Here is a 57,671-nt window from a genome sequence, read left to right as displayed (position 1 = left end):
TGCATGCCGCTGGGTGACGAGCTCTGCATTGCGATCCAGCGCCAGAGAACGCCAATCATCAAAATTGGGCAAATGAACCATTTCTGCTTGAAAAACATTCGACAGATGGTGCAATTGTGATATTTCGAGGCCAATGATGGATTCCAGTCTTAGCTGTGCGACATCCATCTCGTCCTGGGCCTCGATCAGCTGCGCTTCTGCCAGTGCATGCCTGGATTGGGTTTCCAGTACATCGGTTGTCGTACCTTCACCTTTGAGCAGCATGTGTTCGTTGACACGTTTCAGTTCTGCGAGAGAATCGAGCTGCGCTTGCGCAAGTCGTACCTGGTGTTGCGCTAGTAATGCAGAGAAATATGCTTCAGAGAGCCTGATAACCAGTTCCTGACTTTGTCCGGTAAAGCGAGCGCGGCTGGTATTGGCCTGAGCTTTTCCCTGACGGTAGCTGGCGACGGCTTCCATGTTTAATATAGGCTGTCGTAACGATAATGCACTAACCTGACTGTGAAAATTCAGAGCAGATTGCGGTTGTCCAGTCAGCTGGCGTGTTCCCGTATTCTCGCTGTCTGTATGGGTTATCGATAAATTCGGCAGCAGACCAGCCCGGCCGATTTTTTCAGCCTGTTGTCCGGCTTCGTTTTCATAGACGGCTGCACGAAAAAGGGGGTCATTCTCCAGCGCCGCTTCATAGGCATCCAGCAGGCTCAGCGCCTGCACGGAACTGACCATGACGGAAAGTATAAAAAACGATGAGGCGATTTTGAAGTAAATGCGGATCGGGGTCATTTATTCTTCACTCATGGATGCATGGAGGCGATCAAGAATGGGCTTGAACAGATAATTCATCAAAGAACGCTCGCCTGTCTTTACAAAAATGTCCACCGGCATGCCTGCACGTACCTGGTGTTGTGTGAGCAGCTGCATACCCTCCTGCGTTACTTGAACTTTCAATTGATAATAGGGCTCGTCAGTGCGTTCATCGGTCAGCCTGTCTGCTGATACCTGCAGTACTTCGCCGGGAATATTGGGTGTTTTGTTTTGGTTGAAAGCTGAAAAAATCAGATCGACATGCAGCCCGGGATGTACCTTGTCGATCAGGTGAACAGGCACCCGGCCGGTTATCATGAGCGGATCGTCTCTTGGCACGATATCCATTAGACGAAATCCCGGTGAGATGACACCGCCCTCGGTGAATACATTTATGCCGACCACGGTTCCATCTACTGGCGCTTTGACCAGAACATTGGCCAGTTCAAACTCCTGTCCGATTAGCTGATTGCTGAGTGCATCCACTTCACGCTGTATATCAGCCAGTTGTTGACGTACTTCCTTTTGCTGTTCCTGAAAACGATGTATCCGGCGCTGCTTTAACTCGGCAATCTGACTTTGAATGCGTCCGATTTCACCGGTTTCTGCTGAAATTTCACCGTTTAGCTGAACATGAGTACGTTCCAGATCGAGTACCCGGTTACGCGGCACAAAACCGTCTTTGGCCAGTTCGCGCAGGCTGTCGAGTTGTTCTTTTAAAAAGACCAGCTGTTGTTTTTTGCTTGCAAGGGAAGACTGCAGACCCTGGAGTTGTATGGTCAGGCCCGCAATATTTTCGTCAAGTGCTGCGATTTCATGCTGCATGGCAAGCTGTCTGGATTTGAACAGCTGGTTCTGTGCCATCATGCTGTTTCTGACGCGCAGATTGTCCTGGGACTCCAGCAGGTCCGCCGGGTATTCAATGGTGTTTTTCTCATCGCGTTCGGCAATCAGGCGTGCTTCGACTACGCGTGCCGTGATCAGCTGGGCGCGTGTAATTTCCGCTTGTGCCTTGACTTGCACATCGTTCATGCGGACCAGAATCTGCCCGGCTTCGACATGGTCACCTTCCTTGACGAAGATCTGATCGATGATGCCGCCGGTGCGATGTTGTACAGCCTTGCGATTGGTGTCCACTGTTACCGTGCCACTCAATGGTACTCCTTTATCCAGCGGCGCAAAGAATGCCCACAGGACAAAACCGCCTACGCCGGCCAGTACAATCCACCAGCCGATCCGGGCATGAACGGTTTCATCAGTTTTGACCTGGTACGCCTGATTATCCGGCCCAATACCGGTATCAATGGCATTATTTTCTGTCTGCAGCTTCATATTTTTTCCTGTTGTATACACGTCATTGCTTCAATACCAATTCCTGCTGTTTGGGTTCAGTTGTTCTCATCCACGACGTTGACAGTTGTAACTGGTTTCTGCTGTATCTCTGAAGCCTGCGGTTGCTGTTTTTGTTGCGGTGGTGGTACCCCCTGTTGTTTCTGGTGTTGTTTTTTCAACTCCTCCAGCACAAGTTTGGTCGGTCCAAATAATTTCGCTGCACCCTCGTGCAAGAGCAGCAATTTGTCGGTAACACTAATGATACTGGTACGATGAGTGATCAGAACAATTGTTTTGCCACGCTTGCGTAAATCAATCAGCGCATTGAGTAACGCCTGCTCACCAACGTCATCAAGATTGGAATTAGGCTCGTCCAGTACAATCAGGGCCGGATCATCATACATGGCGCGCGCCAGACCCAGGCGCTGCTTCTGGCCGCCGGAGAGTCCCGCGCCACCGTCGCCGAGTTTGGTGTCATAGCCTTCCGGCATGTTCAGGATCATTTGATGAACACCAGCGCGCTGAGCAGCCATAATCACCTTGTCCGAGTCAACTTCGCTAAAGCGGGCGATATTTTCCGAGACAGTGCCGCTGAACAGCTCGATGTCCTGTGGAAGATAACCGATATTTGGTCCCAGTTCCTCTTTGTTCCACAGGTAGACATCGGCACCGTCCAAGCGTACTTTGCCGGCCGCTGCCGGCCATACACCGACTAGCAGCCGTGCGAGTGTGGATTTTCCAGAACCGCTGGGCCCGATAATTCCCAGAACTTCCCCAGCCGCTATAGACAGGCTCAGGTTTTTAATCACCGGCACGCGTGATCCCGGTGGCGCGGCTGTGACATTTTCTACAGTGATGGCGCCGGTGGGTTTGGGAAGCGACATGCCTTGTTCGCGGATAGGGTTGTGTTCCAGCAGTTTCGTCAAACGGTCGTAAGCGCTGCGTGTGCTGCCGAACTGTTTCCACACACTGATCAACAACTGGACCGGCGCGATCGCTCGACCCATTAATATCGACGCGGCAATCATCATGCCGGGTGAGATTTGATTTTCCAGTACAAGCAATGCGCCCAGTCCCAGCATCAGTGACTGCAGCGCTACGGTGGTTGACTTGGATATTGCAGTGACAACACCAGATTTTTCGCTGGCATCTGCCTGAAGATTAAGGAACCGGTTATGGAACTGATCCCAGCGTGACTGGAGATTGGGCAACATGCCCATGGCTTCGATGACTTCTGCGTTGCGCAGATTATTGGATGCCAGATTGGTTGATGCTACCGCCATGGTATTGGCTTCATCCAGCGGTTTCCGGGAGATTTTTTCATTTACATAAGCCAGTATGATCAATACTGTGGTTCCGCACAGCGCAAAAATACCCAGCCAGGGGTGAAACATGAAGATGACAAAAATGTATATCGGGAACCAGGGCGCGTCGAAAAATGCAAATAGAGCATTTCCGGTCATGAACTGACGGATACTCGTTAAATCTTTTAAAGCCTGTCCGGCATTGCCCCCTCCTTGTCTTAGGCTTTGTTCGAAAGCGGCCGTGTATACCCGTTTGTTTAATTTCATGTCAAGCTTGGCACCGACACGGATCAAGACGAAACTGCGAACGTACTCGAGCGCCCCCAAAAAAATATAGGCCCCGATTACGATTAAAGTCAGCATCAGTAATGTCATTTCATTGCGGCTGGTCAGTACGCTGTCGTAAAGCTGCAGCATATAAATCGCCGGCATGAGCATCAGGGCATTTATCACGGCGCTGAAGACGCCGATGGTATTAAAGGCCTTCTTGAAGCTGGCCAGAACTTCCATGATTTCATTCTGGGGAACTTTAATTATTGGTTTCATTCATTTACGATTATGTGTATTCAATACAAGCTGCATGTTGAATCAGCGTGTGACTGTTTATTTTGGAATCAGTTTTGTCTCGATGGCATATCTTCATCTGACAGAATAAACGGTCCGGGCTGGAATTGAAGATCCTGTTGTATCCTAATACTGTCAAACACCAGATTCCGATTCATGCGGTCCGCCATTGCCGGAGTCCAATGCCGGTATTGCGGCAGCCAGTTCAGTATGGATATGGTTAATTGAAACAGCCAGCGGGGTATTTTGATGAAACGGGGTTTAATAGCCAGTGCTGAAAAAATTCGCCTGATCATTTCCCGGTATGTCAATGTTTCACCACCAGTCAGATTATATGTACGATTTTTGATATTTAAAGTATTAAGTGCAAGTATACATGCTGTCGCTACATCTTTTGCATGAATAGGCTGCCTTTGGCCAATTGCAGCGCCTAATAGTGGAAAGAAGCGATAGCGAAGAATAAACCGTGCTATTACGGAAATATTTTTGTCGCTACCCATGCCGTATATCAACGTCGGTCGCAGAATAATCCATTCAATGTGTTGTTCATCGGCCCAGCGCCTGAGTGCCTGTTCGGCGTCGGCAAGCCGTTGCGCGATGGCATGTTCGTGTGCATCATTCGAATTTATTTTACTCAAGCGGCTCGTTGAGGAGAGTACCACAATTCTTTGTGCTCCTTGCGTGCGTAGCAATGAAAAATGTTCCGGTAATGTCCAGATCGGCGCAGCGCAGATCCACAAGGGCGGGCCTTTCTTGGATTGAGCGTGTTTTGCATTTGCAGTGTTCAATTGTTGCCAGTGTATTTGGCCTGTCGCGCGGTCAGGTGGTACCGGTTTGCGGGTAAAAGCGGTAATCCGCCATTGATCGCAGGCCAGTTGCTGCAGGATACATGTACCAACGAGGCTGGTGGCACCAAGTAGGCCGACATGCCTATGATCCATGTTTGGACCTAAAAAATTTTGCAGAATTGTAAATGGTATAGTACAGCACCGTCAACGAAAAACGCAGCCAGACGCCAGCGGCGACCAGGCCCATTAATATACCGGGATACTGCTGTCCAAAAAATTTTTTGTAAAAATAAACCATGCCTTTATGTTTGTGCCAGGCCACAAAAAAAGGTCGCGATTGACTGCATGTACCCTGATAGTGAACGATCTTTGCATCCGGAACAAACATGATTTTCCAGCCGCGCTGCCTGAATCGCATACACCAGTCCAGATCCTCGCAATGTAAAAAATATCGTTCGTCCCATTTGCCAACTGACTGAATGGCATGGCGCCGCACCAGCATCGCAGCGCCTGAGATGGCTTCCACTGCAACAGGGCCGTCAGGAAGCGGTTGCTTGTATAAGTGAAAATCGGGGAACAATCGGGGCCAGCGTGTGCTTAGATGATACAGGCCTGAGGCGCGTACAAAAGCACGCCATGGCGTGGGTATTTTACGACGTCCGCCGCCCTGTTCAGTGCCGTCCGGATTGACCAGATATCCACCGACCATGCCGGTTTCCGGGTCGGATTCGAGTACCCGCAGCATACGGATTAATGACCGTTGCTCAAGTTTGCAATCTGGATTCAGAAACAGAACATAGGGTTCATCAGATGCGTCCAGACCAATGTTGCAACCAGCGGAAAACCCCAGATTGGTATTGTTGCGTATTATATTGAGTCGAGGCTCATTCCGGAACCGGGTGACCAGAGTCGACAGGCTTGAATCGGTTGATGCGTTGTCAACGATAACAATCGAGTCGACTGCTTTGAGTATTGTCGCAATACATTCTGTCAGCAGCGTGCCTGCGTTATAGTTGACAATGACAACCGAGACCGGGAGTCTCCCTGAATTGTCAAGATTGGCTGGATTGGTATGCTGTGCTGTCACTTACAAAAATGATTATGCGCTGCGGCATTAAAAATAGTATGCTGAATTGACCATATCAGTATTCTTACGCATTCACCGCCTGATCGACAGCTTCTCCGGAAAGCTGGTGATCCGTTAGAATTTCGTTGAGCTGACGTTCAGCGACGGAAAAAGAGAAATGTTTTTCTATATTGGCTTTACCGGAATTGGATAGACTCGTCCACAGCTGTTCATCATCGTATGCCCGGATAATTTGTCTGGCAAATTCTTCAGGCTCGTCAGCGATCAGAATATCGTTGTCGTGCTCGAGTTTCATGCCTTCCGCGGCCACGCTTGTGGCAACAACCGGTACGCCGTAGGTCATACTGGTATTGATCTTGCCTTTAACGCCGGCGCCGTATCGAAGTGGTGCGATAGACAGCCGGACGAGATCAAAAACCGGTTTGATGTCGGGTACGAAGCCTTTTATTACGATATGAGAGGATGCGTAGGCTGCAATGTTACCGGGTAGATGGGAACCGACGATCAGCAGTCTGATGTCAGGTTTTAATGCATGAAGCACCGGAAAAACCTCGTTTATAAAAAACTCCATGGCATCTACGTTTGGCAGATGCTCGAAGCCACCGATAAACAGAATGTCTTTTCTTTCCTGATAACCGAAAGTTGTGTCCTGATTTTGATGAATATTCGATAACAGCGCTACCGGAACGTCAGGCGCAACCTGTTTGAACAATTCGATTTCCACCGGGCTGACGAGTAATGTCCTGTCCGCTTTGCGTGCCGTTGTCAGTTCCTGCTGCTTGCGCATTCTGGCCGTAGCCAGCAGCAGTTTGTCCTGATTGAGATCAGCTTGCCGCTGCTCGCGTAAAAAATGAAGATCGACAGTATCAAACAAAATCATCGCATTCATGCAGTATGTTCGAGCAGCGTCGATATGTTTTTCCGCGATATTGACACGGCTAAGTAAAACCACATCGTATAGGTGTCCATGTGATTTGAGGTGGTCGGATACAGATTCCAGGTAAGGCCGATAAAAGCACTCAACGCCGTTCATTTGCATTTGCCGTGTATAAACATCGTGATAAGTGAGTTCGTTTGCGGCAATAAAACTCACCTTGTATCCTAAATTCTGGAAAACCCCCAGCAGATTGAACATGCGTAATGAGCCGGAATCGTTATCAGGCTTGAGAACAAGTGCGTCGATAATGAGTACCCGCTTTTTAACGCTGCGCTCTTTTTCGAACTGTGGGCTGTCACCGTTCGAGCGGTGAAATTTGAGCGTATCCTTCCAGCGGTTAAAGAATTTTTTGTGATTGACTACCTGATATTGCTTGGTACCCTTTGAAACATCGGTGCCGGAAGAAACGCCTTCAAAATGAACGACCAGTGCGCCGGGCTGATAGTAGACTTTTTTTCCGGCTTTTCTGACGCGAAACGCAAGGTCGGTGTCCTCGTAGTAAGCGGGCGCATAATATTCGTCAAAAGGACCGAGGTCAATCAGGTCCTGTCGCCGTATCATCAGGCATGCCCCTGAGCAGTAGTCGACCGCTCTGCAATAGGAATATTCGGGTTTGTCGGGATTGTCGTAGCGTCCATAGTTCCAGGCGGATGCATCCTGCCAGACGACGCCGCCAGCTTCCTGTAGTCTGCCGTCAGGATAAATGAGCTTGGCGCCGACCAGTCCAGCGTCGGGAAAGCGTCTGAATGTATGTGTTAATGCATCCAGCCAGCCTTGCGTAACAATCGTGTCATTATTTAACAGCACGATATACCGGCCTTTTGCCGCTTGAACACCTATATTGCTTGAGCGAATGAAGCCTTTGTTGTCGGCATTGCGAATCACTGTAATTCCGGTGACATTGTCGAGCATCTGGGGCGTGTCGTCGCTGGAGGCGTCATCTACGACGATCACCTCATATAAATTGCTGCCGCTGTTTTCATGAATCGATTTGAGACAGGTGAACGTGTACAGGGACTTGTTGTAGACCGGAATAATAATGGATATCTCCGGGTCGGTACTTTCCTGAAAACAAAGGAGATGATGCTGGCATGCTACGGAATAACAAATTTCAGGTATGTGCTTTGTTGGCGACGGCGAAAACAGTTTTTTGGCTATACGCTTGAGCAGCGCCTTTAAACCTTGTGTTTTCAGAATACTGAGTGCGACCGGAAAATACTTGAGTAAATGTATCACTGAACGTTTCTATGGTTATGGGTTAAGACGTATAAAAACAGTTTGGCTGTCAGCGACTGCGGCCAGTCAGCGAATTATTATAATTGAAATACGCTGGATTATTATACATTTATACTGAGAAATAAATGATTTGTGGTTATTTTATCATGTCTTTTATGATGATAGATTATCAACGCACAAGGCCGTGACCGTAGTAAAAATCGTCCAGTACAATTGAACGCAGCAGATCGAGCTCAGATTCGGAAGGGTTCTCGATGAACTGTAAAAACAATGTTTCCGCCAGGTGCGATGGAACCACAAAATTGTTCACTAAATTATTCCGGATTTTGATCGATTGTTGAATAAACTCGAGTATGCCGCGCCGGATTTCGGCGCGCGTTGCCGCAGATTGCCGCTCTTCATCCGATAGCAGACGAAACTCGGGGACAATTTCACCGGTTTCGGATGTCCGGTAACGGACAACCTGTGCATCATCCGCACTGAAAATTTTTTCCAAAGTAAAACTTTTTCTGTAGAGGACCGGTTCGGTCGCACTTGGTCTGGTGAAATGATAATAATAACCCTGGGTGATGACCTGATGTGTCTTGGCAACTTTTTCGGCTGTGTCAAGTGTGATCAGGTAATAGCCGTGAACTTTTTGTTGTAACAGCCGGTTTAAGTATCCCTGAGTTGTTGCTGCATAACCAACGTCGACAATGGCGTTCGGATTGTCCGCATTCAGGCCCGTGTTCTGCAGATAGGCCAGTAGTGCAGGCCGTTCCTGCATGGCCTGCTCAAGGATACGTTTCTCGAGGGCCTGCAACAGCGGTTTCAGATGGTCGATGTTTCCATTTTCCACGAAAACCTTTTTTTTATGTGGCCATAGTTTGCGCTTTGCGAGTGTTTCGCATTCTTCATCTGACAGAACGATGCCGTACCGCTCAAAAATGAAATCCGGCATGGGATTGGGTGCATAGTCTGTGCAGGCGATTTTATAAATGTCCTCTAGGTTTGTAATCATCGGGACGGTGATGGTCCGGCGCGAGAGTACGAGATATTCTGATGGAACCGCATGCCTGTCATCGGATGTCCACAAATCATAAGCTATCTTGAGTATCTGGCCTTCACGTGCGACAAAATAAAGGCGCTGCATTGCGTCGCCCGCGGCTTTTTTGGCCAGCCACTGCACAAAGGACAATATCAGCGGACCAGCGATTGTGAATCCGATTGACCAGGGTGATGCCGGGACGAACTCGGCCGGGTCGAAATCTGGATAAAACAAAGGCTGAAAATTTGCCTGAACAATTGCTCCCAGGGTTAACTGCGTATTCAGATCGTCCCGAAAGTCCGGATTGCAGGCGTTTTCAATAACCGGTTCAAAGCGTGGTGTCGCGCGTGCGAGTTCGACAGGCCGCATCACATGCGTAACTCTGAATTTGAAATCTCCGGGTTTTTGCACATCGGATTGTTCGTTGTCGCCAATGATCAGGATCTCGTGTGGAGACACATTTTCGTCCGCCAGCAACCGCTGGTAAAAATCGCCCGTATCCTTTCGCAACCCACTCTCGGACGACAGGTAAAACGCGTGCCATCCGCTGATGCCGCATTGTGCCAGCAGATTTTCAATAATCGGTTTGGGCAAATACATGTCGCTGGCAAGAATCACGCGCTTGCCGATGCTTTTGGCAAGCTGAAACAAGGCAATTGCTTCCGGACGCGGTGATACCGCAGAAGACTCGATAGTTTCTTCAAGTGTGCGTAGTTGCTCAATTACCTCCGCAGAAAGGCCCGACAAAGCTGACAACTCCCTGTAAATGGCGCCCAGGCCAACATCGCGCCCTGCTCCTTGACGCGCCTGGTTTTCAGCCATGACGCGAAACTCAAGATAACGTTCAGCCGCTTCACCTGACGCACGTTGAGCAATAATTTTTTTGATGTCCTCTGGATTTAATAACGGACGTGTCACTAAAGTATCAAAAATATCGAAAACCACTACGCGTACATCGGGGTGTCGTAGTGTGGTTTCGATGATTTCCTGTTGATATAACATATAACGGTCAATGCGCCAGCGCGACCAGCTCAGGGATTTTTTGTCCTGCAGAATAATGGTGCTAAATCCGGATTGCCGGGTTGTCAGGGCAAAAACGCGCTCGATGCAGTGCGCAAGCGTGGCATCGTTTTGACCGGCTTCCTCCGGAAAATCCTCAATGTTGAAACCTGCATTGAATAAGGGTTGAATTGCTTTGGACTGTGCCCAGAACATAGAGCCCGCCGGGAAATCGAAATAGCCGGAAGGAATTGGCGCGATGCCGAGTTTCCGGCATAACCGGTATCCAATGGTTTTGTTGGAGAGCCAGGTGTTTGCCCAATGCGGCAGGGCAGTGAAATTCTGCGGATAGAGCAGGCCGGCGTTCTGGTCTCCTGTCAACAGTGAAAAAATCTTCCGAATCTGTAGTTGGCTGCCCAGTAGATGATTGAGCAGGTATTCGCGCCAGCCATCGGCTTTGCCATCGCTATACAGTGATTTTTTGCTGTGAATATGGGCAATATAGTCATATTGCTGCAGTGTTTGGCCAAAAGTACAGAAAAAAGGCGCGATATCGCGTCCGCGATTTGGTACAACAGTGATGACCAGTTGTTTGAGCTGCGGTAAACGTGAAAAAATCCGCTGACATGTGTCTCTGTCCGTTTCATTGGCAGCCGAAACGAACAGGTCGTAGGGGTAAGGCATATTTTTCAGGAACATGGCAAATTCATTGGCCAGGTCCGCATAAAAAATATGCGCGTGGATCGCAATACGTCCGGAAGGTGGTGTCGCCAGCGGTTCAGTTTCCGAAATGTCGGTCAAGCCGGTCAGCGCTGTATTTGCATGAATCGGCATCGGGTTTTTGGCAAATTGCTGCTCGATGCGCCATAGCTCATAGTGCTCGGTACCGGCAAACAGGGAACCTGCAAAACGGTAAACGATTGCCACAACGCGCTGCCGCAATCGAGCAGGCAGGATTCTGTATATCTTTTTTGCGAACGGTAGCATTCTGCTGCGCAAGCCATTCCATGCTTCGCGGTATTGACCGTGAACGATACGCGACACAAATCTCAAAGGTGCCGTGATTTTCCAGGAAGTGGATTGTGTGAAACTGGTAATAACACCGGTCAAGTGCTTATTATGCGATTGCAGTGAATGAATCGAGTTTTGCAGTAATTGAATGAACTGAGTATTGGATTGTTTGTCATTCTCCAAATGGTCGACACGAATTTGTAACGTGTGAACCTGTGCTGTGCTGGCAGCGAGTTGCGTTGTCAACGATTCGGTTTTGTCTTCCCAGTACAAAACCATATCCTCCAGTTGTTCACCGGAAAACCGGGATTTCCATTTTTCATAGACCCTGCTGCGCGTTTTTCGCAGAAAAATCTTATCCAGGCCGCGACCCAGGCCCGAATCACCATAATTACGATAAACGGCGCTGATTTTGTCGATATGCACGATTTCACAGCAGAGCGAAATCTGAATCCAGAAGTCCCAGTCTTCAAATACATCCAGGTTTTCATCAAATGCACATTGATCGGAATCAACAAGTGACTTTTCAAACAATACGGCATGAATCGGCAAAAAATTTCTGCTCAAAAGCCTGTGATGATTGTAGGGTTCATTGAATTCGGTAACCTGGTCAAGCACATCATCGGTATAGTGTTCGACACGTACCCCAGCGTATGCGCACCGGGCATTCCGCCGGTTTTGTAATGCAGCAACCAGATTGTTGACATGTTCAGGATAGAAAAAGTCATCATCGTCCAGAAATATCAGGTATTTTCCCTTTGCTGTCTGCAGTCCCAGATTGGCGGCCCGGCTGCGGTGAAGTGGTTCGTCATTGGTTGTCACCCGTAATGGAAAACGTCCACACCATGGATCCAGTTTTTTGTGGCCGGTCCCTTTGGCGTTGACAATGACAATCTCGATATTGGGGTAGGTTTGCAGCGCAACCGAATCCAGTGTATCTGCCAGCGTGGACCGGTCCATGCTGCGTACGATTACGCTGACCAGCGGCAGGTCTTCCGTATCAATGGCCAGCCCCGATTTTTGTTGCCGGGTATGTTCGGATTGGAACAGGTTGAGCGGGTCACTGGCCAGCTCTGCAGTGCTGGTCAGAATGTAGGCTTCCGCTGCCGTTACTTCGGCCGCCAACGTGTAGGTCCGGTAACGGTTAAGTGCAGCAATATCCAGGTCGTAGCGCTGTTTGGCCAGTTGTGATGCGAAACAGCGCATGGCTTCCATTTTGCGGTCTGCCAGATCGCTGATGTCAAGCAGCAGGTTGGGTCGCACCGGCTGTCCGATTTCGTACATGGCCAGGTGTGCCGGGTGGTCGGATCGACGTACCGCTTCAATCGCGGCCATGCTCAGTGCGCGATGATCCGGATGGATTTCATAAACAGACGGTGCGTATATCAGCTCAGCATCAGTCTGCTGGATGGCAGCCAGAATGTCGGTGACCAGTTTCTCGCCATAACTGAGTTCGCGGTCCTGATAGTGCCAGAAAACGGGGTTGCCGTAGCCCAGAATGGCTGCTGCAACCTGGCTCTCCTGCTGACGCTGATGAATATAGCTGGATTTTTCAGTATCATCGACGCCGTGGGCGCCATTCGTGACGATAATGACCTGTATGAAGTCATGCCGTTCGACATGCCGCAAAATGGCGCCGCCGCATCCAAACACCTCGTCATCAGGGTGGGGTGCCAAAACCAAAATGCGATTACCGGAAATATTTCTGACGGCCTGGAAGGGAATAAGTAAATTTTCCAATGATCTAGTTGAGAAGATACGGTGGTTTGTTGTTTTTAGTGCGTGTCTGGCGAATAGCCCTGCCACTGCCAATAATATACCAAATCCGGCCTGGAATTGGGCGCGGATAAACGTGCATAGTAGGTTTTCTCGCGCAGCCTTTTGAATAACGCCGTGCTGACTTCCGCCGTAGGGCCGCTGCCAAACAAACCGATAGCCGGTATGAACTGCGGCCTTGTGCCCAGTTCCAGAAGCCAGGCGTTACTTAATTCCGCCGGAACGGGAAAACTCAGTTTTTCATCGTGGCATGCAAGTGGTTCAATGTCAGGAACTACTGCAGGGGGCAATCGCTGATTGAGCCAGTTGGCGATCTGGAAGCCTGTTGTATGGGCAAGGTTCTTGTCCAGATAAGCAGGCCATCCCCGTGCGATCAGTTCATCTTTTGTGCTGGTATGTTCGTAATAGTGCAGGCAGCCCGCTGTTGGTTCCATATACACACGATATCCTGTTTTTTTCAGGCGATGCATGAGATCGCTGTCCTCCCAGTACATAAAAAAACGTTCGTCAAACAGGCCGCCGCATTGTTCGATCGCATCCCGGCGAAGCAGTACATGACCGCCGGATAATGCTTCCACGGTTATCGGTGCAGTGCAGGTCCATGATTGCAGCGCTTTTTTTCGGAAATCAAACGATGGGTAACTGGCCAGATATGGATGCAGTCTGGACACGGCTTCTTTATAAAAACCTGTGTTGGATGGGAATGTGCTGGGAGGCATAAAAAAGCGGCAATCGTCGTCCCAGTAAACTCGTGGGCCGACAGCGCCTGCGTCCGGGTGTTTGATCAGGCAATCCGAGAGTCGTGATAAGGCGTCCGGCAGCAGCCGCGCATCCGGATTCAGCAGCAGTATGAATTTGCCGCTGGAACGGCTGTAGGCCTGATTGCAGGCCTGGGCGAAACCGGTATTGTGCTGGTTGATGATATAAGTGACTTCGTCGGGCAGATGTGCGCGCATGAAAGCATGCTCGGATTCACTCGTGCTGTTGTCAATCACGATTATCTCGGGTTTTTCAATGTTCGCCTGATCGATGACGGATGCAACAGCTTTAATCGCGAGACGGGAAGCGTGGTAGTTGACGAGAATGACCGAAATCATAGTTTTAAGCCTGGGCAGTAAGTGGTTGAGCGGTAGCAGTCTTAAATGACTGATCATCGCAATCATGTGCGATTGTGTGATCTGGCAGTAGAAATATAACTTCCAGAATATATACCCGGCAAGCGGCGCATTGTTAAAGAACGAGCCGATGGATGAACCGCTGTCTGCTGTTTTCCTGCTGTTTGCGCGAATCCGGTCAGCCGGGTCTATAGAGTTGCCGGGCAAAGTGTCTGCCATAGTTGCGTGCGGGGTTTTCCAGTATATTGTACATGACAGCGGCGATACAAAGAGTGCCCACGGTGGAACTTGTAAACAAAAGCATGCCGTCAAGTTGAAAATAGTGTTTCAATAAAGGCGGTATTGCATTGTGGAACAAATAAATACCATAACTGAGATTTCCCAGGGCGCTTGCCAGCTGTGAGAGAGGAGCACCGGCGCGGGCCGGGCTGAACAGCACGACGGCAGCGATGAGGATCCATTGATAACCCAGTGCGCATAACAGATTAAACTGACCATAGGTCAGGTCAGACATAGTGTCGCCGTGCGTAACAAAACCCTGTCCAAGCATGAATAGCAGGACCAGGCCTGCGGCGCCAAGAACCAGGCCCGGCAATTGGGCGCACTTTCTACTTATTTGAAATGCCAGTGTCCCCAGCAGGAACTCTGGAAGAATAGTTGGCAAATGATGGGAAAGTACCAGTTTTGCGTGCGAATCGGCTGGCAGGAATTGATGTGCCATGAGTCCGGTCAGAAGCGAAAACCCAAACAGGAATATCATGATAAAGGATGTGCTGCGTATTCTGAGAAACACACAAAAAGCGATAAGCATGTAGAACTCCATTTCTACAGGGAGAGACCAGAATGCAGGGTTGTAATAAAAAGCAATTTCTTTGGAAACAGCGGTATGAAGAAACAGGGCGTGCTGCAGAATAATGCTGTTATCCCAGGTTTTATGGGGCAATAGGGCGTAAAAAACAATCGCAGCCAAAAACAGCGGATAGATCCTGAAAACGCGCCTGGTGGCAAATGCCGCTGCATTTTCCCGGGCCGGTGCAAGCAGTGTTGGAGCAAAAACAAAACCGCTGATGACGAAAAAAAAATCGACTCCGGTATAGAAAAAATTCAACCAGCCACGCTCAGTCCCCTGTAGTATCACGGCATAATGACACAGCATGACCATAATGGCGGCGACGCCACGTAACAGTTCGATCGATATATTGATTCCCCGGGTTGGGCGAATGTCATTCATAAAGCAAGTATCGAGATTTCGGGCCGTTAGTCAGGCTCCTGCTAATGAAAATCAGTGTCCCCGCACATCAGCCACCAGTGCAGACGCTGTTCTTCAATCTTTCGCTTGTAATCGGGTGTCACATATACGCCGGATATTTCCTGTGCGGTTTCGGGTGCTGGCAGTTGTTGCAAAACTGCTGGGGTCATCCAGCTGAATAACCGCTTTCGGCCAGCGGCTTTAGTGATACGCAGCGCAGTGCTCAGCAGGATTGGCAGTATATCAGGCGGCCCAAGCAGGTCCATGAGTTCCATATCGGAACCGGCGCCATGGTCGCGTAGTGTAAAAATACCCACTGGTTTGCTTTTCCATCGTCTCGAAACGACATAGGTCGTATAGGTATGACTCGGATGCCGGTAGTAACGCCAGTTGAAGAAAGCGGCATCTTTCCGGGGTATCAGACAATCCGGAAGAGTCGATCGCATGATGTGCCAGAGCGCATTCACCGTGGCTGAATCGTGCGGACTCAGCGGTCTGGTTTTGAACCATGCGGATAAATAGGGACGAACGCGTTTGGCAGGCCAGATGGTTTCCAGAAACGTATCCGAGCGTGTGTACCATCCGGTTTTTTCGCCCAGCTTTGCATGCCGGTGTGAAGGGAAACCGAACGCAAAACGAAAAGGCTTGTCTGTGCCCGCCTGCTCGCTCAGAAAAGTATCGGCAGTCTGCATAAACGGACCTCTGCGTGTCAGAATGCCGCGCATTTGTGGCGCCACCATGACATCGCAGATTTGCACCGCCTTGATAGCTTTGTTATTGAGACAGAATGTACGGGGCATGCCGCCATAATAGGCAATGATCCCATCGTCGGTATAAGCCAGCATGCCGGGTTTGCTTTGCCAGGCATACTTCCATTGCCAGAGTCCGTCCGGCATGGGGCGGCCGAATGCAGATTTGAACAGTGCGAGCAGCGCGTCCTGGTCGTGCTGCGCAGCCCAGCGGCATTGCCATTTTTTGTCGCGCTGATCGCCTGTCAGTGTTTCCATGAAATCCGTCAAGGGTTGTCGTGTGGAAAGTGCGTGTCTTTTTCCCAGCGGTGGGCCAGTCTGAAGTACCCCTGCAAACGGCCTTCCTGGTCAACCTGAAAAGTTGCAATGGCTTTTGCGGACTCATAAATATGAATGCCGCGCTCGCACAATAGATGCACGCTGACAAAATATTCGCCTTTCAGCAGGGGCAGCTGATCGATCGTCAGGCAGATGCCGCCGGTGCCATCCTGTTGGCGGACCGGTGTGATATGGTCTTCCCAGGTTGCTGCGCTGGTGATGGTGCGCGCATCCATACTGTGGATGGTGATGGCGATGTTCGGGCATGGCAGCTCCGGGTCCGATAAAAATGTGATTTGAACCGACAGCGTGGACTGGCCGCTGATGATGGGCGTGCTTTTGTAATCCCGCCCGTCAGCCAGTATTCTGACTGTTTTGAGGCGGGCGCGCCCGGGTGAAAACTGAACGGGTTCTGCCGGTGGGGGCGTTTTCCCGGCTTGCGGTGTTATTGTGACGGTACCGCCGTTCTGGGTTGCCGCGCTTTTGTCCAGAAATGTCTGGTAATCAGCGACAACCCTGGCTGCTTCATCATCCGCCATCATTCTGCCCTGATCAATCCAGATGGCACGAGAACATAATGACTCGACCTGAAACATGGAATGCGAGCAGAACAAAATGGTTTTGCCGGCGTCGCGCAATTGCATGATGCGGTTGAAGGATTTGCGTGAGAACGCGCCGTCTCCGACAGACAAGGCCTCGTCAATGACCAGAATTTCAGGGTCTACGTTGATCGCAACTGAAAAAGCCAGGCGCACAAACATGCCGCTGGAATACGTTTTGACAGGCTGGTCGATAAAATCGTGGATGCCTGAAAAATCGATAATACGATCGATACGGTCTTCTATCTCCGACTGGCTCAGGCCCAGAATGGCTGCATTCATGTAAATGTTCTCACGCCCGGTAAATTCCGGGTTGAACCCGGCGCCGAGTTCCAGCAAAGCAGCAACGCGGCCTTCAACACTGATTTCTCCGCTGGTTGGCGTGAGTGTGCCGCAGATCAGCTGCAGCAATGTGGATTTGCCGGAGCCGTTCTGGCCTACAATACCGACAACCTCGCCGTGAGATACTGTCAGATCTATATTCTGCAGCGCCCACAATTCACGGTAATACTGCCGTCTGCCGCGCCATAAAAACTGTTTAAGCCGGTCGCGGGGGGTGTTGTACAGCTGGTAACATTTGGACAGGCCTGTTGCCTGTATCGCTGCTGCGATATTTTTTTCTGAAGCTGCCGGGCCGGAAGCAGCTTCTCTGCCGGTATCATAAGACATCGCCAAAACCTTTGCGGGTTTTCTGAAACCATGCCAGGCCACCCCACGCAACCAGAAAACCGATTGCATAATAAACGGCCATGCCTGCCCAGTCCGGTAATTGTCCGAACAGGATAACCGCGCGTGTCTGCTCAATGATAAATGTCAGCGGGTTCAGGAACAGATAGGCGCGGACTGATTCCGGCAGCGCGGAGGCAGGATAAAAAATGGGGCTCATAAATAACAGCATGGTCAGAACAAGACCGATGAATTGACTAATGTCGCGGACAAAAACGCCGATAGATGCAAGGAACCAGGACAGCCCCATTGTCAACAGTATGAAAGGGAATATGACAACAGGCAGCAGCAGGGCCGTCCAGAAAAGGGATTGACCGATACATAGTAGAAATGCAAACAGGACCAGAAAACTGATGCCAGTGTGAAAAAGCGCAGCGCCAAGGGTAATCCAGGGCAGAATTTCCAGCGGAAAAATAATGCGCTTGACATAATTGACATTGTTCAGAATCAGTGCAGGTGCGCGAGTCATGCATTCGGAGAATAAATTGAATATGATCAGGCCGGCAAACAGGACCATTGCAAATTCGAATCTGTTGTCTGTACCATCTGCAAGTTCCAGCCGTGCCTTGAATACCACGCTAAAGACAAATGTGTAAATGGCCAGCATTAGTAATGGCGTGACAAAAGACCAGAGCAGGCCGAGGATGGAGCCGCGGTAACGGCTGGTTATTTCGCGCCTGATCATTTGCAGCGCCAGTTGATAATGCTGCGTCAGGCATAGAAATATATCTGGAATTGTGATTTTTCTTCCGGGGTGCAAAAGATATATTGAACGGTAGAATTGAAAAAAACAATTATCGCAGATTTGAAACCGGGGTTCGCGGGTTTGTTGTTGCAGTTTTTTATTGCGGTATTATGTTAATACATGAAGTGTGAATGCATAAAAATTCAAATGCCACCGGGTGTTACTCTGAGAATAGGTTTAATAATTATTCTATATATCAAGTGGTTGTAATCGTTTTTGGGAAAAAACACAGTCAACGTACCGTGTGTGGCGGGCTGAATTGCCATCATTTCGGATTGTGCCGTAATTGTGATAGTTTGAATGATTGAAGTGACTCGTTCATTGTTATAACGCGTAATCAATAAATTAGTTTTGAAATATAAACTGCTTTCTAATTTGGTCGGCCTGTCAAATGATAATCAGTCGACGTTTGCCGGGTTGTTGTAAAGATGCAACAAGTAAAAATGGCGACTAGGGTATTTTACTTGCAAACTAGGCTGGTTTTGTGCAGAATTCAGCTTGACTCGGCTTATGGGTTAATATTGGCTATATAGTAATCTCATATTACAGAATTGTTACAGCGCTTTAACAAACAGCTAAATAAAAAAGTAACAAGGGCAATATTGCTGATATAAATCCGAGGTCTGAATGATGGATTTAAAAGATAAGTGAAAAGCTTGCAAGTGATTTACTATCTATATTGAAGTAAATAATGTTTTTTAATTTTTTTAACAAGGGAGCTCCCATGGCTATATCTAGTGAAGACCAAACTAAACTTCTGAAAGGTGTTATAGGGCTTTTTGACGCTGCTGCAGGAAAGGAGATCAACGCGCAGCTGGAAAATGCTGTCGATAATGGTTTGTCAATTCCTGAAGTGTTAAATATCCTGACCACCAAAACGGAATTTACGGACGGTGTGATGGGTTCTGCAAGCACTTCAGCAGAACAGGCTGCCGTACTGGCCGGTAACTTTGGTTTGACGGCGGATGGCGTTGAGGGAAGCCCCGCAACGCTGGCAATCAATCATTTTGAAGCAGGCATTGATGGTGGTACGGAAATCGGCACGCTGGTCTACCAGGCAGTCGTATATCTGATGCAGCCAGAGCTGCCGGCAGAGTTTGCCGAAACGGCGCAACTGCTGGAAAACAAAGCGGCTGTGGCCAAGGCCTATAACGCAGAAGCATCAAGCTCCGATCTGGCGACCATGCAGGCTGTGCTGGATGATCCGCTGATTACAGGTTCAGGTCCTATTTCACAAGACGATATTGACCAGGTTCTGGCCAATGCCGGTGTTGGTATTCCTGGAAGTTTTACCCTGACGGCTGATACCGATATTGCATCAGCTAATACCTTTTTGGCTGGTTTGGTTTTCACACCTGGTGGAAATGATCGTATTAATGCACTGCAGGATGAGGATGAACTGACTGGTGTTGGCCCAAATCCAACATTAAATGCAACCCTGGGTAATGCAAACGACAACGGTGGCACAACGATTACCCCGACATTGAATAATATTCAAACCGCAAATCTGACATTCTCTGGTTCTGATGGATCTGAAGGGGGTGCGGTGCGCGCGTTGGATATGCAGGATGCCAGCGGATTGACTGCTATTAATATCAAGCGCGTTTCAGAAGCGGTTAACCGTGCAGAAGTGGGAAATATTCAAGATGCGACAGTTGATCAACTGTCTTTATCAAATACGAATGCGAATGATGATGGCACGGTTGAGTTTTCATATGCAGCGGGAGTGCTGTCAGGTGAAAACAGCGTGTCGATGGAAATCAACAATGTTCAATTGTTAAATCTCAATATTGGTCAAAATGCATCAGGCATTACAGGGCTGGGCGTTGCAGGCCAGGGCTATGAAAACGTAAATCTGAATAGTGCAGGTACTGCGTCAAACTCCATTGGTCTGTTGAGTCTGCCAATGGATACCGGCACCAATGGCAGTGTTGTCATTGAAGGCGAAGCGGATTTAAATCTGTCAGCTTCAAATGCGATTGTTGGACCAGATGGTGAAGAGGCCGTAGTGCATTTGGGCGGAATAGACCAAACTCAAGGCCGTCTTGCTACAGTTGACGCGTCAGGCATGACAGGTGCGTTGACATTAAACATTGGGCCGGGATTTGTTTCCACAGGTAAGGCTGATACATCCGGCGTTGATCAGGATGTGACAATCATCGGCTCTGCCGCTGACGATACATTCTACTTAAACGATCTGGTGCAGGCTGGTGATAGTATTTCTGGCGGAGAAGGCGCAGACACCCTGGTGGCATTCCAGGGTGGTGTGCTGGGCAGTGTTACTGGCGTTGAAACTGTCGATGTGCAGTTGTATAACGCGGATGTAAGGTTGGATATGAATCAGTTCCCTGATACCACAACCTTAAATGTGCGGAATATCTCTGACGATTCGAATTTTAATGCGACTGACCCTGGAACCGATCAGGTAGCAAGGTTTGATAACATGTCTGCAGCACAAGCCGCCGATATGCATATTCAGCACAGCACGACAGGTAATGGCGGCATCGTCGATACAACCATTGATGCAAGACTCGCCAGCGTGAGTGGTAATGATGAGTTGCTAAGCGTTTCAATCGATGAGGGCGTGAATTCTGACAAACGCTTTAACTTTACGGTCAAAACCAATCAAGTCGGCGGAAATGGCGTTGAAAACGTAACAATCATCGACAACGATTCAGAATCCAATTCAGTGGAGCTGACCAGCTTCGCGACACACAAGGGTACGATCACCATTCAGGGTGGTATTGCCGGTAAATTCCTGAACTTTGATGTGGATACGGCTGCAGCCGCCGGACTGGAAACAGATCTTGATGAAGCTACGATAGCAGCCCAGGAAGAGGGTGGAGACACCTACGATGCGGCCGAGGCTGACGATGTGATGGCGGCTGAAGCGGCAAATGGTCTGCAGGGTTTGGACTTGATCAGCACAACCGGCGGTACTGCCAATGGCCTGGGCCGACAGGATGTGGCTGCGCTTGACACCCAGGTGCGTGTTGTCGCTGGAACCATCGACGCCGCTGAAGCCGTTGGCGATATAATCGTGCGTGTCAGCTCAACAGCAGCCAATACTGATGGCGGACAAACCATTACCATGGGCGCGGGTGACGATACGGTAATTTTTGACGATGTTAGCCCCAGCTCAACCACGCGCGGTACAGCCGGCCTGACCAATGCAGATCACGTCTCAGGTGGTGACGGCGTTAACACGCTTGTTATAGATGGTAATGGTACTGATATCGTTATCCAGCAATCAGAATGGGATAATGTGGATGGATTCCAGAATCTGTATCTGGCGGGCAATGGCGCAGGTAATAAATACTTCATCCAGCTCGATAACGACATGATCGACGCAAATGGCGAAAACGGCGATATCGTCCATATTTCAAATGATGATGGCAGTATTGTTACCGTCAACCCGGATCCAAATGATGGCATTGTTGAGGGTAATGTCGATCGCCGCGTATCGAATAATGATGTGCGTATTGATGCTACAACGTTGTCTGCCAATAACCACTTCTCTTATGATGGCGAAGAAGGTACCGGTTCAACAGTAGACAGATTCGTGTTGAATGACGCCAACGCCAACGGCGGTAACATCATCGACGGTGGTGAAGCAGATATCAGCAACAACGTCGACGAACGTGATGCTGCGGGTAATCTGGTTCAAGCCGGTGCAGGTATCGCGAATAATGACGTGTTGGAGATTCGCAATACATCAACGCTGACAACCTCGGATCTTGCCAATATTAAAAATGTCGGCAATATCGTAATCAATAATGATCAGGCCACAACACAAACGCTGAATCTGACATTGAATAATACCGTGGTTGATGCACTGGTGGATGCAGGTCACGCAGCGACACCAAGCCAAACAGAAACATTGAATATCACAGCAAACGATGGACAGATGACTGATCCGGCCGGTACAGACCTTACGCCAATCGCAGCATCTGTGTTGAATATCAATGCAAGGGATCTGAATGGCGCATTCGGATTGAATATTACCGGAGACCAAAGTTTTGGTGGACTGGACAACATCGAGTTGACCATTGCATATGGTGGTGCCGGGCACGTGATTAATCTGGGTGGTGCGCAGGATAATCCGCTGACTGCAGAAGTCGAGAAAGATACCATTGACATCAATGGTCTCGATATCAATGGATCTGTAGCGTTTTATAACGATCCGTTAACACCGGGCGGCCGCGTTTACGTCTTCACTAACTCGACCGGCGCAACAACTCAACACGCAATTGCGAATTTCAACAATGTGGCGTTAACGCTTACGGATACCGACGATAATGAAGTAACCGCAGTACAAATTGAACCGCCAGTTGGTGATCCAGTGTTTGCTATCAGCGCAGATCAGGATTCAGTTGATGAGGGTAATTCGGCTGTATTTAGCGTGACCTCTGCAAATACTGAAGCGGGTGATACGATTGGCTATACCATATCAGGTGTGGATGCGGACGATGTGGACGGTGGTGAATTGACCGGCACGGCAACCGTAGATGCAGATGGTAACGCTACTATTTCAATTGGGGTGGCATTTGATGGTGTTGAAGAAGGTCAGGAAACCCTGACAGTAACACTGGATGGCGGTGCTAGCGCTAGCGTCACTGTAAACGATAGTGTTGAGCCGCCTGTACAGCCAGTGCCGGTAACCGATGACATTACCGCTGCTGATGGTGCTGAAGTATTTTCTTTAGCAGAAGATTACGTGGGACAATTTGAGATTACCGGATTTGATATAACTGAGGATTCGATTCAATTCGATCTTGATCCATCAGATAATGGTATAACGACGCTCGATGCTTTAAACGGCTTCGAATTGGCAGATGAGAATATTGTTGCTGTACAGCAGAATCAAATTACAGGTAGTACCTTTATCAATCTGGGTATTGATGAAGCAACCGGTAATGCGATTTCTCTGGAATTGATCGGTGTCGCCGATCCATCAACAGTAGCAATAGAGGTGATTTAATCGTTGTTCATCATTTGTGCTGCCGTATCCATTGTGATATAAAGGCAGCACATTAAAAGGTTCATACGGTTTCATTAAGGTTTTAGGATAATTTTTACAAAACTGGAGGCATTTATAATGGCTACACAGCAAAATGATGTAATTAATGTGCAACGAGGAAATCAAGCAGGCGTCGGTGGTGATGATACTTACATTTTATCACCTGCACTGATTGATGCAGATGCTGAAATCACCATATCTGATACGCAGGGTGCAAATAAAATCCAATTAATTGGCGGATTGGAAATTACGAGCTCTGTGGTGGCGAATGATACGGCGCAACTGACCTTAAGTAATGGCGCGGTAATCACGGTTCTGGGCGCATCAAGCTTTACATTTGAAATTGGCGGCAACCCGCTGACAGGCACACCGGGAACGTCAAGTGATTATAGTGGATTTGTAACAGATACATTAGGCACAACAGTACCAGGAGAAGGCGAAGATCCCAGCAATGGCGGAGCGGTCACTATTCCACCTGATACACCACCCGTTGATGAAACAGCGCCTGAATTCAGCAGCGCAGCGGCAGATGGCACAAGTGTAGTCCTGACCTACAACGAATCACTGGATGATAACAGTATTCCAGCATTGGGTGATTTCGAAGTACTGGTAGGCGGATCAGCTGCGACCATTAGTTCAGTGTCAGTTTCCGGTTCCGAAGTGACATTGACCCTGGATGCGCCGGTAAAAAGCACAGACACACTGACAGTTGCCTACACACAACCTGCAAGTAATCGCGTTCAGGATGATGCAGGCAACGATGCCGCATCGTTGTCGGCAACAGAAGTTACCAACAATACGGAACTGACTTTTACACTGACGCCAAGTGTAGAAAATGGAACTGAAGGAACAGATGTTACGTATACCGTAACAGCAAGCGAAGAATTGGCCTCAGATACCGACGTCGTGTTTACAGTATCGCCCGGAGATTCTACTGCGGCAGACCAGGGTACCAATACAACGAACCTGAATGACTTCGCAACAGGAACCTTTAACCCACAAACAGTCACTATTGCTGCGGGTTCTACAACAGCAACTTTCGCAGTGGCGGCAAAAAGCGATGGGCTGACGGAGCTGCCTGAAATGTATACTGTAACTGCAGAAGTCAATGGCACGACACTTGAAGAAGAAACGACCGTTAATGACGGCACATCGGGTGGCGGTGACGTGTTTGCGCTGACAGCAGCAACAGACGTATATAATGGTTCGGGTAATAACGATAGCATAATCGGTGATATCACTGCTGGTGGGCTAACAGTCAATGCAGCCGATCAAATCAATGGCGCCGGCGGTACGGATACATTTACAATATTTGGCTCCGGATTTACTCTGAGTGGAGCAACTCCAAGTCCAACTGGTGTGATTACCAATACTGAAAATTTGATTATTGATCATGTCGCGGATGCAGATCAAAATTTTTCCTCTTTGACAAAAGCCGCTACAGGTATAGAGAAGATTGCCATTAACAATGCATCAGCATTAAGTGCAGCTGCAGGTAGAACCATTACCACAACGACCGATCAAACGCTGCAATTGGCTACAGGTCCAACCAATGGTGCTGCTGGAGCCTTTCCTACTACCTGGGCGGGGCCCAATGATGCTGCTTTGAATCTGCATTTAAATGGATACCAAGGAGCAGCAACACCTCAGGCATTGACCATTACGGGTGGCGCATCAACGCAAACATTGAATATTATGTCAAACGGTGCTACGAATGCCATTAGCACATTGACAGGACCAGCAACGGTGCGTGACCATGTGGTCGGCGGTAGCCAACAGATAACGTATGCGCTGGCAGCAGCGGATGCGGCTGCATTAAATAATGTAAATGCAGGTACGAGCAGTGGCGGCGTCAATGTAAATGCAACTGCAGCGACAACCAAAGCCGGCTTCACATTTACTGGTGGTTCTGGGAATGATGCAATCACGTTTGCAGATGATAATCTTGGTGTTTTGACAGCGGGCAGTCAATTAGATGGCGGTGCCGGTACTGCTGATAAGCTGGGTATCTCAGATACAGTGATCAGTGCTAATGAACTGACCAAAATTAACGCTGCGCAGAATTTCGAAGTACTGGGGTTGAATGCCGATATAACGATTGATGGCTCTTCATTAACGACCATCAAATCATTTGCAATTGATACGGCAGCATTGACCAATACCATTTCCAATATAGCAACCGGCGCAAAAATCTCATTAAACGCTAGTTCAACAGCGCAAACGTATAGTAGCGCGGTAGGCGTTAATGATCTCGCGATTGATCTTAATAACGGAACAACAGCAACGGCATTAACGGTTGGTCAAACTGACGTAACGTTAACCTCAAATGGAACTGCGGGAGTTACAACCAACACTATCACCACCTTATCGAATGCTGATAACAGTGTGTATGACATTTCGGGTAATTCTAACCTTACCATTACCAATGCGACAGCCGCTACAGCAACAGGAAGTAAGTTTGACGCAGCTGATCTGACTGGCGCTTTAACAATTATCGGTAATCAAACAGCTTTTGCAGCTGGAAGCGGTCTTGGCGACATCCTGATAGGTGGTAGTAACAATGACAGCATTCAATCAAGCGTTAATGGCGCAACGATGACAGGTAATGGTGGTACCGATACCTTTATCGTTACGACAGCACTGGGTGGAACATCTACCACATTACTGGCTCCAACAATTACTGACTTCACCTTAGGTGAAACAATATCATTGGCTGCGGGTAATGGCATAAGTGAGTTTACCGCTGCTAAAGTTGATGTGTCCGGCGCCGCAAACCTTGCAGCAGCGCTTGATATTGCAGCCGCTGGTGATGGTGGTACGAACACGATAGTTGACTGGTTCCAGTTCGGAGGCAATACTTATCTCGTTCAAGATAATACTGCTGGCAACACATTTGCTGCAACGGATATTGCAGTTAAACTGACTGGACAATTAGATTTGTCTACATCAACATTTACCGATGGTGCACCAGATACATTGTTGTTTACCTAAGATGTAACTGGTTCAAAAAGATATAAAACTATCTTTGTAAATAAAAGTCCCTCAAATTTTATTTGAGGGACTTTTTTATGAGTAATAATATTTAAATCCAACTGCGAGTAGTACAACAAGGGGGGGCAGATCTTGCGTTAATAGAATTACGCTGTTCCAAACAAATTAAACAATCAATAAACATCAGGACCGAAATGGTGTCATAAATGATATGATTAGTCAGTAAACTGGTGTAGGAAAAAAGACATGGCGCTTGCGACAGAAGATATTGAAGAAATTCGCAATCTTATTATTGAAGTTTTAACAGAACGGCCTGATATGGCCAATAATAATGTTCGCTATGAGCTGGAAATCAGAGAAAGAATCGTTCGAGTTGAAGAAGAGTTAAAGCATCAGCGCGAACTGATGATCGAAGGTTTCAAACAAATGGAAAAACGATTTGAGCAGATCGAAAAACGATTTGAGCAAATCGACAAACGATTTGAACAGATCGACAAACGATTTGAACAGATCGACAAACGATTTGAACAGATCGAAAAACGATTTGAACATATCGATAAACGATTTGAGCATATCGATAAACGATTTGAGCAGGTTGATAAGCGATTTGAAGTATTAACTACCCGCATTGATCGTTTTATGGTTTGGTCTTTTACGACTACGCTTACGGTAGGTGGCATTGTTATTGCCGCCATCAAGTATATGCCTTAAGTATAAAATCCATTAGCTTGCAGTGACTGCCTAAGAGGTCATGTCGATTCGGCAAAATAAAATGAGGGCAGAAGTTGATTAAAAAAGGATCATAACTTTGATGCAACCTGTTTAATGCGCCCGCACATCCACCTGTGTTGTTTTAGCATGGAATTGAAAAATTATTATCATAGAGTGCACCTGCAGTTTAAGTAAATTGGATGTAATACTGACGGGTTCCTACCAGAGGGACTGTAAATTTAACGGTGTAACCGTCTGGTTCAAAAATATCCAATCAGTTTGTCCTTGAATTCAATCATAAAATGAATCAAAGCAGCTTTTCAGCTTCTTAACGGCGTCGGCCGAGGCGGTGTGCCAGCTCTTGCCGATATCCTGTGTAGATCTACGGGATTCAAGCCGGTTCATGGGCTTGTCAGCTTTCTCGTCACTATCCGATGTACCTTCCTCAGCTCGTAACAGTATCTGTAATTCCATTATTTGATATAAGGCTTGTCGATAAATTTTACACACACAATTGCAGCGATAATAACGCTGCTTCGGTGTCTGTTAGAAAAAAGCTGTATATTAACAGCAACTTGTGAAATGTGTTTCGCAAAGTGTGCATGGCTTTGTTATCAAAGTCAGGCATTCTTGACATGGCCAGGTGTCGTATATTTTTACATAAGGGTTATTCAGCCTGTGTTTTTTTCTAATGACATTGCCAAATTGAAAAGGTTATTCCAGTATTTATAAGGGATTGCAGGATTATATTGGACTTAGGTACAAATTTTGCTTGGATAATTATCATCAATACCCAAAAAACGTACTGACAAGTACAGTTAGTGTGGTCAATTGAAACCTTTTAATCAGAATGAATAAATCGGAATGGCGATAATCGAAGGAACAAATTCCAGTTATGAGGAGATAACTGGAACTGCTGGAGATGACACAATTGACCACAAAAATGGAGGCGCATTAATAGATGGCGGTGGCGGTACTGATACGATCGTTTATTTTGCCAACAGCGAAGATTTTTCCATGGTTGATTTAAGTGGCATCTTACGAATCCAACCAAAAGGCGGGTCGGTGAATGGCGATTTTGGGTCCTTTTATTCAGGAGTTGTGGAGTTGCGCAATGTAGAGAAAGCGCAATTTTTGGATAAGACGATAACGCTGCCACCACCGAGCAGCAATAATATTATTAAAGGAAGAAATTCCAATTATGAGGAGATAACTGGAACCGCTGGAGATGACGCAATTGATCATAAAAATGGTGGCGCATTAATAGATGGCGGTGGTGGTACTGATACGATCGTTTATTTTGCCAACAGCGAAGATTTTTCCATGGTTGATTTAAGTGGCATCTTACGAATCCAACCAAAAGGCGGGTCGGTGAATGGCGATTTTGGGTCCTTTTATTCAGGTACTGTAGAACTGCGCAATGTAGAGAAAGTACAGTTTCTGGACAAAACGATTGAGCTTGCCGGTCCAACAACTGGTACTTGGGCGATCGATCCGGAGAATACTGTGGTGTATGAGACAAGCGGTATTCTGAATTTCACGATAACGCGCCCGGACAACCGAATTGGATCGGAAGAAACGGTCTATATCAGCACAACGCAGGTGCATGGGAGCACTAACCAAGGGGATTATACGGGTTTGCTGAATCAACCCTATACATTTGGTGTGGGTGAGAAAGTATCGGCACCTATTCCGGTCACGCTTTTGAGTGACAGTATTAATGAGTCAGAAGAGAAATTTGGATTGATTGTGCAGGGTGATCCAACCCAGCCCCCTTCTGAATATCTGGCATCAACGACATTTACCATTCAGGATGGTCAAGTATTAGTAGATCTGGAAAAACCCAGTGAATCCGAGCTCGAATATTTTGCCCGCATTTTGGCCTATGATGATCGGCTTGCTACATTGGATAAATGGGCATCCATTCAGGTGCCGTTTGGTTACATAATTGATGAAGTATTTAATCAAGGAACATTTCAAGCGGTCGGACTAATAAGCGAGAGTAAAGCGCCGATATTGGCGATTCGTGGTACGGGCAGTGCTTTTGACTGGTTGGCTAATTTTGATATTAATGGTGTTGGGTATCAGGAATTTATTGATGCATGGAATAATAAAAACTTAGGGTTAAATAATAGTAAAGGTATAGAAGCCTGGTTAAAAGAAAACCCTGATCCGAGCATTACCGGCCATAGCCAGGCAGGCGCCCAGGCACAGTTGCTGGCTGCCGAAGCGACTTCCGATGGTATTTCACTTGGCAAGATCGTTACATTTAATTCCCCGGGCATCGCTGAACAATTCGTAACCAAATTCAATCCCGCATTTGTTGATAGTGTCAAACACTGGATTACCTCAGGGGATTTGGTGCAGCTTGCGGGTGACGACTATATTCCTGGCGATATTTTTAGATATAACTTCGATACAATTCTCAATTATGGAAACACGGAGATTCCAAATTATTTTAGTCAAGTTCTGACTGCACATACCAATCATTGGTCTAATGGGGTTCTTTATTCTAACCCTGATTTGGCAGGTGTCGCACCAGCAAATGATTATCGTGATTTTACCGGTAGCCTGACATTCTCCGGTTTTAGTAGTCCGAGTTTCAGTTATTTATATTCTGGTGGCAAATTCGATACAGACTATTTTAGTTTTTTATTGGCTACATCTCTATTAACATCGACTGCTGGAATTGCTGCAGGCGTTACATGGCCGCCAGCTGCAAAATTGGGCCCATATGTTGCCGATGCATTAATGGACCGCCAGTCGGCGGAAGATGCCAGAACAGATATAGGGGTGTTTTTGAAAATTCTATCTGAAATCCATGGATTTGGAGTGAAGATTCAGGGCTTTCTGGTGGCGATTAAAGATACTGTTGTTGAGGCCGTGAAGACGGCGAGCACATGGGTCAAAGATGTTTTAATAAACTGGACAGCAGACACTTGGGAAGGAATTGCAAGATTTTCCGCTGAGATTTGGCAAACAACGCGCGAATTGGCTACCGAGGCATGGCTTGCCATTTCAGAGTGGTCCACTAGCCAATGGGAAAACGTTAAAGACTGGACTGCTGGTGCGTGGCAAAAAACACTGGATTTTTCAACAAAAATCTGGACTGCAACAAAGACTGGCAGTAAAGCGTTTTTCGATTCAATTGTGAATCTGGGTTCACAAGTATTAGAGGCAACGGTGGCAGGTATCGACGCTGTAACAGATGCTGCCGGTAAAGTGTCCGCTGCAACGGTTAATACATGGAACAGTTTGAAAGATTCATCTATTGGCTGGAATTTTCTTTCCAAGAATAAAGATGCGACAGTTGTGCTTCCGGAAAGCAATGTCAATGAGAATGCTTCTTTGTTAGTGTCGAATTCATTAAAAGAAGCTGATTTAACTGAGAGTTTGGAAAGCAAGGATCAAGCGGCTATCTTCTTTGGAAACGGTCAGGGTGAGATTTTTCATGGTGGGAATAATGACGATTTATTTATTGGCGGTACAGGACGCGATACTTATAATTTGTGGCAAGCGCAAGAAGCTATTTTAGCTCAAGGCAGCGACATTATCGCCGGTACGGCGGAAGATCTGGATGGCGATACAGTCTACGGTTTTGCTGAAGATGACGCGATTTTTGTTGCGGATGCATTCTTTACGCTAAATAATCTGGAAGTAACGCCTGGCTCGGCCATCTTGAACGTCGATACGGATCAGGATGGCGTGTCAAATTTCACCTTAACCTTAAAAGGCGAATATGATCTGGACAAATTTGCTGTGGAGCCTCAGGAAACAGGCACGGTGATTCGTTACGATGTATTACAGCAGCCCGATGACGATAACAATGATTCTCCAGACCCTGATGCCAATATAGTCATCGCGCAACGCGGTGTAGTTTCCAGTGCAGCCGGTAATGATACCTATGTGCTGTCATCGGCTGTTGTGGATGATAATGCGCGTATCACCATTTCAGATAATCAGGGTGCCAATACCGTTCAATTGTTTGAAGGCTTGCGTATCGACAATTCAATTATTGCTTCCGATACTGCGCGGTTCGATTTAAGTAACGGAGCACAAATTACCATTCTTGGCGCTTCGTCATTCCACTATGAAACCAGTGGTGACCCGCTGGCCGGTACGACCGGGGATATTCATGATTACCCTAATTTTGTTGTCAACATACTTGGCAGCAGCGTTCCGCCAGCGGGTACAACCAATAGCGGTGACGCGATCACCATTAATGCCGATGGTACTGCAAGCGCTGGAACCAGCGGTTCAACGGGTGGAGGCACTGCCGGCCCAAATGATGACATTTTGATTGCACAGCGGGGCGTTGTTTCGAAAGCGGCCGGTGACGATACTTATGTGCTGTCATTGTCTACCGTTGATGACAATGCGAAGATTACCATTTCAGATAGCCAGGGCGCCAATACCGTACAATTGTTTGAAGGCTTGAGCATTGCCAGCTCGATTGTGGCTTCCGATACCGCGTTGCTGACGTTAACCAATGGCGCTGAGATCACCGTGTTGAGTGCATCGTCCTTCACCTATGAAACCGGCGGCAATCCACTGGCGGGCACATCAGGTCAAACAAACGGCTATACAAACTTTGTTGCCGGCATATTGGGTACAACGGTGCCAAACACTGGTGAAGCACCGGCTAACGGGGGCGCTGTAACCATTGATGCGGTGGCTTCATTCAATTCAGTATTTTCAGCACTATCAAATCAGGTTGTGGATGATGGCGCCATTGAATTAATACCTGGCGCTGCTGGTGTTGTCGTAAGCGAAATAATTTTGTAGGTTGATGTGCGATTATTCTTCCACTAGCGGTTCAATACCGCGGCATTGCAAGTTTACTGCGTTGATCGATGCAAAATATCGCAGCGTAGTATTTTGTTGCGTTGCGCACGATGTGCTGGATGGCTTGTGCATCCATAGGAATTATCACTTTTATTGAGAAATTAGTGTAATATTTTCAATTGGCTTAACATAATGAAAAGTCACATCAGAACAAAGTTCAATTCAATATGAAGTCTTAATAATGATTCCACACTAGACAAAGCGCTGACTATCGATTTGCACTGAAAAGATAGCAGCAGTGTTCTTTGGTTCTATCAAATATCCAACAGGGGAAATCAAGTATGAAAACGCAAATTCAGAGTCAAGTCAAAACCCAAAAATTATTACTGGTGGATGCAGGCGTTCCTGCTGCGGAAACTCTATTGGTTGATATGCGGCCAGGCTACCAGATTGTTCAACTCACCGCCGATTCGGACGCTGTTTCACAAATTACTGACGCATTAACTGAGCACGCGCCTGTGAGTGAGTTAACGCTGCTGTCGCATGGACAGCCCGGACAGCTCGAATTTGCAAATCACCCGCTCGATCTGGCTGCATTGAATAAACGTGAAAGCGAATTGACTGAATGGCGCAACATGCTGACAGACAACGCCACCATTGCAATTTACGCGTGCCAACTGGCTGCCGGTAAAATCGGGCAAACTTTTATCGAGCGATTGGGTGAGTTGACCGGTGCAAAAATCGCTGCGTCGAGTCAAGTAATCGGTAAGGTGGAAGGTGGTTCAAATTGGTTTCTGGATTGTTTTACCAAGCCGTTTGAGGTGCTGATGCCGTTTGGTTTGTTTGCAACTGAGAAGTACCAGTATTCATTAGCGCCGATTTTATCTGTTGCTGGGGTGTCTATAGAGGAAGCGAGTACTGGTTTTGATCCCAATTTTTTGGAATTCGAAGTGTCTTTAACTGAACCCTCGACAGGCAACATAAGTGTGAAGTGGTTGAGCAGGCCGGGAACGACAGACGAATTGGATTTTAGCCGAGAGAGTTTTGAATCTGGCACATTAACGATCCCGGCTGGCGATACGACAGGTTTTATCAGTTTGCGGTTGAATGGGGATTCAAGCTTTGAAGTCGATGAAAGTGTTCAACTAGAGCTTTACAATCCGAATGGCGCAGAATTTGCCGATGGTGCAGACCGACTAAAAGCGACAGGCATTATTCTTGACGATGACAGTGGTACGGCCTTAACACGGGCTTTGTTTGTCAGTGATGCGGAAGTCATTGAGGGTGATAGCGGTACGAAGTCTGCGGTATTCAGTGTTAAATTATCGCGCCCGGCCAGTACCGATTTAAGCTTCGATTACCAGACTGTTAATGGTTCAGCCCAAGCGGGCTCGGATTTTGCGGCGGTCAGTGGCACACTGACTTTTCTGGCCGGTCAGACGGAAGCCTCTGTGAGTGTTGATGTAACAGGGGATACGCTGATTGAAGGTTCTGAGAATTTCACTATGCTGGTGCGCCCGCAAGCGGGTTCTGCATCGGCTATTGCTAATGGTGTAGATGGCGTGGCTGGTGAGGGTCGTATTATAGAAGATGATAATGCGGTTAATGCACAGCCAGTTATATCGATTCGTGATGTAACGATAAATGAAGCGAGTACGGGTTTTGATGTAAATTATTTAAGTTTTGCAGTTACGCTATCTGAACCTTCGACAGGCAACATAAGTGTGAAGTGGTTGAGCAGGCCGGGAACGACAGACGAATTGGATTTTAGCCGAGAGAGTTTTGAGTCTGGCACATTAACGATACCGGCTGGAGATACGACAGGTTTTATTAGTTTGCGGCTGAATGGGGATTCAAGTTTTGAGGCTGATGAAAGTGTTCAACTTGAGCTTTACAATCCGAATGGCGCTGAATTTGCAGATGGTGCAGACCGACTAAAAGCGACAGGCATTATTCTTGACGATGACAGTGGTACGGCCTTAACACGGGCCTTGTTTGTCAGTGATGCGGAAGTGATTGAGGGTGATAGTGGCACGAAGTCTGCGGTATTCAGTGTTAAGTTATCGCGCCCGGCCAGCACCGATTTAAGCTTCGATTACCAGACTGTCAATGGCTCAGCCCAGGCTGGTTCGGATTTTACGGCGGTCAGTGGTACGCTGACTTTTCTGGCCGGTCAGACGGAAGCCTCTGTGAGTGTTGATGTAACAGGGGATACGCTGATTGAAGGTTCTGAGAATTTCACTATGCTGGTGCGCCCGCAAGCGGGTTCTGCATCGGCTATTGCTAATGGTGTAGATGGCGTGGCTGGTGAGGGTCGTATTATAGAAGATGATAATGCGGTTAATGCACAGCCAGTTATATCGATTCGTGATGTAACGATAAATGAAGCGAGTACGGGTTTTGATGTAAATTATTTAAGTTTTGCAGTGACGCTATCTGAGCCTTCTACAAATACTGTGACCGTGGATTGGGATAGTCAGCCCGGGACGGTAAGTGCAAATGATTTTAGTCAGGAACGATTTGGGTCTGGCACATTAACGATCCCGGCTGGGGATACGACAGGTTTTATTAGTTTGCGGCTGAATGGGGATTCAGAGTTTGAAATTGATGAAAGTGTATTGCTTGAGATTTCCAACCCAGTCGGCGCGACTTTTTCAGGCCATGTCAATAAGCTGCAAGCCACCGGTATCATCCAAGATGACGAAGGCACACAAAACAAGCTTGGTTTGTTTGTCGCTGAAGAAACACAAATTGTCGAAGGCGCACCCAATAACACCCGTGATGTGGTTGTCCCTGTCCAGCTTTCCCGTCCATCCGATCAAACACTGACATTTCAATATCAAACTATCGGTGGCAGCGCGGTTGCCGGTCAGGATTTTACCGCGCAAAATGGGTCGGTAACGTTTGAGCCGGGCCAAACACAGGCTGCTGTGATCATACCGATCACTGGGGATAGTCTGGGCGAGACCCCTGAATCGTTTACGTTAAGTCTTACGCCGACGGCCGAAATTGCCAATGGTGTTGATGCGGCAACGGGTACGATTACCATTATTGATGGCAATTTGCCGCCACCGCCCGGCGAATTGCCAACCTTGACAGTGAATAGCGTCAGCGTCACCGAAGGCCCGGGCCAGACAGCTACGTTTACCATTCAAAGTTCAGCGGTATCAACTGAAACGATTACTGGCAGTTTTGAATTGATTGGTAATACAGCCACAGCAGGCAGCGATTTTCAGGCTGATTTTGGTACGTTTACGATACTGCCCGGCGGTACTGGCGGGCCGGTAGTTGTCGATATTTTGGACGATACGATTAGTGAAGAGACTGAAACGTTTCAATTACGTTTGTTTGATGTGAATAATGCAGTGTTGGCTGGAGGCGGAGACGAATTGCTAGCAACCGGGCAAATAATTGATAACGAACCGCCTCCTACTCCTGGAGATGCCGTGATTGTGCAACGTGGTGTCGTTTCCAGTGCAGCCGGTAATGATACTTATGTGTTGTCATCGTCTGTTGTGGACAGTAATGCGCGTATTACCATTTCGGATAATCAGGGTACTAACGAAATCCAACTGTTTGGAGGTTTAGGTGTTACCAATTCGATCATTGCATCCGATACCACGCGGCTGGATTTAAGCAACGGTGCGCAAATTACCATTCTCGGTGCTTCGTCATTCAATTATGAGATCAGCGGTGACCCGCTCGCTGGTATTCCGGGCACTATCAATAACTACACCAATTTTGTTGTCAACATACTCGGCAGCAGTATCCCACAAACCGGTACAAATAGCGGTGACGCGATCACCATTAATGAAGATGGTACGGTAACGCCTGGAGCAGATCCAACCGGTGGTGGAACAGGCGATCCTAATGACGATATTTTTATTGTACAGCGTGGTGTTGTCTCTAAAGTGGCTGGGGATGATACCTATATATTGTCATCGTCAACTGTTGACTCCAATGCGGAGATTACCATTTCAGACAGTCAAGGCGCCAATACCCTGCAATTGTTTGAAGGCTTGAGCATTGCCAGCTCGATTGTGGCTTCCGATACCGCGTTGCTGACGTTAGCCAATGGTGCCGAAATCACATTGCTAGGTGCATCGTCCTTCACCTATGAAACCGGCGGCAATCCACTGGCGGGTACATCAGGTCAAACAAACGGCTATACAAACTTTGTTACCGGCATATTGGGTACAACCGTGCCAAACACTGGTGAAGCACCGGCTAACGGCGGCGCTGTTATCATTAATGCAGATGGTTCAGCAAGTACTGCATCTGAAAATCAACGTAGTTTCCTGCGAACGCAAGATAATCAAATTCAGGAGGGAGATATCGAGTTGATACAAGCGCCGACTGCTCCAGATTTAATGCTGGGATAAAATCTACTCTAGCTTGTCGGGTGCTTGAATACGGATATCGGGCGCCTGGCAGCCTGGTTTGGTAAATTAATTTAAGAAGGAAACAAAAATGGCTCAACTTACCGGTGATGACTCAAACAACATATTAACCAGTACCACCAGCGCCGATACCATGTCCGGCGGTCTGGGTGATGATATCTACGAATTTGGCGGACAATTTGCTTCCGGAAATTCTGTGGTGGAATTGACTAACGAAGGCGAGGACACCATTCATATTCTGGATGACATTCCGGCTTCGGCAGTGCGGTTGATTAGTGGAAACGGTGCTTATAATAATCCATCCGACAGGCTCTGGATTGCTGCCGATGGCTTTGGCAGTATTGCAATTAATGGTCATCTGACACGTGCCAACGTGGAATGGCTGCAAATTGGTAACAATGCGCCTATTTCGCTCACCGGTGGCCTGACTATGACCGGCAGCAGCGGCGACAATTTTATGTTTGGCAGCGAATTTGACGATATCATCAATGGTGGCGAAGGTGGCGACACACTGACCGGCAGAAAGGGCGATGATACATACGAGTTTACCGGGCAGTTTGGTTCCGGTAATACAGTCGCTGAACTGACTAACGAAGGCGAGGACACCATTCATATTCTGGATGACATTCCGGCTTCGGCAGTGCGGTTGATTAGTGGAAACGGTGCTTATAATAATCCATCCGACAGGCTCTGGATTGCTGCCGATGGCTTTGGCAGTATTGCAATTAATGGTCATCTGACACGTGCCAACGTGGAATGGCTGCAAATTGGTAACAATGCGCCTATTTCGCTCACCGGTGGCCTGACTATGACCGGCAGCAGCGGCGACAATTTTATGTTTGGCAGCGAATTTGACGATATCATCAATGGTGGCGAAGGTGGCGACACACTGACCGGCAGAAAGGGCGATGATACATACGAGTTTACCGGGCAGTTTGGTTCCGGTAATACAGTCGCTGAACTGACTAACGAAGGTGATGACACCATCCATATTCTGGATGACATTCCGGTTTCGGCAGTGCGGTTGATTAGTGGAAACGGTGCTTATAATAATCCATCCGACAGACTCTGGATTGCTGCCGATGGCTTTGGCAGTATTGCAATCAATGGTCATCTGACACGTGCCAACGTGGAATGGCTGCAAATTGGTAACAATGAGCCAATTTCGCTCACAGGTGGCCTGACTATGACCGGCAGCAGCGGCGACAATTTTATGTTTGGCAGCGAATTTGACGATATCATCAATGGTATGGAAGGTAATGACCGCATAACTGCCGATGAGGGCAATGATACCATCGATGGCGGCGTGGGGTCAGACAGCGCGGTGTTTCCCGGCCTGTTTTCTCAGGCATCTATTGCTTACGCGCCCAATTTTAATACCTTTGTGGTGACCACGATTTTAGGTGGCACCGATATTATCACCAATACAGAAACATTTATATTTGATGATCGATCTGTAGCAAGCGCCGATCTAATCGGCGTTGTGGATACAGTTGATTCCTTGCCTTCATCCACGACACAGCCTGTACTTAGTATCGATGACATAACTGTAAGCGAAGGCCCCGGCACCAAAACAGCGACTTTCGTCATTGAAAGCTCTGCACCGGCTGCAGAAACGATTTCCGGAAACTTTGAAATTATTGCCGGCACTGCAACAGCCGGCAGCGATTTTCAGTCCGATTCAGGCACCTTTACCATTCCAGCGGGTGAGGCCAGCGCGACAGTTGATGTCACTATCCTTGATGACACCGCAGTAGAAAATACAGAAACTTTTCAGTTGCGACTATTCGACGTTAGCAATGCAGAACTGAGCGGTGGCGGCAGTACAGTAACGGCCACCGGCCAAATTACCGATACCGATAGTCCGCCGGATAATGGTAACAACACACCCGTTGATCCAGATTCTGACATCGCTATTGTGCAGCGTGGCGTGGTGTCAAAAGCAGCCGGGGATGATATCTATGTGATTTCTTCGGCAACAGTCGATCCGAATGCGAGCATTTCGATATCGGATGCGCAAGGTGCAAACAAGATTCAGCTTATCGATGGCTTGAATATTGAAAGCTCAATTGTTGCTTCCAATACGGCGCTACTCACACTAAGCAACGGTGCGGAAATTGTGATACTGGACGCGGCATCTTTTACCTATGAAACGGGGGGTAATCCGTTAATACCCACCTCGGGTGTAGTCAATAATTATGCTGATTTTGTGTCCAATATTTTGGGAATAAGTGTTCCTGCTGCAAGTGAAACGCCGAATAATGGGGGTGCCGTGATTATCGATTCCGATGGGGTAGCGAATGCATCGGCTATCATATCCGCATCTAAATTATTCCAACCGATTGAAGATGGCCAGATTGAGTTAATCCAGGGTGATTCATCAATAACCCTAGTTGATTTAATCATGTAGGACTCAATAGCAATATCAATATCGGCTGATTTTGAACGGATTGTCAAAATTCTTTTCGTGTCAGCCGATACAACGCGATTACAGACGCCTAAACTGTCTAGAGCTGCTTTGTAACGGCAGAAAGCTCATGAAAAAGGAAATTGTTTTGCCAAGTAAAAAATTGAATAACAATGTGTTGGATATAAAAATATGCATTGCATTATGAATGTTTTTTTAACCTGTTAGTACTCTATCATATTGATAGAGTACTGGTCAGTACATAAACGGCCCGATATCTGATAAGACAATTACAATTAGATCAGTCTGTAAATCTTAAACAGATAAGGTGTAAATAAATGGAGCAGACAATAGAAAATCCGATGTTACCACAGCTCACTGTTGACGATATTTTCGTAAATGAAGGTCCTGGAACGCAAACTGCGACTTTCGTCATTAATATTGATAGTCCTGCGGCCAAAGCAATCACTGGCAGCTTTGAGGTTCGAGAAGGATTTTCTAGTGCTGTTACCGGCGAGGACTTCCAAGCTGGTTCGGGTATCTTCACAATCCCTGTTGGTGAAACAAACACTACTGTAGAAGTCAATATATTTGATGATTTTATACCAGAAGAAAGCGAGTTTTTTCAATTAGTTCTTTCAGACTTGACTAATGCTCAGTTTTTAAACAGTGGCGGTCGCGATACTCCAGCATCTATTGTCGCCATTGGTACGATTCAAGAACCTATTCCAGAAAATGATCCGTTTGTGTTTTTGACGGTTGATGATATTACAGTATACGAACCAGCTTCTCTTCGTCCTCATGTGACAGAATTTTTAGTAGTAAGAAATGGCGCTACGACAGAGTTAATCACTGGCCAATTTGAAATGCTTGAAGATACAGCTTCGGTGGAAACTGATTTTTTTGCCGCATCAGGTATTTTCTCCATACTGCCATCACAGAAAACTTACGATACTGTTCGTATTGAAGTAAGGGTGATAGGTGATGGCTTGCCTGAAGATATGGAAACATTTCAATTGAAATTGTTCAATGTCGTTAATGCACAATTTGCAGACGGTAAAGATACGCTACTTGCGACGGCAAATGTTATTGATGCAGACAGCGAATCAATCGATGATGATTCAAATCCAGTCAGTTTGGACGCCCATATTGTGAATGTTCAGCGTGGCGTTGTTTCGAGCGCGGCCGGTAATGATACGTATGTGCTGTCATCGTTTGTGGTGGACAGTAATGCGCGTATTACCATTACGGATAATCAGGGTACTAACGAAATCCAACTGTTTGGAGGTTTGGGTGTTACCAATTCGATCATTGCTTCTGATACCGCGCGGCTGGATTTAAGCAACGGTGCGCAAGTTACCATTCTTGGCGCTTCATCATTCAATTATGAGATCAGCGGTGATCCGCTCGCAGGTATTCCGGGCACTATCAATAACTACACCAATTTTGTTGTCAACATACTTGGCAGCAGTATCCCACAAACCGGTACAAATAGCGGTGACGCGATCACCATTAATGCCGATGGTACTGCAAGCGCTGGAACGAGTGGTTCAACGGGTGGAGGCACTGCTGGTCCAAATGATGACATTTTGATTGCACAGCGCGGCGTTGTTTCGAAAGCGGCCGGTGATGATACTTATGTGCTGTCATTGTCTACCGTTGATGACAATGCGAAGATTACCATTTCAGATAGCCAGGGCGCCAATACCGTACAATTGTTTGAAGGCTTGAGCATTGCCAGCTCGATTGTGGCTTCCGATACCGCGTTGCTGACGTTAACCAATGGCGCTGAGATCACCGTGTTGAGCGCATCGTCCTTCACCTATGAAACCAGTGGCAATCCGCTGGCGGGCACATCAGGTCAAACAAACGGCTATACAAACTTTGTTACCGGCATATTAGGTACAATCGTGCCAAACGCTGGTGAAGCACCGGCTAACGGGGGCGCTGTTATCATTAATGCAGATGGTTCAGCAAGTACTGCATCTGAAAATCAACGTAGTTTCCTGCGAACGCAAGATAATCAAATTCAGGAGGGAGATATCGAGTTGATACAAGCGCCGACTGCTCCAGATTTAATGCTGGGATAAATCTGCTCCAGCCTGCCGGGCTGGTATAGTAAATTAATATAAGAAGGAGCAAAAATAGCGCAAATAATCGGAGAAAATATCACCCGACTGGACCAAATCAGGTGGATAATATGATAAATAAACAGATTTGACACTTTTCCTCAGCAAGAATAACAGATAAATGTTACTCTGATCCTAAATACCACTTTCGGCTTCAGGTGGCGCATCGGTCGGCCGGTGAAAGTCTTGTGCGGTAAATGCACGATTTTCAGTGATAGTAAGAGCTGTCATATTCTTTGCCTAATATGGGCAATATACATTTTCAATCATCGGGAAGTGTTTCACGTTACAAGTAACAAGAACTAAATTCTTCCACTCAGCTGAAGAAGCAAGCAGCGCATCTACGATACCGACATTATGGCTTTTTCCATATTGCCGCCGATACAGGCCACCCTTAATAGCAGCTTCATCGTTTAAAGGGATCACAGGGAAATGCTGCACCAGATTATCAAGCAAGGTACGTTCCCTTCCTTCTCGAACTCCTGCATATAATTCAGCAACAGTAAGCACTGAAAGAAAAGGCGGATTGTCTAATCCTTCCAAAAATTGTGCGGCTTTTTCATTACCACGGAAAAAATCAATTAGGATACATGTGTCCAGGAGATAGTGCGCCATTGCTAACGATCGAACTCCTGGCGAATAGTTTTCATCCGATGTTCTACGTCTTTGTCATCCGCCCATATACCCTTCATGTCATGCAATGTCTGTTTCCAATGATAAGGCGTGACATTCTTTTGTTCCAACAACAAATCAACAGCCTGACGAATAAGTTCGCTTTGACGTGATCCAGAAGAAATAGCAAGAGACTTAAGAGCCTGTTCTTGTTCCTTAGATAGATAGACTTGTGTACGTATCATAGATTCTTGTTTCATATACATTACTGTATATGTTTAATGAAAATTATACAAGTCTTATTTATATTGTTTGTTATCAAAAAACAGCTATTGATAACGAGCTTAGCAGAAGGGGTTCTTGCAAAATTATCATGTACAAACTAAAAAAATTTGGCATCAACCCTTATTACCGATTTTTTGGGGCAACAATTCTGAATTTTTGTCGCTACGGGGCTCTGTGCCATCACTTTTTTCATAATTTGTACACACTTATCCTCTCAATTGCTAAGATTGATGACTAAAAATAGCTCGAAACACTCTTATGTAATGAAAGTCATGAGTTGATTCGCTGTCAGTGCAAGAATGCCGAACATTAAATGGCACATGACCTTGGTATGACCACGTACACGTACCATACGACCGCCAAATTCATCTTTCAATTGCGCATTAACGTGTTCAACCGTAATTCGTTCGTTATAACGGATTGCTTCAGCTGGTCTGTGGCCAACTAATCGGCAGCGTTTATTTTCAGCTGCAATTTCCTCTTTTAATGCCGGGTTTCGACGTGGGTTCACATCAATTAGCGATACATGCCCCAGCTGTTGGCAGGCCTCGCGAATCTGCAGCACATCATAGGCAGAACCCATCAGGTCATACAGATTAATGACGCGCTCATCACTCATGTGCATTAACGGGATGGCTACTTGACTGTCATATGTCGATGCCGATGTTAGTAGTTCACTCACCGGTATGCCACCGTCTGCCACGTCAAGATGCAACTTGTAACCAATGCAGTTCTCTTTGTAGCCCTTGCTATTTTTTTAGTAACAACATCACAAGCCATTGGTAAATCCATGATCATCCCAGATTTTCCGTTCGGAAAATTTCTAATGGAAGCCATTAGATAAACTTGTTGAATATAAAGTTGTTTCTGTAAATTTGAGTTGCTTAAATCTGCAATTTTTTCTTCCAGGAGATTTCGACAAAAGTTGTTTATTTGATTGGTTTTTCTGATTGGTTTTTCGTTATTGGGAAATCGCTAATGGAAAATCTGGGTTCAACCATGCTTGTGATAAAGTCTCATGCAGCCTGCTAATGTATCATTTCATAACTGCGTATTGTACAATTATGGACTTTTAGAAGTTCCCTTATGGTTACCGATTCCAATTAGAGGTGTTATTATATGCCTGCGCCAGAATCTTCAAGTGAAGTTTTAACGATTGTAACTACTGGGGATATTATTCTCGATGCCCTGATTGAGGGAGGGAGATGGGCCAATTCAGAGATCACTTACAGCTTCCCTGATTATGGTTCTTTTTGGTCTACTGATCCAGTAACCGGTTATGGTCCGAATACTGATATTGGTCGTGAACCTTGGGGCAATTCATTTTCACCGCTATCCGATTCTGACCAGACTTATTTTATTGAAGCCTTGCATCAATGGGAGAATGTGGCCAATGTGCATTTTGTAATTGTTGCGGATACTGAGACTGACGTTGGGGATATTCGTATTGCTTATTCTCATAATGATGAAATTGAAGGTGCACAAGCCTGGGCCTATACACCATCCTCTACTGCTGCAATCTCAGGTGATATATGGATTGATCTAGAAAGCTCGAGTGCTGATGAAATTTGGAAACCTGGAACATATTCATTTTTAACTTTAATCCATGAAATTGGGCACGCGCTTGGCTTGAGCCACCCCTTTGACGATTCCCAGTTTCCAAATGATCTGGATACCATGTCCAGTACAATAATGAGTTACTCTGCTATTGCAGGTGATCAAGATTCTGGATTTTCTTATTACCCTACCACGCCAATGCCATTGGATATTCTTGCTATTCAATACTTATATGGTCAAGGCACTATTCAAAGCATTAATAACGATTATTTTTTCAATGACTCGATAACGTATCACGAGACTATTTGGGACAATGGTGGTACAAGCGACAGGATTGCTTATAATGGATCTCAAAATGCTACGATAGATTTACGCGAAGGCATGGGTTCTTTTATAGGGAATTCAGTCTATGCTGAGGATTTTTTTACCGAAACCAGGGTTCCGAATATTTGGATTGCCTATCACACAGTTATTGAAAATGCAATTGGCGGGCTTGGTGATGATATTTTAATAGGTAATGATGCTGATAATACGCTGAACGGAAATTCTGGTGAAGATACAGCTATTTTTGCTGGGCTATTTTCTCAAGCACAGGTTGAATACATGTCGGATTCAGACCTTTTTTTAGTTACTACGTCTTCTGGTGGAACCGACAGTGTTACAAATATTGAATTTTTTTCATTTGAAGACATAACGATTTCACGCCAAGATTTAATAAATAAGATCAATGATGCTTTGCCCGTTTTAACAGTAGAAAACATAACGGTAACCGAGGGTCCTGGCACTCAAACAGCGACATTTGTTATTGAGAGTTCAGCATCTGGTAATGACGCGATTACCGGAAGCTTTGAAATTATTGCCGGTACTGCAACGGCTGGCAGCGATTTTCAAGCTGATTCAGGTACTTTTACGATTCCAGTTGGAGCGGTCAGTACGACAATTGATGTTTCTATCCTTGATGACACTGCAGTAGAAAATACGGAAACTTTTCAATTGCGACTATTCGACGTTAGCAATGCAGAACTGAGTGGTGGTGGCAGTACAGTAACGGCAACAGCTCAAATTAAGGATACCGATAACGGCGGGAATTCGCCGTCTGTTGATCCAAATTCGGACATTACTATTGTCCAGCGTGGTGTTGTGTCAAAAGCAGCGGGCGATGATATTTATGTGATCTCTTCCTTCACGGTGGATCCGAATGCAAGCATTACAATATCGGATGCGCACGGCGCAAATAAGATTCAGCTCATCGGTGGTTTGAATATTGATAGTACTATTGTGGCATCCAATACGGCGCAGCTTGCATTAAGTAACGGTGCAGAGATTGTGATATTGGGGGCGGCATTTTTTACATACGAAACGGGTGGTAATCCGCTGTTAGGCGTATCTGGAATCCTTAATAATTATGCCGATTTTGCATCCAATATTTTGGGAACAGACGTTCCTGCTGCGAGTGATGCGCCGAATAGCGGTGGAGCTGTGATCATTGATTCAAATAGCGCCGAAAATATCTCGGCGTTGTCAGCGCCATCTGAAGAGTTTGAATTAATTGAAGATGGTGAAATTGATTTGATCCAGGGTTATCAATCTGCCTTCACGACTGAGTTAGTCGCTTGAAAAAAAGCTTTTTATACAACACCATATCGTTGCCGGTACTGCAGTACGGCTTCAAGGTAACAGTTGTAATCGGCATTTGATTGAAGAAAATCGGTCAGATCGTTTAAGCTGATGATACTGATGACCGGGATATCATGTGTCTGTCTGACTTCCTGTGCAGCGGACAGTTCGTTTGTGCCGCGTTCCATACGGTCGAGCGCAATAGCTACGCCGCACGGCTTTGCGCGCGCCATAGAAATCAGGTCGACAGATTCGCGTACCGACGTGCCGGCGGATATGACATCGTCGACAATCAGGACGCGGCCTTTAAGCGGCGCGCCGATCAGGTTGCCACCCTCTCCATGGTCCTTGATTTCTTTGCGGTTAAAACAAAAAGGGTGGTTATAACCCATCTCGGCCAATGCTATAGCGATGGCGTTGACCAGTGGAATACCCTTGTAGGCGGGTCCGAACAGCATGTCAAACGGTACTTCAGCAGCAAGGATAGCTTTGGCGTAAAATTGCCCCAAACGGCGCAAGGCATCGCCGTCGTTGAACAGGCCTGCATTAAAGAAATAGGGAGACAGACGCCCTGCCTTGGTTTTATATTCGCCAAAGCATAGTACCTTGCGTTCTATTGCGAATTCTATAAATGCTTGTCTGAAATCGGACATAATTCAATACAGTATATAAAATGCAGATTATAACGCTGAATGTTAATGGTGTGCGTGCCGCTGCCAGAAAAGGTTTTTATCAATGGTTGCCGCAACAGTCGGCCGACATTGTTTGTATACAGGAGCTCAAGGCGCAGTTGCCGGATTTAAGCGATGACATTCTTGCACCGGCGGGTTATCACGGTTATTTTCACTGTGCACTGAAAAAGGGGTATAGCGGCGTGGGCATCTATAGCCGTTTTGAGCCTGACAGGGTGGTCGAAGGCATCGGGGTTGAGGAAATTGACCAGGAGGGCCGGTATCTGCAGGCCGATTTTGGAAATTTAAGCGTCATCTCGCTGTATCTGCCGTCCGGCTCCAGCGGCGATCACCGGCAGGCTTCCAAGTTTTTCTTTCTGGACATTTTTTTGCCGGTTCTGCAGGAAATGATCAATAGCGGGCGCGATATTATTTTGTGCGGAGACTGGAATATTGCGCATAAAGAAATCGATTTGAAAAACTGGCGCGCTAATCAGAAAAATTCAGGATTTCTGCCCGAAGAACGGGAATGGTTGTCGCGTGTATTTGACGAGATCGGTTATGTGGATGTATTTCGCAGACTGAATCCCGCGCCGGACCAATATACCTGGTGGTCGAACCGTGGCCAGGCATGGACCAATAATGTCGGCTGGCGTATCGATTATCAGATTGCCACGCCTGATGTCGCCGAAAAGGCAGTCGAAGCCGAGATATATAAAGAATCCCGATTCTCGGACCATGCACCATTGATTATCCATTACGACGCACTATGATGAAATCCGCCGGAAAAGCCAGCTGGATCAATACACTCAGTATATATACCCACCCACGCGTGCTGGGCATGCTGTCACTGGGTTTTTCAGCCGGACTGCCGTTGCTGCTGATACTCGGCACCCTGTCGTTCTGGCTGCGTGAAGCGGGTATTGATCGAACGACAATCGGACACCTGAGCTGGGTCGGTCTGGCCTACAGTTTCAAATGGCTGTGGTCGCCTCTGGTTGACCGTATGCCACTGCCGCTGCTGTCCCGTTTGCTGGGCCGGCGGCGCGCCTGGCTGCTGCTGTCGCAGTGCGTTATTATGCTGGCGCTGGTCGGAATGGCGTTGACCGATCCTGTCGTCAATCTGTCTCACATGGTTTTTTTTGCATTGGCGGTTGCATTTGCGTCGGCGACTCAGGACATTGCGCTCGACGCGTATCGCATCGAAGCGGTTGCGCTGGAACTGCAGGGTGCCATGGCCGCAACCTATCAGGCCGGTTATCGCGTGGCGATGATTCTGGCATCCGCCGGTGTTTTGTGGATAGCCGCGGCCGTGGATTCTTCTGCCGCCAGTTATGATTATATGCCCTGGCGTTTTGCTTATCTGGTCATGGCGTGCTGTATGAGCGTCGGCATCGTGACGACCTTGATTATCCGGGAACCGAATGTGCCGGTAAACACGCTGCTGTCTGAAAATGAACAGTATGCACAGCGAATCATTGCCGGCTGGAATCTCAATATCCGGCTGGCACGCATGCTGGTGTGGCTGTATGGCGCTTTAATCGCGCCGTTCAGGGACTTCATCGTGCGTCATGGCAGGCAGGCACTGCTGATTCTCGCGCTGATTGCGCTGTACCGAATTTCTGATGTCGTCATGGGTGTGATGAGTAATCCGTTTTATGTCGACATGGGTTATACCAAGGATGAAGTGGCTGCGGTTTCCAAAGTTTACGGCGTGCTGATGACTATTCTGGGTGCTGCTGTGGGTGGATTGCTGATTGCGCGGATCGGGATCATGCGCACGCTGTTTATCGGTGCAGTGCTGTCGGCGGTAACCAATCTGCTGTTTGTCTGGCTCGCCGGGCGCGGACATGATGTCAGCGGACTGGTGTTCACCATTTCGGCGGATAATCTGTCAGCCGGTATCGCGTCCAGCGCATTTATTGCATATCTTTCTGGACTGACGAATACTGCTTATTCGGCCACGCAATATGCATTGTTCAGTTCTGTCATGCTGCTGCTACCGAAATTTGTTGCAGGATTCAGCGGTCAGTTTGTCGATGCATTCGGTTACGAAGCTTTTTTTATTACAACGGCATTTCTCGGTGTGCCTGTGCTGGTACTGGTCAGGCTGGCCGGGAAAGCGCGGTTTGAGCCGCAAGTGAAAGCACCACCGGAAATGCCGGTGTCCCGGCAGATGAACAAATCATAGTTGTGGCAAATGATGCTGTAAGACTGGATAAACAATTCGCGAGCGCTCAGCCACGTTCAAATCGGTAAAATGCCAGTCTGCCAAGCAGATTCGGCGACAATTCGATCTGGCGGTCACCATTCATGACGCGGCGTTCAAGAATTTTTGCATTGCACTGGCGGCAAAGTTCTTCAAAGTCGCCTAACGTGCAGAGATGGATATTGGGGGTGTCATACCAGTGGTAAGGCAGTGATTCCGAGACAGGCATATGGCCGCGGATAACCTGCATGCGGTTTTTCCAGTAACCGAAATTAGGGAACGATACAATGCCTTCCCTGCCGACGCGCAGCATTTCCTGAATAATTTCGGCGGTGTGTTTCATGGCCTGCAGCGTTTGCGACAGAATGACATAATCGAATGAATCATTGGCGAAGCTGGACAGTCCGGACTCCAGATCGTTCTGGATTACGTTAATACCGTTTTGTAAACAACCCAGAACATTTTTGTCGTCAATTTCGACACCATAGCCGAAAATATTGCGCTCCTGATGTAAATATTTAAGCAGTGAACCGTCGCCGCAGCCCAGATCGAGTATTTTGGCCCCCGGTTTGATCCAGCTGGCAATTGCGGCGAAATCAGGCCGCCATGCGGCTGCTGCGGTGAGTGTTGTTTCGTTGATAGCCATGATTTCCTGCGGTTAAACCTCGATATTTTTCATGTATGCGCGCACCAGCTGGTGATAGTAGGCATCGTTCATTAAAAAGGAATCATGCCCGTGCGTCGATGTGATTTCACCGTAACTGACATTGATATTGTTATCCAGCAGTGCTTTGACGATATCCCGTGAACGCTCGGGCGAAAAACGCCAGTCTGTTGTGAACGACAGTACCAGGAAGCTGGCCCGGACCGCTTTGAATGCTGCGCTCAGATCGCCGTTATAGGCGTTGGCGGGATCAAAGTAGTCCAGTGCCTTGGTCATCAGCAGATAACTGTTGGCGTCGAACAGATCGGTAAATTTGTCTCCCTGGTAACGCAGATATGATTCGATTTCGAATTCGACATCATACCCAAATGAGAATTTTCCGTCCCTGAGTTCGCGCCCGAATTTGGACGCCATTGAATGATCCGAAAGATAGGTAATGTGTCCCAGCATGCGTGCCAGCCGCAATCCACGCCGGGGCAGGGTGTTGTAGGAATAATAGTCGCCGCCGTAATAATCCTGGTCTGTCAGTATCGCCTGACGGGCGACATCGTTAAACGCGATATTTTGTGCGGTGAGTTTTGCTGCGGCAGCGATAACCAGTGCATGACGCACTTTATCAGGAAAATCGAGCGTCCATTGCAGCGCCTGCATACCGCCCAGGCTGCCGCCAACAACAGCGGCAAATTGATGGATGCCGAGGTGCTCTGCGAGTTGCGCCTGGGTTTCGACCCAATCTTCAACAGTGACAATCGGGAAATTTGCGCCGTAATGTTTGCCTGTTCTGGCGTCAATGCTGGCTGGTCCGGTGGAACCGTGACAGCCGCCCAGGTTATTCACGCCGATGACAAAGAACTTATCGGTATCAATGGGTTTGCCCGGCCCGACCATATTGTCCCACCATCCTGTACTTTTTGGCTTGTCTTCATAGACGCCGGCCACATGATGGTTGCCGGAAAGCGCGTGGCATACCAGAACAGCGTTTGAGCGCCCGGTATTGAGCGAGCCGTAGGTTTCGTATACCAGATTATAGCTGCTGATTTCCGTTCCACTTTTCAATTTAAGTGGTTTGTCGATATGCACATACTGTGGCGTTACGATACCGACTGAGTTTGATTCGGGCATTTATTTATAAACAAAAAATACAATAATTCAAAAAGGGGCAACCAGATTAGAACTGAACATTATAGCGCCAATAAATGCGAATAGACTAGATTGATCGTGCGTCAGCTGTTCAGTCTGGTCAAAAGGTCGTGCATTTTTTCCGGATGGGCAGTACGGATGATTTTATGCGCAAGCGGCCTGATGTCGGGAAGATTGCTTTTGAGAATCTGGTTCTTAACCAGTAATAGCTGTGCGGGATACATAGAAAACTGCGTTAAGCCGATACCCAGCAACAAGCGTGTAAACTGTATGTCGCCAGCCATTTCGCCGCAGATCGACACGGGTTTTTTAGACCGGTTGGCGGTCTGGATGACACGTGAAATCAGCCATAATACCGCCGGATGAAATGGGTCATACAAATATGCGACAGCATCATCGACCCGGTCAACCGCCAGCGTATACTGGATCAGATCGTTCGTGCCTATCGACAGGAAGTCCAGCTTCTGCAGGAAAATTTCTGGACTGAGCGCGGCTGCAGGGATTTCGATCATGCCGCCAACCTGTATGTGCTCGTCGAAATCGATGCCGTCGTTGTGCAGTGTTTGTTTCGCGTGCTCGATCAAATGCAGTGTCTGAAAAACTTCTGTGGCATTGGACAGCATGGGGATGAGAATCTTTATCTGTCCGTATCTGGAGGCACGTAAAATTGCCCTTAACTGCGTGTGAAACATTTGCGTTTCTGACAGGCTGAGGCGAATGGCGCGCAATCCCAGCGCGGGATTGACCGCAGTCGGCACGCTATGTTTCAGATTTTTGTCTGCGCCGAGATCAAAAGTGCGTATCGTTACCGGTTTTCCATCCATTTCAGTGGCTACGGCACGGTAGGCCTCGAATTGTTCATCCTCGTCAGGCAGATCATTGCGGTTAAGAAACAAAAATTCACTCCGGAAAAGGCCGATTCCTGTTGCGCCATTTTCCTTGACCTGTTCCAGATCGCTCGGCAGTTCGATATTGGCGAGCAAATCAATTCCGGTACCGTCAATGGTAACTGGCTTAATGCTTTTGAGCCGCTTAAGTTTCTGTTTTTCCAGTTCCAGCTGGCTTTGCCGCAGGCGGTATTCATCCAGGACATATTTGTCCGGATTGACAATAATGACACCCTGACTGCCATCGACAATCAGGCAGTCGCCTTCCAGAATCAGCTGGTGCGCATGGTGTAGAGCAACAACCGAGGGTATATTAAGGCTGCGGGCGACGATAGCGGTGTGCGATGTCAGACTGCCCATGTCCGTTAAAAAGGCAATAAACTGGTGCGGCTTGTACTGCATGATATCCGCCGGGCTCAAATCATACGCCACCAGAACATGGTCGCCGAGATGTTTGGATGGAGGTGGACGATAACCGGGGTATCCGAGCAGTGCCTTGAGTATCCGTTCCACCACCTGCTCGACGTCGGTTTTGCGTTCGCGCAAATAAGCATCATCGATTGCTTCAAACTGTGCGAGCAACACTTCTTTTTGCTGGGTCAACGCCCATTCCGCATTGCACTGTGTCTGTACAATGATATCGCGTGTTGCGTCCGTGAGGGTCGGGTCGTCCAGAATCATGTGATGCAATTCCAGAAACGCGCTGAATTCGGCCAGTGCCGGTCCGTCGGTAACAGACGATTGTAACGCCTCGAACTCTGCCCGCACGGTAGAGAAAGCCTGGTCAAGCCGCTTGATTTCCTTGTTGACCTGGCTTTTTGGAATCAGGTAATGTATCACTTCAAGCGTAGTGGGAGCCGTTAAATGCGCGTGCCCGATCGCAATGCCGCTGGACACGCCGATGCCATGCAGGATAAAGCTCATTCCCCTTCCCCGAAATAATTCTCAACCAATGCGACAAGTGCGTTCAAGGCTTCGGATTCCTTCTCGCCCGAGGTTTCTATCTGGATAAGTGTTCCCTTACTGGCAGCCAGTGTCATAACGCCCATGATGCTTTTTGCATTGACACGGCGGTTATTGCCGCTTATCCAGACTTCGCATGGGTATTGACTGGCAAGCTTGGTCAGCTTGGCGGATGCACGGGCATGCAGCCCCAGTTTGTTCACTATCTCGACTTCTTTAAGCTGCATGGTCGTTTCCTGCAGAAATTTCAACAACACCATTTATGCCGCCATCCAGCGCTTTGTTGACTGTGGCCGCCAGGGTTTCATTACGATAAGTCAATGCCCTTACCAGCATCGGCAGGTTGATTCCCGTAATACAGGCAACCCGGTCGCGCCGTATCAGCCGGCTAGCAATATTGCACGGTGTCGCACCCAGAATATCGCAAAGAATCAAAACGCCATCGCCTGTATCAAGTTTCTGTGTCAGCGTGCGCATGTTGATCAATACGTCGTCCGGGTCGTTTTCGACAAAAACGCTCAAAGACTGCAATTGCGCAGGTCGTTCTCCCAGAACGTGACAGGCGCAGCGTATCAGATGTTCGCAGAGGTGTTCATGCGTTACCACAAGTATTCCGATCATGCGCGGCTTATTCCTGATTTGGAAATAAAGAAAATGATTGGATTCTATCATTGCTTGTAATGCACATACTATTTATTAACTGATATCGAAGTTCGTATGAAATGGTTGCAGCCCAGGTAATTTATGGAAAATCTATAGTATTGAATAATAGGTTTTAATCAAAAAGACAGGAAAATTCAAATTGTATGGATCAGCTTTGAAGTGACTGCTGTTCCGTAAATCAATCAATAAACCCGCCTCGAGATTTGGTCAATTGCTATATGAAATTGATAGTTGGCCGATAAATAATAATTCATCGTCTAAATGGATAAACACCACCGGTGAGTTCTGGCTGCGCTGTGACTCATTCATGTTACTAATTTCGCATATGAATAATGTAGTGTTTGTTGAGTTCGAAGACAAAGTATTTAAGGGGTTTTTATTTGTTCTCTTATGTTCTGGTGTTTTTGTTGATGCTTCAAAGGTAATAGCAGACACTGTTATACCAGAAGGCGTGCAGATTCAGCCCCCCACACGTTTTGTATGGTCAAGGAATAGTTTTGAAACACGCGGACTAAAAGAAGATCAACTGGCCTCGGCGCTATCCTATGGATATGTTTATTATTCGTCGTATCTGGAAGCATTGGAATATTTAAGAAAGCATACGTGTAATGAGAATGAGGGTGTCTGGTTATGCCACGATAACCAGGAATTGCCATTTTTTCCCGGTTACGATGGATGGATTTGGGGTTATAAGTTTTGTAGGCCGTATGAACAGGATTATTGCGGTTGGCAGGCAACGTCCCGCCAAGGCATTTGCCCGCCAAATACAACCGGATACCAGATAAAGGATGTGGATGGGACAAATCGTTATGGCTATATTGCATGTTCGGTATCTACTGAACCTGATGGCGAAAAAGACCTGGCCAAGCCTGCTGACTGCGGAGACAGAACACCCAATCCGGTATATATTGCACTGGGTCGCAAAGAGTTAACTATTCCGGTCTATAATACAAATAATGATGTTTACCCACTGAATTTCAAATTGTTTTATCAGCATAATGACAGAAAAAGATCAGGGGCAACATGGCGGCACACATACTATAAATTTATAGTGGTAGATGGACGGGAAACTCCAACCAGCGCACGAGTTTATCGGGGTAGAGGGGCTTTACTGTTTTACAAAGATCAAGCAAACGGGGAATGGCAAAGTGATGACGATATAAACGATTCGCTGGCTGAGTTATTTGATGAAAATAATGACAGGATCGGCTGGTTATATCTTGATCGTTTTAATGACCGGGTTGAGCGTTATGATACAACCGGAAAGCTTGTTTCGATCGAGAACCGCAGCGGACAAATACATACGCTGATTTATAACGGGAATGGCAGGCTTCTCTATGTAATTGATACTTTTGGTCGACAGCTGCAATTCACGTATGATGAGTATGGAAATTTTGCCAGTTTAATAGATCCATCGGGTAATACATATCTATTCAATTTTGAAGAGAACGGAAATCTAACCAGCATCACGTATCCCGATAGTGAGACTCGTGCCTTTCATTACAACGAACCTACATATACCAGCGGTGTAAATCTACCGCATGCGTTGACCGGTATTACAGACGAAAACGGTGTGCGATATGCGACATATACCTACGATGCTCAGGGTCGCGCCATTATAACCGAATATGCCGGTGGTGTAGACCGGTATGAACTGAACTATGTCAGCGCCAATAGTACAGTGGTGACCGATCCGCTGGGCAGTCAATACACGCATCAGTTTCAAAATATCATGGGTGTGGCTAAAAGTGTTGGCCAGTCACAGCCGGCAGGTTCTGGTTGCAGCGCGGCATCGTCGGCAATGACTTACGATATAAATGGTAATATCGCCAGCCGTGCTGATTTCAACGGTAATATGACATGCTATGCATACGATCTGGATCGTAACCTCGAGATAGCGCGGGTAGAAGGTTTGTCTTCGAGCAGAAATTGTCCGGCTGATGTGGTGAGCTATACGCCAGTACCTGGTACCAGCGAACGCAAGATTCTGACCAGCTGGCATACAAATTTCCGCCTGCCGGTTCAGGTTGTTGAGAATGATCGTGTAACTACGATTACATACGACACCTACGGCAATGTCACGCAGTTGAGTATCCGCGATACCATGAGTAATGAAGAACGAACCTGGAATACCGGCTACATGTATCATTCGACATTTCCGGGTGTGATTGTGCAGCGTGTCGAGGACGGCCCGCGTACTGACGTAAACGACATCACCACGATTGATTATTATGCACCTGATGCAGCGTGTTTCGGCGGGCACCTCGGTTGTCGCGGACAGGTCATGCGCATCACCAATGCGCTCGGACATGTGACAGAGATTACCCGCTATAACGCACACGGCCAAACCGAGCAGATTGTCGATCCCAATAATCTGATCACAACCATGACGTATAATGCGCGACGACGATTAATTTCGCGTGTCGTGGGATCAGAGACGACAACGTACCAGTACGACAGTGCCGGTCAATTAATTCGGCTGACCCGTCCGGACAACAGCAGTCTTTATTATACCTATGATGCTGCGCACCGTTTGACCGGTATTACCGACGGTCTCGGCAACGTAATTCGCTATACCCTTGATGCAGCAGGCAATCGTACCAAAGAAGAAATCTTTGATGCGAACAACACGCTCGTGCAAGTACGCCAGCAGGAATTTGATACATTGAATCGTCTGTGGAAAATGGTCGGTGCGCAAAATCAGGTGATTGAACTTGCATATGATGCCAATGGTAATGTGAAACAAACCGTCGATCCACTGTTGCATACTTCGACGCGCCACTTTGATACACTTGATCGCCTGGTTCAGATCAGCGACCCGATGAGTGGCCAGACACTTCAGATGTATGATGCGCTTGATCGGATCACGCAAGTAGTCGACCCCAAAGGCATAGCTACCCGTTACACCAGAAATGCGTTTGGCAACGTGACGCAGGAAATCTCGCAAGACCGGGGTACCACCATGTATTCCTATGACCAGGCAGGTAATCAACTGACGAAAATGGATGCCAGAGGTGTAGTACAGGCCACGGCGTATGATGCATTGAATCGTCCGATATCTCGGTCGTACACCACGGTCACGGGTGTGCCGCAAACCGGCTCTATCACCTGGGTGTACGACAACGGCACCAATGGTGTCGGGCGCATGACAAGGATGGGTGATGAATCTGGTAGCACTGGTTATCAATATGACGCACACGGTCGTGTAATCCGAAAAACCCAGACTGTGGTGTTTGGTAAGAGGAATTTGACACATAGCATAAGCTATCAATACAGTGACAGCGGTCAGCTAATGCGGATTAGCTATCCTTCGGGTGCGAAAATAGACTATGTGTATGGAAAGGATGGTAAACCAATAGAACTGCATATCAATGGCGACGCTCTGATGCGTAACATTGTCTATCGTCCGTTTGGTGAACCGGAGGGCTGGGACTGGGGCAATGATCAGCAACACAGGCGAAGTTTTGATCTCAACGGCAGGTTGACTGGATATCCACTCGCGGCTGATACGCAAACGCTGGTTTATGATGCAGCCAACCGTATCGTCAATACCACACACACCGATCCGATTAACAACCGTACATACGAATACGATGCACTTGGTCGTCTGATTCGCCAGACGGACGGAGCCAGCACACGGTTGTGGGACTATGATGCAAACAGCAATCGTACATTTGAGCAATCGGGGACGACAGTGTATCCGTACATCATTGATACAAGCAGTAACCGTTTGCTCAATGTGGCCGGGCCTGTGGTAAAAAACTATGCCTATGACGCAGCTGGCAATATTACCCATAATGGACAAATACAATTCACCTGGAATGCAGCCGGTCGTCTGAAAAAAATCATTAACGGCGATAAAGTTCGTAAATATAAATACAACGGTTTTGGCGAACGTGTCCGCCGGAATGGCAGAAAAAAAAGACGTTTCACATTTTTTTATGATCCTGGCGGACGGCTCATCAGTCAATTCAAAGCAAATAACATTGCCAAAGAGAACTGGAGATTACAACAAGAGACTATTTGGTTCAACGACATTCCTGTTGCCGTGATCAAACAGGTGACACCAACTGAGCCTGTTCAAGTCTATATGATCCACGCGGATCATTTGAACACACCAAGAGCTATAGTAGATTCAACAAACATGCCGGTTTGGCTGTGGCGCAATCGGAACGCTTTTGGGGATAACTTACCCGATGAAGATCCCGATGGTGATGGCGTCAAATTTAAATATAATCTACGGTTTGCCGGACAGTATTTCGATGCAGAGACTCAATTGCATTATAATTACTTCAGAGATTATGAGCCTGCCACGGGGCGTTATATTTCCAGTGATCCGATTGGGCTTGTGGGCGGGGTGAATACTTTTGGGTATGCGCTACAGAATCCTTTAACTTACGTTGATCCTGACGGCAAACAAACTATTTGTGCAATATGGCCTCTAGGAACGCTAACGTGTGTTATAGCCTCAATTGGTGTAATTACAACAGCGAAGAAATGCTCGGATGGAGTTAATAATGTATCCGAAGCTTTCAAAGCTGTTGACAATCTTAAGTCCTTAAAAGAGGAGCGAATCAATTGTATTTCAGAGCGATTATGTAACCCAGAAAAAGAACAAGCACTTCAGGATGATATATATGAAACTGATAGTGTTTTTCGCAAAAATACCGTAGAAGCTATTAATAATCTAGGAGCTTCAGTTCCAGGAACTACAATGACTGGACCAATCCCTACAAAAGTGCATGATGTCGCAGCTGGGACATTGGCAAATATCAAGATTCCAGAATGATAAACAAGCTTTCATATTTATTCATTATTACAGGCATTTTTGGTTTTTTGATGTTGTTACCGGGCGTCATGGATGGGTCCAATTATTATTATTATCGAATAAAAAATGGAACCAAAATAGAGTTGGAAAATAACTGTTTTTTAGTTCCTGATGGTTGGGTTAAAGCTACAAGAGATATAGATAATGGTGGGTACGGTCTTTTAAAATTTGATCAGGATCAATATGAGATTATATTAATATCTAAAGCAAATGAAGTTTTCCTTACTCAAGTTCATAAATCAGCTTTGTTAGAGAAGGTAAGTAAAAATTTATACCGTATTAGTAAAATACTTGGGTCTTCGCCGAATGATGAAACACGTTATTGGTTGATTATTCCGCAATATGATTTGGTAATAGAAGGAAGGACAATACCAATTACTGAATCATTTGCGAGTAATTTGCAGTCAACTACATGTTGATTGGAAAAAAAGATCGAGATCATCTAGATAGCGTCGTCACAAGTTAGAAATTACTGTATAATTATGCTGTAAGTGATTATTATACACGGTAATAGTATGTCAGAAGCTTATCGTAGACATGATCTTTCAGATCATGTGTGGTCGTTACTGGAACCCCATTTGCCAGGGCGATCAGGCAAGTGGGGAGGTGTTGCAAAAGATAATCGCCAGTTTATCAACGCGGTGTTCTGGATTTTACGCACAGGCGCACCCTGGCGGGACAAAGGGGTTTGGGAGAAATTACTGGAATTACTGGTCAATGATCCAGACTACGAATGGCTAATGATTGATGCCAGTCATATTAAAGT

35 protein-coding genes (1 of these 35 running past the window's edge) are annotated in these 57,671 nt (G+C 47.1%); 13 read left to right on the top strand and 22 right to left on the bottom strand.

The window, feature by feature from the left end; all coding sequences use genetic code 11:
* The 12 genes from BMY62_RS08745 to BMY62_RS08690 all read right to left on the bottom strand — a co-directional run.
* Positions 1-726, bottom strand: the 5' portion of a protein-coding gene (locus BMY62_RS08745) for a TolC family outer membrane protein (protein ID WP_090658765.1). 567 nt of this gene lie to the left of the window's left edge; the window shows 726 of its 1,293 coding nt (coding positions 1-726); its start codon is at positions 724-726; the stop codon falls past the left edge of the window.
* 57 nt (positions 727-783) lie between these two features.
* Entirely contained in the window at positions 784-2,136 is a 1,353-nt protein-coding gene (locus tag BMY62_RS08740; protein WP_090658708.1) for an HlyD family type I secretion periplasmic adaptor subunit, read from the bottom strand.
* Positions 2,137-2,192: 56 nt separating this feature from the next.
* Positions 2,193-3,986, bottom strand: a complete 1,794-nt coding sequence (locus BMY62_RS08735; RefSeq protein ID WP_090658706.1) for a type I secretion system permease/ATPase — start codon at positions 3,984-3,986, stop codon at positions 2,193-2,195.
* Positions 3,987-4,054: 68 nt separating this feature from the next.
* Complete coding sequence (locus BMY62_RS08730) at positions 4,055-4,945, bottom strand: NAD-dependent epimerase/dehydratase family protein (RefSeq protein WP_090658704.1); 891 nt, start codon at positions 4,943-4,945, stop codon at positions 4,055-4,057.
* The gene (locus tag BMY62_RS08725) at positions 4,935-5,879 is read right to left on the bottom strand and encodes a glycosyltransferase family 2 protein (protein WP_090658702.1); all 945 of its coding nucleotides are present in this window, start codon (positions 5,877-5,879) and stop codon (positions 4,935-4,937) included. The genes BMY62_RS08730 and BMY62_RS08725 overlap by 11 nt, the downstream gene beginning before the upstream one ends.
* Positions 5,880-5,943: 64 nt before the next feature.
* Positions 5,944-8,052, bottom strand: a complete 2,109-nt coding sequence (locus tag BMY62_RS08720) for a glycosyltransferase (protein WP_090658700.1) — start codon at positions 8,050-8,052, stop codon at positions 5,944-5,946.
* Positions 8,053-8,221: 169 nt separating this feature from the next.
* A complete protein-coding gene (locus BMY62_RS08715) occupies positions 8,222-12,829 on the bottom strand; it encodes a rhamnan synthesis F family protein (RefSeq protein ID WP_143058780.1) in 4,608 nt (1,535 codons plus the stop codon).
* Between the two features lie 35 nt (positions 12,830-12,864).
* Positions 12,865-14,199, bottom strand: coding sequence for a glycosyltransferase family 2 protein (locus BMY62_RS08710; protein ID WP_143058779.1), 1,335 nt, complete (start codon positions 14,197-14,199; stop codon positions 12,865-12,867).
* Positions 14,159-15,211 carry an acyltransferase family protein gene (locus BMY62_RS08705; RefSeq protein ID WP_090658694.1) on the bottom strand — a complete coding sequence of 351 codons (1,053 nt, stop codon included), beginning with the start codon at positions 15,209-15,211 and terminating at the stop codon, positions 14,159-14,161. The genes BMY62_RS08710 and BMY62_RS08705 overlap by 41 nt, the downstream gene beginning before the upstream one ends.
* A 41-nt stretch (positions 15,212-15,252) precedes the next feature.
* Positions 15,253-16,236, bottom strand: coding sequence for a GNAT family N-acetyltransferase (locus tag BMY62_RS08700; protein ID WP_090658692.1), 984 nt, complete (start codon positions 16,234-16,236; stop codon positions 15,253-15,255).
* Positions 16,237-16,244: 8 nt separating this feature from the next.
* Complete coding sequence (locus BMY62_RS08695) at positions 16,245-17,564, bottom strand: ABC transporter ATP-binding protein (RefSeq protein WP_090658689.1); 1,320 nt, start codon at positions 17,562-17,564, stop codon at positions 16,245-16,247.
* Complete coding sequence (locus BMY62_RS08690; RefSeq protein ID WP_090658687.1) at positions 17,554-18,306, bottom strand: ABC transporter permease; 753 nt, start codon at positions 18,304-18,306, stop codon at positions 17,554-17,556. Before BMY62_RS08690 ends, BMY62_RS08695 begins: the two co-directional genes overlap by 11 nt.
* Positions 18,307-19,090: 784 nt before the next feature.
* On the opposite strand from BMY62_RS08690, the gene BMY62_RS08685 reads away from it, so the two are divergent.
* From BMY62_RS08685 to BMY62_RS08675, 3 genes are all read left to right on the top strand, one after another.
* Positions 19,091-23,347, top strand: coding sequence for a beta strand repeat-containing protein (locus BMY62_RS08685; protein ID WP_143058778.1), 4,257 nt, complete (start codon positions 19,091-19,093; stop codon positions 23,345-23,347).
* A gap of 117 nt (positions 23,348-23,464) precedes the next feature.
* The gene (locus tag BMY62_RS08680; RefSeq protein ID WP_090658684.1) at positions 23,465-26,377 is read left to right on the top strand and encodes a beta strand repeat-containing protein; all 2,913 of its coding nucleotides are present in this window, start codon (positions 23,465-23,467) and stop codon (positions 26,375-26,377) included.
* 246 nt (positions 26,378-26,623) lie between these two features.
* A complete protein-coding gene (locus BMY62_RS08675; protein WP_090658681.1) occupies positions 26,624-27,088 on the top strand; it encodes a hypothetical protein in 465 nt (154 codons plus the stop codon).
* Positions 27,089-27,379: 291 nt separating this feature from the next.
* On the opposite strand, the gene BMY62_RS08670 is transcribed toward BMY62_RS08675, so the two are convergent.
* The gene (locus BMY62_RS08670; RefSeq protein WP_090658679.1) at positions 27,380-27,562 is read right to left on the bottom strand and encodes a hypothetical protein; all 183 of its coding nucleotides are present in this window, start codon (positions 27,560-27,562) and stop codon (positions 27,380-27,382) included.
* A 390-nt stretch (positions 27,563-27,952) separates the two neighbouring features.
* Here BMY62_RS08670 and BMY62_RS08665 point away from each other — a divergent pair, with 390 nt between their 5' ends.
* From BMY62_RS08665 to BMY62_RS08650, 4 genes are all read left to right on the top strand, one after another.
* A complete protein-coding gene (locus BMY62_RS08665; RefSeq protein ID WP_090658678.1) occupies positions 27,953-31,873 on the top strand; it encodes a Calx-beta domain-containing protein in 3,921 nt (1,306 codons plus the stop codon).
* Between the two features lie 341 nt (positions 31,874-32,214).
* The gene (locus tag BMY62_RS08660; protein ID WP_090658677.1) at positions 32,215-36,255 is read left to right on the top strand and encodes a Calx-beta domain-containing protein; all 4,041 of its coding nucleotides are present in this window, start codon (positions 32,215-32,217) and stop codon (positions 36,253-36,255) included.
* Between the two features lie 88 nt (positions 36,256-36,343).
* The gene (locus BMY62_RS08655; RefSeq protein ID WP_090658675.1) at positions 36,344-38,683 is read left to right on the top strand and encodes a Calx-beta domain-containing protein; all 2,340 of its coding nucleotides are present in this window, start codon (positions 36,344-36,346) and stop codon (positions 38,681-38,683) included.
* Positions 38,684-39,018: 335 nt separating this feature from the next.
* Complete coding sequence (locus BMY62_RS08650) at positions 39,019-40,770, top strand: Calx-beta domain-containing protein (protein WP_090658674.1); 1,752 nt, start codon at positions 39,019-39,021, stop codon at positions 40,768-40,770.
* 279 nt (positions 40,771-41,049) lie between these two features.
* On the opposite strand, the gene BMY62_RS08645 is transcribed toward BMY62_RS08650, so the two are convergent.
* The 3 genes from BMY62_RS08645 to BMY62_RS08635 all read right to left on the bottom strand — a co-directional run bounded on the left by BMY62_RS08645 (position 41,050) and on the right by BMY62_RS08635 (position 42,388).
* Positions 41,050-41,424, bottom strand: a complete 375-nt coding sequence (locus BMY62_RS08645) for a type II toxin-antitoxin system VapC family toxin (RefSeq protein ID WP_090658672.1) — start codon at positions 41,422-41,424, stop codon at positions 41,050-41,052.
* A 2-nt stretch (positions 41,425-41,426) separates the two neighbouring features.
* Positions 41,427-41,681: a ribbon-helix-helix domain-containing protein gene (locus tag BMY62_RS08640; protein ID WP_218142958.1), complete on the bottom strand. Its 255-nt coding sequence runs from the start codon at positions 41,679-41,681 to the stop codon at positions 41,427-41,429.
* Between the two features lie 281 nt (positions 41,682-41,962).
* Positions 41,963-42,388, bottom strand: coding sequence for a transposase (locus BMY62_RS08635; protein WP_256207515.1), 426 nt, complete (start codon positions 42,386-42,388; stop codon positions 41,963-41,965).
* A gap of 437 nt (positions 42,389-42,825) precedes the next feature.
* On the opposite strand from BMY62_RS08635, the gene BMY62_RS08630 reads away from it, so the two are divergent.
* Complete coding sequence (locus BMY62_RS08630) at positions 42,826-44,880, top strand: Calx-beta domain-containing protein (RefSeq protein WP_090658668.1); 2,055 nt, start codon at positions 42,826-42,828, stop codon at positions 44,878-44,880.
* An 11-nt stretch (positions 44,881-44,891) separates the two neighbouring features.
* Here the strand turns inward: BMY62_RS08630 and pyrE are convergent, their stop codons facing one another.
* Positions 44,892-45,533: an orotate phosphoribosyltransferase gene (pyrE, locus tag BMY62_RS08625; RefSeq protein WP_090658666.1), complete on the bottom strand. Its 642-nt coding sequence runs from the start codon at positions 45,531-45,533 to the stop codon at positions 44,892-44,894.
* A 20-nt stretch (positions 45,534-45,553) separates the two neighbouring features.
* Here pyrE and BMY62_RS08620 point away from each other — a divergent pair, with 20 nt between their 5' ends.
* Positions 45,554-46,324 (top strand): exodeoxyribonuclease III, encoded by a 771-nt coding sequence (locus tag BMY62_RS08620; RefSeq protein ID WP_090658664.1) that lies wholly within the window; start codon positions 45,554-45,556, stop codon positions 46,322-46,324.
* Positions 46,324-47,742: an AmpG family muropeptide MFS transporter gene (locus tag BMY62_RS08615; RefSeq protein ID WP_090658761.1), complete on the top strand. Its 1,419-nt coding sequence runs from the start codon at positions 46,324-46,326 to the stop codon at positions 47,740-47,742. The genes BMY62_RS08620 and BMY62_RS08615 overlap by 1 nt, the downstream gene beginning before the upstream one ends.
* Before the next feature lie 46 nt (positions 47,743-47,788).
* On the opposite strand, the gene metW is transcribed toward BMY62_RS08615, so the two are convergent.
* The 5 genes from metW to BMY62_RS08590 form a co-directional block, all read right to left on the bottom strand.
* On the bottom strand, positions 47,789-48,406 hold the full coding sequence (gene metW / locus BMY62_RS08610; RefSeq protein WP_090658662.1) for a methionine biosynthesis protein MetW: 618 nt from the start codon (positions 48,404-48,406) through the stop codon (positions 47,789-47,791).
* A 12-nt stretch (positions 48,407-48,418) separates the two neighbouring features.
* Complete coding sequence (metX, locus tag BMY62_RS08605; protein WP_090658661.1) at positions 48,419-49,546, bottom strand: homoserine O-succinyltransferase MetX; 1,128 nt, start codon at positions 49,544-49,546, stop codon at positions 48,419-48,421.
* 101 nt (positions 49,547-49,647) lie between these two features.
* Positions 49,648-51,375 carry a phosphoenolpyruvate--protein phosphotransferase gene (ptsP, locus tag BMY62_RS08600; RefSeq protein WP_090658659.1) on the bottom strand — a complete coding sequence of 576 codons (1,728 nt, stop codon included), beginning with the start codon at positions 51,373-51,375 and terminating at the stop codon, positions 49,648-49,650.
* Positions 51,372-51,641, bottom strand: a complete 270-nt coding sequence (locus BMY62_RS08595) for an HPr family phosphocarrier protein (RefSeq protein WP_090629480.1) — start codon at positions 51,639-51,641, stop codon at positions 51,372-51,374. The genes ptsP and BMY62_RS08595 overlap by 4 nt, the downstream gene beginning before the upstream one ends.
* The gene (locus tag BMY62_RS08590) at positions 51,631-52,035 is read right to left on the bottom strand and encodes a PTS sugar transporter subunit IIA (protein WP_090658657.1); all 405 of its coding nucleotides are present in this window, start codon (positions 52,033-52,035) and stop codon (positions 51,631-51,633) included. Before BMY62_RS08590 ends, BMY62_RS08595 begins: the two co-directional genes overlap by 11 nt.
* A 367-nt stretch (positions 52,036-52,402) precedes the next feature.
* On the opposite strand from BMY62_RS08590, the gene BMY62_RS08585 reads away from it, so the two are divergent.
* The 3 genes from BMY62_RS08585 to BMY62_RS08575 form a co-directional block, all read left to right on the top strand.
* Positions 52,403-56,866 carry an RHS repeat protein gene (locus BMY62_RS08585; protein ID WP_177170334.1) on the top strand — a complete coding sequence of 1,488 codons (4,464 nt, stop codon included), beginning with the start codon at positions 52,403-52,405 and terminating at the stop codon, positions 56,864-56,866.
* Entirely contained in the window at positions 56,863-57,324 is a 462-nt protein-coding gene (locus tag BMY62_RS08580; RefSeq protein WP_090658653.1) for a hypothetical protein, read from the top strand. The genes BMY62_RS08585 and BMY62_RS08580 overlap by 4 nt, the downstream gene beginning before the upstream one ends.
* A 96-nt stretch (positions 57,325-57,420) precedes the next feature.
* On the top strand, positions 57,421-57,671 hold a 251-nt coding region (locus BMY62_RS08575; RefSeq protein WP_143058777.1), incomplete at its 3' end, for a transposase.

This window comes from Nitrosomonas marina (assembly GCF_900111605.1).
GTDB lineage: Bacteria > Pseudomonadota > Gammaproteobacteria > Burkholderiales > Nitrosomonadaceae > Nitrosomonas > Nitrosomonas marina_A.
This window is presented reverse-complemented; position numbering and strand designations above follow the sequence as displayed.

Bases quoted from the DNA above. Each gene is read 5' to 3' on its own strand.
- BMY62_RS08740 (WP_090658708.1), bottom strand. From the start codon at position 2,136: ATGAAGCTGCAGACAGAAAATAATGCCATTGATACCGGTATTGGGCCG.
- BMY62_RS08735 (WP_090658706.1), bottom strand. From the start codon at position 3,986: ATGAAACCAATAATTAAAGTTCCCCAGAATGAAATCATGGAAGTTCTG.
- BMY62_RS08730 (WP_090658704.1), bottom strand. From the start codon at position 4,945: ATGGATCATAGGCATGTCGGCCTACTTGGTGCCACCAGCCTCGTTGGT.
- BMY62_RS08710 (WP_143058779.1), bottom strand. From the start codon at position 14,199: ATGGCAGACACTTTGCCCGGCAACTCTATAGACCCGGCTGACCGGATT.
- BMY62_RS08705 (WP_090658694.1), bottom strand. From the start codon at position 15,211: ATGAATGACATTCGCCCAACCCGGGGAATCAATATATCGATCGAACTG.
- BMY62_RS08700 (WP_090658692.1), bottom strand. From the start codon at position 16,236: ATGGAAACACTGACAGGCGATCAGCGCGACAAAAAATGGCAATGCCGC.
- BMY62_RS08695 (WP_090658689.1), bottom strand. From the start codon at position 17,564: ATGTCTTATGATACCGGCAGAGAAGCTGCTTCCGGCCCGGCAGCTTCA.
- BMY62_RS08690 (WP_090658687.1), bottom strand. From the start codon at position 18,306: ATGATCAGGCGCGAAATAACCAGCCGTTACCGCGGCTCCATCCTCGGC.
- BMY62_RS08685 (WP_143058778.1), top strand. From the start codon at position 19,091: ATGGCTATATCTAGTGAAGACCAAACTAAACTTCTGAAAGGTGTTATA.
- BMY62_RS08680 (WP_090658684.1), top strand. From the start codon at position 23,465: ATGGCTACACAGCAAAATGATGTAATTAATGTGCAACGAGGAAATCAA.
- BMY62_RS08675 (WP_090658681.1), top strand. From the start codon at position 26,624: ATGGCGCTTGCGACAGAAGATATTGAAGAAATTCGCAATCTTATTATT.
- BMY62_RS08670 (WP_090658679.1), bottom strand. From the start codon at position 27,562: ATGGAATTACAGATACTGTTACGAGCTGAGGAAGGTACATCGGATAGT.
- BMY62_RS08665 (WP_090658678.1), top strand. From the start codon at position 27,953: ATGGCGATAATCGAAGGAACAAATTCCAGTTATGAGGAGATAACTGGA.
- BMY62_RS08660 (WP_090658677.1), top strand. From the start codon at position 32,215: ATGAAAACGCAAATTCAGAGTCAAGTCAAAACCCAAAAATTATTACTG.
- BMY62_RS08655 (WP_090658675.1), top strand. From the start codon at position 36,344: ATGGCTCAACTTACCGGTGATGACTCAAACAACATATTAACCAGTACC.
- BMY62_RS08650 (WP_090658674.1), top strand. From the start codon at position 39,019: ATGGAGCAGACAATAGAAAATCCGATGTTACCACAGCTCACTGTTGAC.
- BMY62_RS08645 (WP_090658672.1), bottom strand. From the start codon at position 41,424: ATGGCGCACTATCTCCTGGACACATGTATCCTAATTGATTTTTTCCGT.
- BMY62_RS08640 (WP_218142958.1), bottom strand. From the start codon at position 41,681: ATGAAACAAGAATCTATGATACGTACACAAGTCTATCTATCTAAGGAA.
- BMY62_RS08630 (WP_090658668.1), top strand. From the start codon at position 42,826: ATGCCTGCGCCAGAATCTTCAAGTGAAGTTTTAACGATTGTAACTACT.
- pyrE (WP_090658666.1), bottom strand. From the start codon at position 45,533: ATGTCCGATTTCAGACAAGCATTTATAGAATTCGCAATAGAACGCAAG.
- BMY62_RS08620 (WP_090658664.1), top strand. From the start codon at position 45,554: ATGCAGATTATAACGCTGAATGTTAATGGTGTGCGTGCCGCTGCCAGA.
- BMY62_RS08615 (WP_090658761.1), top strand. From the start codon at position 46,324: ATGAAATCCGCCGGAAAAGCCAGCTGGATCAATACACTCAGTATATAT.
- metW (WP_090658662.1), bottom strand. From the start codon at position 48,406: ATGGCTATCAACGAAACAACACTCACCGCAGCAGCCGCATGGCGGCCT.
- metX (WP_090658661.1), bottom strand. From the start codon at position 49,546: ATGCCCGAATCAAACTCAGTCGGTATCGTAACGCCACAGTATGTGCAT.
- ptsP (WP_090658659.1), bottom strand. From the start codon at position 51,375: ATGAGCTTTATCCTGCATGGCATCGGCGTGTCCAGCGGCATTGCGATC.
- BMY62_RS08595 (WP_090629480.1), bottom strand. From the start codon at position 51,641: ATGCAGCTTAAAGAAGTCGAGATAGTGAACAAACTGGGGCTGCATGCC.
- BMY62_RS08590 (WP_090658657.1), bottom strand. From the start codon at position 52,035: ATGATCGGAATACTTGTGGTAACGCATGAACACCTCTGCGAACATCTG.
- BMY62_RS08585 (WP_177170334.1), top strand. From the start codon at position 52,403: ATGAATAATGTAGTGTTTGTTGAGTTCGAAGACAAAGTATTTAAGGGG.
- BMY62_RS08580 (WP_090658653.1), top strand. From the start codon at position 56,863: ATGATAAACAAGCTTTCATATTTATTCATTATTACAGGCATTTTTGGT.